Here is a 57,671-nt window from a genome sequence, read left to right as displayed (position 1 = left end):
CCGCTATGTCGGCCTGACACTGCCGCATGTGCTCGGACGCCTGCCCTACGGCGAGGACACCGCGCCAGTGGAGGAATTCAACTTCACCGAGAACGTCGACGGCCGGGACCACAACAAATACCTGTGGATGAATGCCGCCTATGCCATGGGCACACGGATCACCGATGCCTTCGCCAAATATGGCTGGTGTGTGGCGATTCGTGGCGTCGAAGGGGGTGGTCTGGTGGAAGGCCTGCCGACCCACACCTTCCAGACCGACGATGGCGAAGTGGCCCTGAAATGCCCGACCGAAATCTCCATCACCGACCGTCGTGAAAAAGAACTGTCCGACCTCGGCTTTATCCCTCTGGTGCACTGCAAGGGCACGGACTACGCCGCTTTCTTCGGTACCCAGTCCGCCCAGTTGCCCAAGCAGTACAACACCGATGTGGCCAACGCCAACGCCCGGCTGTCATCGCAACTGCAGTACATCTTCGCCACGTCCCGCATCGCCCACTTCATGAAGGCGATCATGCGTGACAAGGTGGGCAGCTTCGCGTCCCGCCAGAACGTTGAGGACTTCCTGAACGAGTGGCTGTCCCAGTATGTGCTGCTGGATGACAACGCCGGACAGGAAGCCAAGGCTCAGTACCCGCTGCGTGAAGCCCGGGTGGAAGTGGCCGAGGTCCCGGGCAAGCCCGGTTCCTACAAGGCGGTGACCTTCCTGCGTCCGCACTATCAGTTGGACGAGCTGACCGCCTCCCTGCGTCTGGTGTCCGAACTGCCGCAATCGGCCCGGGGTTCCTGAGGAGCCTGACCGGTTCCTGATGCCACCGGGACATGGGATGTCGTGGTGGCGGAATCCCCCGGAATAGCAAGGAGTGCGACGCGATGAGCGATTCCATGCAGATGGTCCCGACCCTGCTTGACCGACTGCTCGACAACAGCCCCAATCAGGTGACCGAGGCTTCGCCCGGTCACCGGTGCTCGGTGTCCCATTACAAGGCATCGGTGGTCAGGGATCTGGAGCTGCTGGTTAACACCCGGCGTGAACTTATCGGTGGCGAGCTGGATGCCTGGCCGTCGCTGCAGGGCACCTTGCTGGACTTCGGGCTGCCTGACTTCCTCAGTCGTGGCGTGCGCAGCACCGAAGACCGCCAACTGATCCAGCGCCAGCTCGAACGCACCATCGAGCATGGTGACCGCCGTTTCAGCAGCGTTCGGGTTCATCTGCTCAACCCCGACACCCACGACCGCATCCTCCAGTTCCGGATCGAAGCCATGCTGTCGCTCAGTGAGGCCAGGCAACACGTGGCGTTCGATGCCGTTCTGCAGGTCAACACCCGACAATACAAGGTACAGAATCTAGCCTGATGCTTGACGACTTGCTGCCCTACTACGAGAAGGAACTCTCACACCTGCGCTACCTGGGTCAGGAGTTCGCCAATCGTTATCCGAAAATCGCCTCCCGGCTGCTGCTGGAGGGGGATTATTGCGAGGATCCGCATGCGGAGCGAATGATCGAATCCTTCGCCTTCCTGAGCGCGCGGGTTCACAAAAAGCTGAATGATGGCTTTCCGGAAATCGTCGAAGCGTTTCTGGATGTCCTCTACCCCCACTACCTGAGGCCAACACCGGCGCTTTCCATCGTCGAGTTTGATCCGGGCCCCAAGACCTCCCTGACCGGCCGCTATCACCTGCCCCGCCATACCGCGCTGCATTCACGGCCAGTGGGTGAGACTTTCTGCCGATTCAGGACCTGTTACCCGGTGGATGTCTGGCCGGTCACCCTGACCGGTGCCGAGCTCAAAAAACTGGAACGGTCGTCCTTCAACCGTCACGGCAACGAGCACGAAGCCAAGCTCAGCCTGACGCTGCAGAGCATCGGCAACACCGACTTTGGAAAAATGGGGCTGGACAGCCTGCGCTTCTTCCTGGACGGCGAGGGCAGCCTGATGCATCCGCTCTACGAGATGCTGCTGAACAACGTGGCAAGAGTTTCCGTCAGCTTTGTTGAAAACGGCCAGCCCCGTGAGATCGGGCTGGGTCCGGATGCCATATCCCCGGTCGGTTTTGGCCCGGATGAGGGGCTGATTGATTACTCGGAACGTTCCTTCCTGGGCTACCGGCTGCTCCATGAATACTTCACCTTCCCGGAAAAGTTCCTGTTCTTCGACCTGGGCGGGCTGGAGCGCCCCCTGGCCAACCAGGCGGTCACCCAGATCCAGTTGCATTTCCTGTTCCGGGACTACGACCAGCAGGAGACGCTTTCCCGGCTGTCCCAGACGCTGGACCTGCACAACTTCCGCCTGGGCTGTACCCCGGTGGTCAACCTGTTCCCGCAACAGGCCGAACCCATCAAGCTCAGCCATACCCGTGACGAATACCCGGTGATACCGGATGTGCGGCATGCAGGCTCCACCGAAGTCGTGTCCATTGATGACGTGACGCGGGTTGTACGCACCGCCACCCGCGACAAGGTCTCCCCCTGCCTGCCCTTTTTTGAGCCCAGGGACAGCGAGAGGCAGTCCCAGCAGAGTTATTGGCTGGCCCGCCGGGTCAGCTCCGGCAACGCCCGTGACCCGGGCACGGAAATGAAACTGAGGGTGGTCGATCGGGAGCTGGAACTGCTGGACGGCAGTAGCGATACCCTGAGCCTGCGCCTGACCTGCAGCAACCGGGATCTGCCCAAACTGATGACCATCGGTCATCCCCAGGGCGACTTCACGCTTGAGCAGGAGCAGGTTGTCGAGCAGATACGCTGCCTGCGCAAACCCTCCGAGTCTGTCCGGCCACCGATGGGCAAAGGCCTGATCTGGCGACTGGTCTCGCACCTGTCACTGAATCATATGTCGCTGGCCGCCAACGGCCGGGATGCGCTCATGGAACTGCTGTCGCTCTACAACTACCGGCAGGCTTCGGCCATCCGCAAGCAGATCAATGGCATCGCCAGCATCCACAGTGCACCGGTGATGACCCGCATAGGGCACCCGCGCCCGGCGTTCGTGCGCGGAACCGGGATCACCCTGGAACTGGACGAAAACCAGTTTATCGGCAGTGGCATCTATCTGTTTGGCATGGTGCTGGACCATTTCTTCGGCCAGTACTGCAGCCTCAACAGCTTCACTCAACTTACCCTGCGCTCGAGTCAGCGCGAGCAGAGAGTCGCCCAATGGCAGCCGAGAACCGGTACTCAGCCCCTGGTCTGATTGATCAGGCCCGTGCAGAGCCCTGGCGTTTCGGGTTCTTCCAGATGGTGCGGCTGCTTCGGCTGCACTACAGCCGTAATGGCCGGATTGATCCCGAAAACCGCCCCCATCAGGACCCGCTACGCTTCCGGTCCCTGTTATCGCTCAGCTTTCCGCCGAGCGAAATCAGTGGTCTGTCGTTTGAGAACGACAAGGCCCTGTCAGCCAGCAACGAGCCGCTCAGTGAAATCCAGACCACCTTCATGGGGCTGGTCGGGCCATCAGGCGTTCTGCCCCGGCCCTATACGGAACTGCTGATCATCCGTCACATCGAGAAACGCGACGACGGTGCCCATGCCTTCATGGACCTGTTCTCGCACCGGATGACGGCGCTATTCTACGAAGCCTGGCAGAAGTACCGGTTCCACATCGAGTATGAGCGCAAGGGTACGGCGGATTTCGAAGAGTGGCTGCTGCACCTGGCCGGTTTTACTCCGAATACCCTCGACCACACACTGGACCGGGAAGACGATACCGGCGCCCTGGGCCGCAATCTGTTCACCTGGTTCTCGGGGCTGTGGACCCAGAAACCGCGCAATGCCGGCAATCTGGAATCCATTCTGACTTACACCTTCGGCCAGCCCTGCCGGGTAGTCCCTTTTTCCGGCCGCTGGATTCAACTGGCTCCGGATCAGTGTACCCGGCTGGGGCAGACCAACGCCCGGCTGGGCTCAGGCGCGGTGGCTGGTACCCGGGTCCGGGACTACCAGTCCACCTTCCGAGTCCGGTTCGGGCCACTGAGCCTGAAGGCCTATCAGGAACTTCTACCGAAAACCGACACGCACAAAAAGCTGCTCAAGCTTTTGCGCTTCTACGCCGGTATCGAACTCGACTTCGAGATTGAACTGGTTCTCGACAAACGTGAAATCCCGGTCCCGCGCCTTGGCGGGAATGACAGTCCCCGCCTTGGCCACCTGGGGTGGCTCAGGCCCAACGACCGGTCAGCCGACGCAAACGGACACGCAGTCTTTGAAATCACCTATGATGGAGCAATGGTGTGAATCTCAAATCCCTTTTCAACAAACTGAACGATCCCTGCCGCGAAGCCACTGAAGGCGCCGCGGCCCTCTGTCTGGCCGAACGCCAGTACGATGTCGACATCGAGCACCTGCTGCTGAAACTGCTGGACAGTGACGACAACGACATTCTCCGCATCGCCCGGCACTATGACGTGTCACTGGACCGGCTCGCCGGCCAGTTGGAAGACACCATTGCCACCTTCAAAACCGGCAACACCCGGACACCGGCACTGTCGCCGAGGCTGACTCGCCTGATTGAGCGGGCCTGGGTGGTCACCTCCGTGGACCATGATGAAGCCCAGGTTCGCAGCGGCCACCTGCTGCTGGCGCTGCTCCGGGAGGACGAATTACGGCGGGTGGTCCTGGAGGGCGCCCCGGAGCTTGAGCGCATCCATGTCGATGACCTTCAGGCACACCTGAACGATCTGACCCGGGGCAGCAGCGAAGACAGCCATGTCCGGCCATTGGGTGAAACCGAATCCGGGCCGGCAACCACTCAGTCAACCAGCAGCGCCAAGGGTGCGGAAACTCGGAAAGCCAAGTCCAAAACCCCGGCGCTGGATCAGTACACCATTGATCTCACCGGCAATGCCCGGGCGGGCCGCATCGATCCGGTACTGGGCCGTGAAGAGGAAGTGCGCCAGATGGTCGACATCCTGACCCGCCGGCGCCAGAACAACCCGATCCTGACCGGCGAGGCAGGGGTTGGTAAAACCGCCGTGGTCGAAGGGCTGGCACTTCGGATCGTTAACGGTGACGTGCCACCGCCGCTACAGAACGTGGAACTGCGCACACTCGACCTCGGGCTGCTGCAGGCGGGGGCCGGGGTCAAAGGCGAATTCGAGAACCGCCTGAAGAGCGTGATCGAGGAGACCAAACGCAGCCTGCACCCGATCATCCTGTTCATTGACGAAGCCCACACCCTGATTGGCACTGGCGGACAGGCCGGCCAGGGCGATGCCGCCAACCTGCTGAAACCGGCACTGGCCCGCGGTGAGCTGCGTACCATCGCGGCCACCACCTGGGCCGAATACAAGAAATACTTTGAAAAAGATGCCGCCCTCGCCCGCCGCTTCCAGGTGGTCAAAGTGGAAGAACCCACGGAAGATGTCGCCATCCATATGCTGCGCGGGCTCAGCGAGCGCATGCAGGATCACCACAGGATCAGCATCCTCGATGACGGCATTATCCAGGCGGTGCGGCTGTCACACCGCTACGTGACCGGCCGCCAGTTGCCGGACAAGGCCATCAGCGTACTGGACACCGCCTGCGCCCGGGTTGCCCTGGCCCAGTCATCCCAGCCGGCGGCTCTGGAAGATGCTTACCGCCGCCGGGATAACCTGCAGACCGAGATCGCTGTTCTTAAGCGGGAACAGCGCGAAGGCGCCGACCATGCCGACGCTCTCAACGAACTCGACCAGCAGCTCACCCGTACCCAGGCGGAAATTGACGATCTCAGCGAGCGCTGGGAACGGGAGCAGGCCATTGTCACCCGGTTGAAGGAACTGGAAGCCCGGCGCGAAACCGCCGAGTCTGAAGGCCAGGAAGCCGAAGCCAACGATCTGAGCGCGCAGATTGGCGACGTGCGCCGGGAGCTGTCGGCCATCCAGGATGAGCATTCCCTGGTACACGGACACGTGGACGGCAACGTCATTGCCGAAGTGATTTCCAACTGGACCGGCATCCCCCTGGGCAAGATGCTGCGGGATGAAATCACCACCGTTCAGCAGTTGCCTGAGCTTCTGGCCGAGCGGGTACTGGGCCAGGACCACGCCCTGGCCGAGATTGGCAAGCGCATCGCCATCTCCCGCGCCCGCATGGAAGATCCCAACAAGCCGATTGGTGTCTTCCTGCTGCTTGGCCCCAGTGGCGTCGGCAAAACCGAAACGGCGCTGTCCCTGGCCGATGTTCTCTACGGCGGTGAGCGCAATGTCATCACTATCAACATGTCGGAATACCAGGAGGCCCATACCGTCTCCAGCCTCAAGGGATCGCCTCCCGGCTATGTCGGCTACGGCGAAGGCGGCGTACTGACCGAGGCCGTCCGCCGCAAGCCCTACAGCGTGGTGCTGCTGGACGAAGTGGAAAAAGCCCACCCGGATGTGCTGGAGCTGTTTTTCCAGGTCTTCGACAAGGGTGTGCTGGATGACGGCGAAGGCCGTGAGATCAACTTCCGCAACACGGTCATTCTGCTGACCTCCAACGTCGGCACCGACGACATCATGCGCCAGTGCCTGGGCGCCGAGACGCTGCCGGAACCAGACACCATCACTGAAAGCCTGCGGGACCAGCTCAATAACGTTTTCAAACCCGCGTTCCTGGGACGCCTGAACATTGTTCCCTACTACCCGGTACAGAATGAGATTCTCGACCGCATCGTTGAACTCAAGCTGGATCGGATCAAACGCCGTTTCGAAAGCAATCATAAAGCGAGCTTTGAATACGACCCGGCCATCGTGGAGGCCATCGCAGCACGCTGCACCGACAGTGACAGCGGGGCCCGGAACGTCGACAACATACTGTCCGGAAGCCTGATGCCGACCATTGCCGAGCAGACCCTGAATCGTATGGCCGTGGGTGAACCGATTGAAAGGCTGGTCATCAATCTGGATGGGCAGGGGGAATTCGCCTACGACCTGACCTGAGGCCATGAAGCCGCCAACCATTTGACCAGTATGGCTCATGGTTCACCAAAGAAATGAACTGATGTTCACCCGAATGCGGACACGGCGTAGGAGAAAGCTTACAAAGCCTCTATCCGATGTCCGATAGTCAGCTTTGCTGAAATCGGTACACTGAATCATGTCAGGGATGACAAGCTGGCAAGGATGTTGGCTCAAGGATGAAGACTCCAGGGATCGGGAGTTGCCCAAAGGAATCGGGTTACAGGGATGAAAAGGACACAGCGCCACGGATGCGGCGCAGCCTGAAGGATCTAGGCAGGGGTCAGCCACGGAATCCGGGAACCACAGGGATGTGGTTCCTTCCGTGCACCGGCCCGACTTTTCAGATGTTCCCAGCCTCTCCTCTGCACCTACCTGAACATCGGACGCCAAGGCTTGTCACGCCTGCCACCCCAACAATGACCGATGTCTTCAGGAGAATATCCATGAAACCAACGTCTCTTTTCGCCACACTGATCCTGCTGTTCACCCTTGCCACCGGCACCGCCTACGCCGCCGACCCGACCCCCGTCAACATCAATACCGCCGATATCGCCACCCTGGCCCAGCTTGACGGCATTGGCGAAAGCAAGGCCCAGGCAATCATCGAATACCGTGAGAACAACGGCCCCTTCAAGTCCGCGGACCAGTTGTCGGATGTCAAAGGCATCGGCGCTCGTACACTGGAAAAGAACGCCGAACGGATCACCGTTAAATAAAAAACCGGGCGGCCAAGCCGCCCGGTTTTATCCATCTTTCGTTGCCTGATCAAAACTGCCTCAGGTCTTGAACCGCGACACCAACTGCGTCAGTCGCAGGTTCAGGTCCGCCTGTTTCGAGCACAGTTCGTCGACGTTTCTGGAGGTATCGGTCACCTCGTTGGCCGAGTCGTTGATGGAAACGATGTTGCGGTTGATATCCTCGGTGACCGAATGCTGCTCTTCGGCGGCACTGGCGGACTGGGTGGAGACGTCACGAATCCGCTCGACAGCCTGTTCGATGTCATTGAAAGCCTCCAGAGCCTCTCTGGACAGCGCGACAGCGGAGGAGGACTCCTCAACACTCAGGCTCATCGCCGAAGCCACATCCTTGGTGCGCCCAATAAGGTTACCGAGAATCTGGTTAACCTCTTCGGTCGAGGTCTGTGTGCGCCAGGCCAGGTTTCTGACTTCATCGGCAACCACCGCAAAGCCCCTCCCCTGCTCACCAGCACGAGCGGCTTCGATGGCCGCGTTCAGCGCCAGCAGATTGGTCTGTTCCGCAATATCCTGAATCGTGGACAGGATGCCGTTGATATTGCCAGTCTCCTTCTCCAGTTCGGTAATCACATCGCTGGATTCGCTGATGCGCTGGCCCAGGGTTTTGACGCTTTCGGCGTTGCGGTTGATCACTTCCCGGCCGGAAAGGGTCGCTTTCAGTCCGTCCTCAGCGTGTGACGCGGTATCCACACAGTTGGTGGCCACTTCATTGGCGGCGGCCATTTCCGTCACGGCCGTGACTATCTGCTCAATGGCAGACAGTTGGCGCGAGGCACTTTCAGAGAGCTCCATAGACTCCGAGTTGGTCTTGGTGGACACGCTCTCCATGTTCTCGGCAGTGGTCTTGATGTCCTGAATCATGGTGCGCGTGGATTCGATAAAGCGGTTGAACCACTCGGCCAGCTCGCCCACCTCGTCTTTCGAGTCCACCTTGATGCGGGTGGTCAGGTCGCCCTCGCCCTCCGCAATAGTTTTGAGGTTGTCTTTCACCAGGTTGATGGGGGTGACGATGCGGTTAACGATGTACAGGCCAATCAGCCCGAAAACGATCACCAGAACCACGCTGACGATGGCGGTATTTCTGGCCACCTGAACCGCGTGGGCCAGGATTTCGGTGCGCTGCTTGAAGCTGACGAACTTCCATCCCAGGTCGCTGGATTGGTGCACGTTGGCCATGTAATCGACGCCGTCGATAGTGACATCCAGCACGCCGTCACTGGTCTCGGCGATCCGGGAGAAGTAACCGGCGTCCATTTCGTCCAGGGCCTTGAAGTTGTTATCCGGGTTGCCACCGTCAACCAGGATCTTGCCATTGCCCTGAACAATCATGAGGTGGCCCGTTTCGCCAAGTTTTACCTCTTTGACCATGTCGGTGAGCGACTTCAGCGATACGTCCAGGGCGACCACCCCTTCAAATTCGCCACGGCTGTTCTTAAAGGCCTTGATGACTGAGACATACACCGCATCGCCCGGCTCCCAGTAGTAACCATCACGGCGAACCAGTTCGTAATTGTTATCTTTGGCCATATCAAACCAGGGACGGGTGCGCGGATCCCAGTCGCCATACTCGGCAGTGCCCGGCCATTCCAGGTAGCCGCCGTCCTTATCGCCCATGTACACGTATCCCAGCATGGGGTTGTTGTCACCGATGGCGCTGAACAGCTTGAACATGGCCTCTTCCCGCCCGCCATTCTCCCGGGCGACCTCACTGGGTTTTCGGCCAGGACCGAAGTAGGTGGAGATGTCCCCTTTTTGCGCGTTGGTAATGATCGGATCGTCTGCGAGGAACGACACCTGGTAGCCCATCACATTGAAGAAGTTCCGGAAGGAATCATCCACGATATTGATGTTGGTGGTACTGGTGCTGACGAAGTCTTTCTCCGCCTGTTTAATGGCATCCCGCACGGTGAGGGAGGCAATGATCAGAACGGGAATAAGCGTGGTTGCAAGAAGGACGGAGAGCAGTTTTGCCTTTAACTTCGTGGTCTACCTACTGGATGTGTCGACTGTCTGACCGAACCTTTCCCTGCCGGTTTCCAGTCAAGCCCTGGACCGATATGCCTTCCCGTGCGTTCAGTCTGACCGAATATTAATCAGTTTCTGTACGGGAGTCGTTAGTATTTCTAACTATCGGCCTGCTTTTTACATTCTTTAGCGAAAGGTTCGTTAAGCCTCATGCCTTACTTATCCCAACAAGATTGCACGAGGGTGACGCCCGGGCCCGCCGCTGTTAATCTTCACGGTCCACTCAAAAACCGGGACGTTTCATGCTCCGAGGCGCACTCCTCATAGCCCTGGCGGCACTGCTATGGGCCACAACCGGCATTGTTGCCAAGTTCCTGTTTACCGGCACGGACCTGCAGGCCATAGCGCTGGCCTTTCTCCGGTTGCTGGTGGCCCTGCCGTTTTTCTGGGTGCTGATGATGCGCGAACGCCGGGCCCTCAGCGCTGAGGCCAGAGGGCGTGGCACAAGGGCCACGTCGCTGTTTTCCCTGTTGAGCAGCCGGTCACTGCTGCCCCTGGCGGCGCTGGGCTTTTTCCAGGCCGGCTACCAGGGCAGCTATCTGCTTGCGGTGGATATGACCGGTGCCGGCATCGCCACACTGATTTCCCTGTGCCTGCCGCCGGTGCTGGTGGCCATCCTGGCCGCCCCCTTACTGGGCGAAAAACCCGGTGTGCTGACGATTCTGTCGGCCCTGGCGGCGATACTGGGCACCGGCATGCTGGTGGCCAGTGATATGGATACGGCAGGCACCCTGCGCCTGGGCGGCATACTGATGGCACTGCTGGCCGCCGCCGTCTACACCGGGTTCACGCTGACCAGCCGGTACAACTCTGCTGGCACACCCGTGTTCACCACCGCGTTCATCTGTTTTTTCACAGCGGCACTGATCCTGCTGCCGGTGGTCTATCTGACCGGCGGATTTGAAGGGCTGGGCAGCCTTGGTTTCGGGCACTGGCTGATGATCATCTACATCGGGGTGGTGCCCACGTGCATCGGCTACCTGATGTTCTTTACCGGCATGAAAACCACACCCGCCACACTGTCGAGCATCATCGTGACGCTCGAGCCGCTGTTTGTGGCCATTCTGGCGTGGATCATTCTGGGCGAGGTTCTTGGCGTGGTGGGAATCAGCGGGGCACTGATTCTGACGGTCGCGGTGATCGTGGCTTCCCTTTACGGCCAGCCCCGGAACGCCAGCGCGAAAGGCTGACGCCGGGGCGCCTGGCGGGGGTGGCCTGTGCCCCCCGTCAGTCTTCCTTGCGCTGTTTCTCCAGCATGTCCGGCTGCAGGATTTCAATCCAGTAGCCGTCCGGGTCCTTGATAAAGGCCAGGCCTTTCATCTTGCCGTCGTCCGGCTTCTTGACGAATTCCACATCCAGTTTCTCAAAACGCTCGCAGGCGGCATACACATCAGGTACAGCAATGCCGATGTGGCCAAATCCCTGGGGCTCGTCGTTACCATTGTGGTAACTGAAGTCCTCCTGGTCTTCGGTGCCCCAGTTGTGGGTCAGCTCCAGCACGGCTTCGCGGCCAAAGGTGTAGGTGGTGCGGTGAGCGTCGTCGCCCGGTACGGACTGCAACTGCCGGTCGTCCAGGTAGCCCAGGAAATACAGGGTGAACTTCATCTCCGGGAAGTCCAGCTTGCGCAGCAGGTGCATTCCCATCACCCGGGTGTAGAAATCCATGGAGCGCTCGGGCTCTTTGATGCGCATCATGGTCTGGTTGAACACGTATCCTTCGGTCTCGGTAACCGGACCGTCGTAAAGACCCGGTGCCTGTTCAAAGTGCTTGGGCATGTCGGTTTACCTTGTCTTTTCGGGGATTCAACCTCTAGTCTTGCGGGCCCTTTGCCCATATTTCAAGGTCGGCATCGTCTGGCACCGCGTTAACTGGACAAGCACCACACCACAAAGGGTAAACTGCCTGCCTTCAATCAACGGACAGACAATGACTGACAGCACCGATCGCGATTACCAGAAACGGACGTCCGGGAAACGACTGGCCCTGTTCAGTCTTGTCTTTCTGGCCATGACCGGGGCCGGTCTCTACGCCGTCTACGACCGCTTCGCCGACCGCAGTTTCCGGTTCGATGACCGCCTGCTGGATCCCGGCTTCCTGTTGTTGGCCGGACTGTTACTCTGCGTCTATTTCATCGCCGACGGATTGCGTCTGTATTACACCCTGCGGGCACTGGGCCACCGGATGTCACTTCGAAAAGTGTTCCGGCTGGTGTTCATCAACCTGTTCTTTTCCAACATCACCCCCATGGCCACCGGCGGTGGTTTTGCCCAGATCTGGTATCTGACCCGGGAAGGTGTGCCCATTGCCCGGGCCACGGCGGCCACCACCATTCGTACGGTGCTGGCGGTCATTTTTATCTTTTCCCTGACCCCGGTTTTCCTGTTTACCCTGCCGGCTCTGGACGGACAGGCCTGGTCATCCGGGGTGGCCACGGCACTGTCGGTGTTTGTCACGCTGTATCTGGGGTTCTTTGGCGTACTGCTGTTCCGGACCCGCTGGATGATCGTGCCGCTGAGCGCTCTGGTGGCCGGCATCAGGAAGTTCCACCTTATCGGCCACCGTCGCCATGATCGCTGGCAGTTCAAACTCCGGCGGGAAATGCTGAGGTTCGCCCAGAGTTTTGGCGACTACCTGCGGGGCGAGCGACGGTTCGTGGTGCTGTCCGTGCTGTTCACCATGGTGTTCCTGCTCAGTCTGTTCAGTTTTCCGGCGCTGCTGATCCACGCGCTGGGGTATGACGTGAACTACCTGGTCGCCCTGGGCCTGCTGGTCGTGACCACTTTCATCATGTATTTCTCGCCCACCCCCGGTGCCTCGGGCATTTCCGAGGGTGTGTTTGGCAGTTTCTTCCGCGACATCCTGTCCGGCAATCACCTGGTGCTGGTGACCGTCGCCTGGCGCTTCCTGACCATCTATATCGGCATGATCATCGGGCTTGTCGTCATGCAGAGGGAACTGATCAAAACGCACCGGAGGCCTGAATGACACACCGCAATCCCCTGAAAATCCTGTTCTACCTGTGCCTGGCTATCACCGTGTCACTAGTGGCCTACAAGTTCTATCTGAACTTTTTCAAACAGGATTTCGAAGCGGTCCACAGTGAGCAGGTTGAACGGATCTATCAACGTACACCGCCGGGCAGCGGCGTCCGGTTTGCGGTCGTGGGCAACATCAACAACTCGGTCGGTGTTTTTGAAAAGCGCATCATTCCGGAACTGAACAACGCCGGGCTGGATTTTCTGGTGTCGGCCGGCAATGCGGTCAGTGGCGGGGGCGAAGACAAATACCGGGCGCTTTACGGCACCCTGGGCCGCCTGGATATCCCCTACCTGCTCACCTTCGGCCAGCACGAGTATGAGGAATTTGGCAGCTTCCGGTTCTATGAGCACATGGGGCCCCATTATTTCTCGGTCCGCACCGGTAATACCCGCCTGATTTTCCTCGACAGCACGGGCAAGACGCCCTGGCGCTGGCAGATACGCTGGCTGCGAGACCTGCTCAACCAGGACACCAGCAATGCCCGCATCCTGTTCGTTGGCCATCCGGTGATGCAGCCAGACAACCCTACCCTGTTTGCCAGCGAGGACGATTACCTCCAGCCCGAGGCCTTCCGTACCGCGCTGATGAATGTGGCCCGCAGCTACGATATCGACATGGTGTTTTCCGCCAACCTGGCCACCTACGACGAGCAGGCGGTGGACGGCACTCAATACATCACCACCGGTGGCGCCGGTGGTCTGGTCCTCAACACCGAGAACAGCTTCTACCATTACGTTGAAGTGAGCGTGTCACCGGATGGCGAGGTACAGCACCAGTTGCATCGAATGGACATTGGCCAGCATCCGGTCTGGAAACGCCTTGAGGGGCTCTGGTTCTTCGTCTATTCGCTGTTCTACACCGGCTTTCTCAATTTCATCCTGCTGGTGGCGGTGTTCGTTGCCATCACCATCAAGCTTTACCAGATCATTTTCATCGGTCGGAACTACTACCCCGACTACGACCTGGACCCGACCCCGTGGCTCGAGAAGCCACTGCGGGTCGCCATGTTCACCAACAATTATCTGCCCTTCATTGGCGGCGTGCCCATTTCCATCGAGCGCCTGCGCCGGGGACTACGCAGCCTGGGCGACCGGATTCTGGTGGTGGCACCGCGCTACAAGGATCAGCCCGAACAGGAGGACAACGTCCTTCGGGTGCCCTCGCTGCTGGCGATGGGCGAGAAACGCGAGTTCCGTCTGGCCAATATTTTCCTGGGCCGCATCCGCAAACGGGTCCGTGCCTTTGTTCCCGACATCATCCATCTGCACCACCCGTTCTGGCTGGGCAGCCTGGGGCTGTTCATGGCACGGCGGCTGAAAGTGCCGGCGGTATACACCTATCACACGCGCCTGGAGCACTACGCACACTTTGTCCCGCTGCCGGGCATGCTGTTCCGTAACCTGATCTCCCATGCGCTGATCAAGCGCTTTGCCAACCGTTGTGACAGCGTGATCGTGCCGACCTACTCCACCGAGGAATATCTGCGCATGATCGGAGTCACCACACCGACGTTCGTCCAGCCGACCGGCATTGAGTTCGAGCGTTTCCAGAGTGTGGCGACAGACCAGGTGGAGGCCCTGCGCACAGAACTGGGCCTGACGGACGAGAAGGTCTTTGTCAGCGTCTCGCGGCTGTCCAACGAGAAGAACATCGATTTCATGATTGAGGCCATTGACCGGTTGCGCCGGGAGACTGATGTTCCCTTCCGCTTCCTGATGATTGGTGAAGGCCACCAGCATGAGCGTCTGCAGAAAAAAATCGAGGACCTCAATCTGACCGGGCATTTCCAGCTTGTCGGCGCCATCAAACCGGACGAGATGGCCCTCTGGTACAGCCTGGGCGATGCCTTCCTGTTCGCCTCCAAGTCGGAAACCCAGGGCATGGTGATTCTCGAAGCCATGTCTGCCGGTCTGCCGGTGGTGGCCGTGCGTTCCAGCGGCATTGAAGATGTCGTCCGCGACGGTCACAACGGCTACAAGACCCCGGAAAACCAGACCCAGTGGCAGGCCCGGGCCCAGCAGCTTCTGGAGGACGACGAACTCCGCAAGACCCTGTCCGACAAGGCCAGAGCCTTCGCGGCTGACTATTCCGTGGCCCAGTTCGCCCGGGATGTCCGGACCATTTATGCCACCACCCTGGCGGCTTACCAGAAGCGCTCGCAGACCAGGCATACGCGAGATTTGGGGCGTTCGGATTGATCGGTTTACACTGAAACTGCGTAATCAGTAAAGACGGGAAGGGGCGGGTATACTTTCCAAAAACCGCTACAAGCACATCCCTGTGCGCTTATTTCAGGCCATCCATGGCCTTCAAAATTTTTGGAAAGTATACCCGCCCCTTCCCTGATCACGAGACCGTTTCGTTAGGCTGGAGAACGCTGTGACCGGTATCCCTGTTGGCATCAGCACCTGTTTGCTGGGCAAGGAAGTACGCCACGACGGTGGCCATAAACATTCACGCTACTGCACGCAAGTGCTGGCCAAACACTTCGATTTCCGTCCGATCTGCCCGGAACTGGAAGCAGGACTGGGGGTACCCCGCCCCACCATCCATCTGCGCAAGTTCCCCGACGGCGTGCGTCTGATCGAAACCTCCGGCGATGCCGATCACACCGACGAGATGCGTGGATTCATCGACGAAGTGCTGCCAACCCTGGGCGACCTTCGCGGCTACATCCTGATGAAAAAGTCCCCGACCTGTGGCATGGAGCGGGTCAAGCTGTACACGGAAAAGGGCAACCACATCGACAGCTCAGGCGTGGGCCTGTTTGCCGAAGCGCTGATGGAAGCCTATCCGTTAATGCCGGTGGAAGAAGAAGGCCGGCTGAACGACGATATGCTCCGGGAGAACTTCATTGAACGGGTGTTCGCCTACGACGACTGGCTGCAGAATGTCGCGGGCGAGAACCTGAGCAAGCAGGCACTGATCGAATTCCATACCCGCCACAAGTTCACTCTGATGGCACACGGCGAGAAGATCTACCGCCAGCTCGGGCCGCTTCTGGCTGACCTGAAGTCCGAACCTCTGGAACAGATCGCGGACCGGTACATTCACCTGTTCATGGAAGCCATGAGCCAGCGGGTAAGCCGGGGTTCCCACGTTAATGCCATGCAACACCTGCTGGGCTATCTGAAAGACAGTATGTCCACAGAGGAAAAGTCGGTGTTGCTGGAGCAGATAGAGGCCTACCGCCGGGGAGAGGTCCCGCTGGTGGTGCCGATGACGCTACTGCGCCTGGCCCAGCGCAAGGAACCGGCAGACTATCTGACCAGCCAGAAATACCTGACCCCCTACCCGGACGAACTGGGGCTCAGAAACTCGGTCTAGAAACCGTAGAGCAGTGACAGGGACGTTTCGGTGTCGGTGTTTTCAGCCCCTTCCGGAGGGCGGGACTGGTGCTCGACCCGGAACGCCACTTTCATGGACAGGTCGCCCGCCACGGTGGCCTGAAGCGAGGTTTCCGATTCGGTAATCGTGTTGTTGTCGTCCAGCCCGATCTCGGTACTCAGCTTCTGACGGAACAACGCGGTATCGGAAACCTCGTAATCCAGATGACCGGCAAAACGGGCAATGGCTTCCTTTTCCGTGTCCTCGTCCTGCCCGGTAGCCTCTTCCAGCTTGTTGTAGCGATAACCGGCACCCGCTGACAGGTCCAGGAAGGACTGCTCACCGGCCGTCCAGACCCGCTGGCCATAACCGGTGGTCAGTGACGACTCGAAATCGTAGCCGGAGAAGCGGTCATCCTGGTACGCCCCGCGAAGAAACCAGTAATGTTTCTTCGCAAACTTGTAGTTGGTCTCCAGGGACCCCTGATACTTTTCCGCCGTGGTTTCGTCATCGGTTTCGGAGTAATTGGCTCGCAACTCGCCGTTGTTGCGCCAGGTTTCCACCTCATGAAGTACAGCCACACGCCCCTTGGCATTGGTTTCCTTGGTGTTGCCGGAGGTGACCAGCACACCCAGTTCCGTCTCGCCCTCCCAGTTGTCCGCCTCCTGCCCGTAGGCAAGAGGCGCCATCAGGATAGCGGCGGTGGCGACAGCGTGACTCAACTTCATGCAGTTTCTCCGTTGGATTGACGGTTCAGGATTCGGCCATTTCTCCCGCCTGGCTATTCAGCGCCTGACGCTTTCGTTCCTCTTTTTTCAGCGCCTTGCGCTCGGCTATCACCCGGGCAACCTCACCACCCACGTGGGCTTCCCCACGGGCCCGGGCCAGCCGCATCTGATGCTCACGCTCGCGGAACCGCGCCTTCTGCTCCTCGGTCAGTGAGTCAATGCACTGGTGGCAACTGACACCCTGCTCGTACTCGGGGCGCTGCTTGTCCGCTTCCGTGATCGGCCGGCGGCAGGCGTGGCACTGGTCATAGTCGCCCCGCTCCAGGCCATGGTTAACTGTCACCCGGTCATCAAAGACAAAGCATTCGCCCTGCCACAGACTCTGTTCCTCAGGCACTTCCTCCAGATACTTCAGAATGCCACCCTTGAGGTGATAGACCTCATCAAAGCCCTGCTCCTTCAGGTAGGCCGTGGACTTCTCGCAGCGAATGCCGCCGGTACAGAACATGGCAACTTTCTTGTGCTTCTGAGGGTCCAGGTTTTCCTTCACGTACTCGGGGAACTCCCGGAAAGTGTCGGTGGACGGATTAACGGCATTGCGAAAGGTGCCGATTTCCACCTCATACTGGTTGCGCGTATCGACCAGCAGGACCTCGGGGTCTGAAATCAGGTCGTTCCACTCTTTCGGGTCCACATAGGTGCCGACCACACGCTTGGGATCGATGCCCTCCACGCCCATGGTGACAATCTCTTTTTTCAACTTCACCTTCGTGCGTTTGAACGGCTGAATATCGACGAAGGACTCCTTGTAGTCGATGCCATCAAAGCGCTCATCGCTGGCAATCCATGCCTTGACGGCATCAATACCGTCGCGGCTGCCGGCGATAGTGCCGTTGATGCCTTCGCGCGCCAGCAACAGGGTGCCGTGTACGTCGTTTTCCAGCATCAGGTTCAGCAGAGGCTGGCGAAGCTGTTTGTAGTCGTTCAGGACCGCGAACTTGTACAGTGCGCAGACCACCACGTTATTGCTCATCGTCTTTTCTCCTGCGGGCCGGACCGTAAATCCGGAGCATGGTCTTGAGATTTCCAAAGGAGGGGGAGTCTAACCAAGCGTAGCGATTATTGAAATGCGGGAAGGGCGCAGAAGCTTACGGGAAGATTAAAGTTGGCGGAGGGCCGGCGCCCTCCGCCAATTACTCTCTAGGCACTCGGCTGCCAGGAGCTAGCAATAGAGGCCCGTACCTGGTCCTCTTCTTGTGGAGTCAACGTCATTTCTCCTCCAGAAGGCTCACCAAATGCCGCCATAGCAGTCACCAGTTGCTCCAACTGATTCGCGGTGATCATGGCATCATCAGTATGGACGCTGTCCAGTTTCTGGGTGTCAGCGCTGTACCAGTCCTGAACTCGCACCTGGTCATCACTTCCGAGAACGCTGGTGACCAAGTCATCACCCTCGCGCATGAACCACAACTGTGACTCATCGATCCCTGACCCGAAGTGCAGTTGATCGTCTCCAGCGCCATTGGAGAGGTTATTGATCGTGTCCTGACCATCACCACTCGCAAACTGATAGGTATCATTGCCCTCGCCGCCCAGGAGATAGTCATCGCCCAAGCCGCCCATGAGGATGTCATCACCAGCACCGCCATCAATCAAGTCAGCATCGGAAGATGCCAGGATGTTATCTGCCGAGCCAGTACCATTCACGATGTTGCCAAAGGCCCTTTCGTCAGGCAGCCCCTGGTAGGCTGGGGATCCTTGTGGATCCGGATTGGTCATCCCAAACGCACCAAAGATCTGGTTTGAGGTAAGCTGCCCTCCTGACTCAAAGGCAATCTGGTCAATAGACTGATCACCACCTGAGAAAAAGTCTCGGATGGTGACGGAGTCCGATCCTCCCCCGACCTGAAGCACGAGGTTATTGCCTGACTTCATCAGACCACTAGCGACCTGATTGAAGCTGACATCCTGAAAATAAAGCGTGTCTGAACCACCACCCGAATTATTGATGACATCCTGACCATCACCTGCGCGGAACAAATAGGTGTCGTCGCCACGCCCACCTATCAGCGTATCTGCACCCAGTCCCCCTTTCAGGCTGTCGTTACCATTGCCACCGCTCAGTAGGTCATCCCCTGCGGCGCCTTCCAAGACATCGTTGCCATTAAAGCCCTGAATCTCATCAGCATCCGCACCGCCAATCAATCCACTATCATCCCCGGCTGTACCGGTTACGGTTTGAGTGAACCCGGAAGAAGGTGCCGGCTCAGATAGCCCAAAAGCGCCATAAATCTGACCAGATGTAATTTGGCCACCGCTCTCGAACTCAATGGTTTCGACCACCGCGGCACCACCCAGAAAGAAGTCTTTCAAGGTAACCTGATCCGGGCCTCCATTTACCTTAAGCACCAGATCATCACCAGATTTCATCAACCCGGACGCCACCTGGTTAAAGGTAATTCCCGCACCGAATCTGAGAACGTCGGCACCGCCGCCTTCCCTGAGAACATCCTGCCCACCGGTAAACAGGTAGGTGTCGTCTCCGATGCCCCCTTCAAGGTGATCATTGCCGAGACCACCTGAGAGTGTATCGTTACCAACCCCTCCGACAAGGATATCGTTGGATGAGGTGCCTGTGAGGGTATCGTCACCGCCAAGCTCAGGTGTTGGCGTGTTACCGGGATCCGGATCTGTTCCGGAATTTCCACCATCATCACCGGAGCCTGTACCACCGCCCGTTTCATCCCCTGAGCCATCGCCGGGATCTGCTTCATCTCTGGGCATTGCAGTCAGCATGCTGGCTATCTGGCTGGCCATGATCGAGTTGCCACCATCCGTGGGCTGAACAAACGTGATTGAGTGCTCCCCGTCCAGGAAGTGGTCGGTAACACGGACCTGCTGTTCCAGATCACTATCAACCAAAATCACCAAATCGTTACCATCCTGATGGTAACTCAGCCGGTTACGATCAAGCCCGTCCAGGAAAAAGATGCCATCGGAACCGCCACCACGGTTATCAATGACGTCAACACCCTGCCCAGCCTTGTAGTAGTAATGATCATTGCCTGCCCCACCAGCAAGTGAATCGTTACCATCTTCACCGACCAGTACGTCATTGCCATCTCCGCCAATCAGCACATCGTCGCCGCTACCGGAGCCAGTGCCGCTACCACCATAGAGTTGGTCATCTCCGGCCCCACCTTCGACCTGATCATCGCCACCCATGCCAAACAGGGCGTCGTTTCCGGCAAGGCCTTCCAGCAGGTCCCGATCATGACTGCCAACCAATTGTTCACCAGAGCTCGTGCCAGTGACGACAGAGTCATAGTCCCCCTCGGTTTCGCCGGCAACCACGCGTTGATTGATCTGCGCAGTCGGAATCATGTAAGCGCCGTCAGGCTGAACCCAATCAATAGCGTGTTCACCACCAAGGAAGTGGTTAACAACACGAACGCTGCCTTCCGCTCCATCATCAATGAGCAGGACAAGATCATCCCCGTCTCGGGTGAAACCGATCCGGTCTTCGGTGGCACCGCCCGTGAACATCACGCCATCGCTGCCACCATCGGCATTGTAGATAGTGTCATGGCCCGACCCGGCTGAGTAGACATACATGTCATTGCCGGTGCCGCCGGTGAGTGTATCGTCCCCGGCGCCACCGCTAATCTGGTCGTCGCCCGAGCCCCCATTAACCACATCATCTCCGGCCCCGGCCTCGAAGAAGTCGTCGTCAGCACCGCCGTCAAGCTGATCGTTACCGTCACCGCCAAACAGGCTGTCTTCGCCTTCTCGGCCGAGCAGCACATCCTGCCCGGCGCCGCCCTGCAGCGAATCGTTACCGATGCCGCCATCGAGGGTATCTGCGCCAGCACGACCGACCAGGTTATCAGCCCCTGCACCGCCAATCAGGTGATCATCACCCTCTTCGCCGTCCAGGTAGTCATCACCGGCTTCACCGTGGAGTACATCGTCCCCGGTGCGGCCCCAGACCTGGTCATCACCGTTGCCAGCATAAATTTCTTCATTCAGCTCGCGATAGCCCAGCAGTGTATCGGCGCCTTCTGTGCCGACAGTTACAGATGCCTCTTCGATATCAAGGTCTGACCACTCCGTGCCGTCAGCAAACACAAACCGATTAACCTTGAAATGGTTATTCGGCTCCTGGAACCAGTTTTTGATGAGAATACCATCTGTGCCATTGGCATGGACGATCTGAAGGTCTTTGCCGGATCGGACATAAGACAGATCACCCGCCGTGATCCCAGGACCAAATTCCAGTGTATCTTCTGAGGGCGAGATATTGCTGAATGCACCGTCTTGAGGTGTTTCGGTGATCACATCCTGACCATCGCCCAGGTTGAAGCGGTACACATCGTTGCCGTAGGAGCCGAAAAGCTGGTCGGCACCTGCGCCCCCCTCCAGGATATTGCTGGTTTCCTGCCAGGGGTCGGTATTGGCGATCAGGATATCGTCGCCCGATCCACCCAGCAGCGTATCGGAACCCTGGCCGTGAAGCTCGTCATTACCAGAGCCGCCATCAAGGAAGCCCTGACCTTCCAGGTAGTCGTCACCTTCACCACCGGAAAGCTCGCCGGTGCCGTAAAGCTCATCGTTGCCGACGCCACCATTCAGAGTGTCAGAGCCACCATCGCCGAACAGGACATCATTTCCTGCGTCACCGTTCAGTGTGTCGTCACCGCTGCCGCCGTGGAGGACATCATCACCATCACCACCGGACAACCGATCAGCACCGAAACCACCAAAGAGTTCATCGTCATCCTGACCACCATAGAGTTCATCGGAGCCGTCGCCACCGTAAAGCACATCGTGACCGGCGTCACCATAGAGAACATCGTTATGCTGTTGGCCCCGCAATGTGTCTGAGCCGTCGCCACCGTGCAACGAATCTTCCTCTGAGCCACCTTCAAGCTCGTCATCGCCAGTGCCACCATAAAGTTCATCCTGGCCTTGGGCACCGTCAAGCATATCGTTGCCGGCACCACCCTGAATGACATCTGCACCTTTATGGCCGTAGATCTCGTCAGCGCCTTCACCGCCATTGATCGACTCGTCGAGGTCAAAACCAAGAATCAGGTCGTCAGAGTCGCTGCCTTCAATGGCTTTCGCCATCAACTGGTCAAAATTCCAGGTGACACCGTCGGAGAACTGAATCGTTTCGATACTTGTCGATTGAGCATCCACGCCCGCACCGTCAAACTGTTTTTCGATTAGCACGGAATCGCCAGTGGATGGTACTGTCAGGCGCAGATTGTCACCTTCCCGGCGAAGGATGACCTCTGAGGAAGTCACATCAACGAGCTCAATTCGATCCTCGCCCTCTGCATCGTAGGCTCGGTCCACGCCATCGCCCCTGCTGAACCGGTAAACATCATCCCCTTGCCCTCCTTCAAGGTAATCATCTCCCGAACCTCCGGACAAAACATCGGAGCCATCGCCACCATCCAAATCATCTGAGCCGTCCCCGCCATTCAATATATCGGCGGCGCCCCCTCCTCGGAGTTCATCATTCCCGGTGCCACCGTAGAGTTCATCCTGCCCTTCACCGCCCCAAAGTAGATCATTGCCGGCGCCGCCATAAACCGTATCAGCACCGTCATACCCATAAATCTCATCGGCACCCTCACCACCATTGATGGACTCATCCAAACGAAAACCGTGAATCAAATCGTCAGCGCCGGTGCCCTGAATAGCCTCATCCATCAACTGGTCAAAATTCCAGGTGACGCCATCGGCAAATAGGACGGCGTTAATACTGGACGACTGGACATCCACATTTGAGTCATCGAACTGTCCTTGGATCAGTACAGAATCCCCGGTGGATGGATTTGTCAAAAAAAGATTGTCGCCCTCCCGGCGAACTACAACCTCTGACGAGTTAACGTCGACAAACTCAATTCGATCCTGGCCTTCTGAATCGTATATAAGATCCTCACCATCGCCTCTGCTAAAGCGATAAACATCATCGCCCTGCTCACCCTGGAGGCGATCATCGCCTTTACCTCCAGACAGCAGGTCCGCGCCAGCACCGCTAAATAGATCGTCAGCACCGTCACCACCATCGATGGAATCATCAAGATCAAAGCCATAAATTAAGTCATCAGCGTCCGTGCCCTCTACGGCCTGAGCTATCAACTGCCCGAAATCCCAAGTAGTACCATCGGAGAACCCCACAGTTTCAATACTGGTAGATTGGGCTGCGGCATCCGCGCCGTCGAATTGACGCTCAATCAATACCGAATCGCCAGTCTCAGGAAGAGTGATGCGGAGATGATCACCTTCCCGGCGAACTACCACCTCGGAAGACGCAACATCGATGAATTCAATCCGGTCCACACCCCCTGAATCATAGATGCGGTCCACACCATCGCCCTTACTAAAGCGATAAACATCATCGCCTTGCTCTCCCTGGAGACGATCATCGCCTTCACCTCCGGACAGTAGGTCCGCGCCATCACCGCCATATAGGCGGTCGGCACCCTTGCCACCGCGAAGGGTGTCCACGCCGTTACCCCCGTATAGATAGTCACGGCCCTCGTCCCCTTCCAGAAGGTCACTGCCCTCCTGGCCATAAACTCGGTCGTCACCATCACCACCGCTCAGGACATCATCACCCGCCGCTCCATAGAGTTTGTCGTTACCGCCAGCACCGTTTAAAGCATCTTCGCCAGCATAGCCATACAGTTGATCGGCACCCTCCGTACTTTGCTGAACCAGCTCTTTCACCGTACCAATATCCCACACGGTACCGTCGGCGTGCTCTATAGCATCGAGCGCGTACGGCCCGACGCCATCGTCATCAAAGTAATTCTGGACAGTGATCACCTCACCGGTGCTCACAACCGTCAACAGCAGATTGCGGCTGGAGCGTGTGGCTTTGATACCGCTTGATTCAATGCCATCCAGAAAGCGCAACACATCGTTGCGCCCAGTGCCGAGATCATAGTTGTTGATGGTGGTATCGCCATCCCCAGCATAAAAAAGATAGGAGTCGTTACCCGATCCCCCCGACAGATAGTCGTTGTCACCTGTGCCGCCATACAAAGTATCATTGCCATCCCCTCCATAGAGGTGATCACTGCCGTCTCCGCCATTGAGGACGTCGTCGCCAGCATAACCTCGCAGATAGTCGTCACCGCCAGCACCATCCAGAGTGTCTACGCCAGCGTATCCGTAGAGTTTGTCTTCACCCTCAGTACTTTGCTGCACCAGACCTTTCACCGTCTCGACATCCCATACAGTGCCGTCATCAAACTCTATGGCGTCAAGCGCATAGCCGCCGGCACCATCTTCGATAAAGTAGTCCCGAACAGTGATCACCTCACCCGTGCTATTCAAAGTCAGAATCAGGCTACTATTGGAACGGGTTGCCCGGATATCGCTTGAATCGACACCGTCCAGAAAACGCAATACGTCATTGCGATCTGCCCCTGTGTCATAGTTATTGATAGTGGTATGGCCATCACCTACGTCAAAAATATAGGTATCGTCGCCGGCATCCCCGGAAAGATAATCATTGGCTCCTACTCCACCACGCAAAAGGTCATTCCCCCCGCCTCCATAGAGGTGGTCACGACCCTCACCACCATCAAGCATGTCGTCACCAGCCCCACCGTTCAGACGATCATGCCCTGCACCACCACTAAGCGAGTCGTTGCCACCAGCCCCATACAGGGTATCGTTACCGCCAGCGCCATCCACCGAATCCGAACCAGCATAACCGTAGATTGTTTCTGCGGTATCGGAGCCAACCCAATCAGCCGCTTCGGCAAGAGCGGCCTCTATTCCAACAACTGTACCGTCGGAAAACTCCATCTGATCAATGAGATTCCGGCTATCGGCAAAAGCATTATCAATGGTTACGGTCGTCGTTACTCCATCTATATCGATCTTTATAACCAGATCTCTGGTTGTTCTGGTATAGCTTACATCTGAGGGAAGAATACCCTCGTCAAAAACGATGCGATCAAGATTCGAGTTACTGGAGTCATAGTCCTGAATGACATCATGACTCCCGTCCGCCGCAATCAGATATGTATCACTACCCTTAGCGCCACTAAGCACATCGTCGCCGAGACCGCCATCAAGAGTGTCATTACCACGCCCCCCTGAGAGAACATCGTTACCCTCACCACCTAAAAGCGCATCGTTACCGGAGCCGCCCTCCAACGTATCGTCGCCCTGTGAACCAGACAAAACATCATCACCACCGTCTCCTATCAACAAGTCGTTGCCGGCCAATCCGTCAATATCATCAGCACCAGCCCCCCCATGGATCTCATCGTCATTGTCAGTCGCTTTACTGGCCAACTGCTCAAGCGTGTCGGCATCCCATAAAGGTACCGAGCTGGAGGGGTCACCAAATACCACATTGTCGATGCGGCTGGCTTCATTGCGATAATAATTCAAGACACGAACTTCATCTTCTCCAGCGCTGACAATGATCATCAGATCATCACCGGCCCGCCGGACAATCACCTCCTCGGGCAAAATACCGTCTCCCAGCAGGATAGTATCCGTATCTCCACTGCCACCTTGGTTGTCGATAGCATCCAGGCCATCTCCAAGGTTAAACACATACTGGTCATCTCCATGACCACCAGAAAGGGCATCGTCGCCCTGCCCTCCTGTTAGCGTGTCGTTCCCAGCGCCGCCCTGAATGCCATCATGCCCAGTACCACCAATGAGGGTGTCGTTTCCTTCATCGCCGTGGAGCTGATCATTTCCTTCCCCGCCGTCGAGAGAATCGTCGCCTCCATCGCCGTGCAATTCATCGTTCCCTGCACTACCTAAAAGGTTGTCGTTACCTTCCTTCCCGAAGAGACGATCATCGCCTTCCAGGCCATCAAGCAAATCATCAGAAGATGTGCCATGAAGCTCATCATCACCCTCGGTGATCGATTGAGAACTCACGTTGATGTTATCGAACTCACTCGGCCCAACATTCAGGGCACTTCCATCTTCAAAAATAAGGGCATCGACATACCGCTTCGAAGCACCCTCCTGGTCAAAATGAGATTCGACGCGCAACACATCATCGGTATCATTAAACTCAATGACCAGATCATCACCCTGGCGGGTCACGGTAATATCTTCTGAAGTAATACCACCAATCAACCGTACAACGTCAAAACGGCCACTATCCGCATCTCTATTACGGATTCGGTCATGGCCATACCCGATGCCAAAGCGATACTCATCATTGCCCTTCCCACCAATGAGCACATCATCGCCTCGACCACCGTCCAGCACGTCATCGCCGGCAGCGCCGTCTATGCGATCATTGCCATCAAGCCCAAACAACACATTATTATTTGAATCACCACTTATGGTATCGGCAAGCTCTGACGCATTCATCGCGGCAGCGACAACGATACCAACAGACTCTTCTGAGTATCCTGATAAATCTGAGGTCTGCGTATAGGCCAGAACAGCGGTTCTCAGTCGATCAACGTTAACGGGCTCATACACGTTAACTCCCCGTATACCTTGCACGAAATCAGTAAGTATATCCTGGGCGCTATCCGGGTTAGCTTCCGCATACTCAAGCAGCACAGGCACCACATCATTGAAATCGCCCAGCCAGAGCTCGCTCTCCGGATCCTGCGTCCATTCGATGTGATTGAAGAAAGCCTCAAGGTGAGAACCAGCACTTAGCTGGTAATAAATGGAGTCTGATAACCCCTGGAAAATATCATTGTATATCACAGCATATTGCTGTCCCGAGCCACGGGGTTTATCGAGTTCGAAGCCATAAAAGGCCTCCAGCGCACCGATTCTCCGAGTATCTATCGGGGACTGGTAGTGCTGACGCTTTTCACCCTCCTGACCAGTCCAGGCAAATATAATGTCCTCCGTCAACGACAGCCTTTCCTGCCGGGATTCCGCATTCACAAACTGGGTTACCAACCCCCGCAGCTCATCAGTTTCATCACGCACTATTGCCTGATGCAGTGAACGAGAGCGACCGTACCCTATAGCATCCGGAAGGTCGGCTATATCGGCCGGGACATCGATGATTTCTTCCTGAGTTTCCGTAAGATTGCGCGCGAACCAGACATCGGTCATATTCCTGACCTCACCGGATGTCGTGACGTATGACCCAACCTGACGATGCTCGTTTCCAAATTCATCGGTGTAGTGTTGATTGTGGTAGGAGACTGACAGCGACTCTACGCCAACCTCATCCAACGTAAACAGCTCACCTTCATCAGATTTCCCGTCCTGATCCAGGTCTCGCCATACACGCAAATCCGCGTAGCGCTCGTCATTGGCATCAATGACGTTATCCGCATTGGTATCCAGTTCCCTCAGCGCCAGAAATCCATTGGCTGCCGATGTCCCATCAGTTAGTCGAGTATGATTCCCAAACAGTTCGGCACCGGAATTTATTTCACCATCGCCATTTATATCCAGAGCAAGAAGACCGTCATCTGGTGCCACAAATCCCGAGCGCTCGCGGAAGGAGTCACCATCGTGATCAAAATATACATTCGATGCCAAGCCCGTAGTTTCAATGCCATCGCCATCTAGGTCCAATGCTAAAGGCGAGCCGGGCGTAGGTGGAGGCTCCGGGAGCGGGGGAGGTGGCGGGAAATAGCATTCACCATCCTCACCTCCTTCTTCTTCTCCTTCTTCTCCTTCTTCTCCTTCTTCTCCTTCTTCTCCTTCTTCTCCTTCTTCTCCTTCTTCTCCTTCTTCTCCTTCTTCTGTTGATTCTGGAGGCTCCGGAATTATAATTTCGTCTCCAACATCAATTTCATTTGGGTCTGTAATACTAGGATTCACATTCAAGATATCTTGTACGGAAATACCAAAATGCTCAGCGATTTCAGATAAAGTATCACCTGGCTCTACAATATAGCTATCCTCTGGTTCCTCTGGTTCCTCTGGTTCCTCTGGTTCCTCTGGATTTTCATCGCTATCATCCGGGTCAAGCTGTCCCAGTTCATGCTTACCGAATAACGCCATATATTCTGTAGGCTTAGTTCCCAATGCATCTTCCGGAGTCCCATTGCTCGGGTCGTTCAGCCAACTGTTCACCTTACCAGCACCAACCAAGTGAGCCGCAGCTAACAATCCAGCTTCAGTAATAACAATACCGTCAACATTTTCACCTATAAAGTCTGTAGCCCCTAAACTTTCAAGATAACCTAGCACCCGATCATGGTATGAGCTTACTGCATTAGTTTGAGCATTCGCATTATCCAGAAAATCCGAATATGAGCTAACACCATCCTCGCCAGTCCAACTATACTCTTCATAATTGTTATTCATTACCCCGTCATTTTCAATATATCCAGCATCTACAAGCGCAGCTTCCCCCATCTGGTACAACCCCAAATAACCCAAGCTATTTATCGCATACTGGTCACCTGATGATTCCCGGTTAGCCAAACCCTCCAAAAACCTTCCATAATCGCTCATCACTCACTCCCTAAGCATCTATTCAACAAGAGTTCATTCCCAAAAACCAATGAATACGAACACCCAAGTGACCCGCAAGACCACTCATAAAGGACCAAAGCAGTACGATCTACTATAATCTCACCGCCAAGCTTTGAGATACTCCAACCAGACGAGGCTCCGCCACCTTTGCATTGCAATTTACCAATAAAATTGCTTCCGTAATGGTTACCAGAAAAATCCATATAGTACTGTCCCTGTGGAATATCTATATGTAATCGCCTACCCCCCAGCACCTTATAACTAAACACTTGCGGCTCAACCAATGTATTATTTTGATAACTCTTCAGCAGAAATTTCGTACGCACTTTACCTGAGGCTCCCTCCATCATACTATGGTCGCCCGAATAAAATTGAGACAAAGCATTCTCAAGACTCAATGGACGACTAGCGCAAGCAGCACAGGAAATCAGACCAAAAAAAACAAGGACTCTAAAAAAAAATCCAATCATTATATGACCACCCTTAAAAATCTGACTAAAAATACAACTAAAAACCATGCTTCTTATTCAAAACAAAACCCATTTATGTACTTCAGCTCAACACCGCCTACAACAGCTGGCCTCCAGACAGTTTTTATCCGCAGAAACACAAAACCATCTTTTTATTTAATAATTCTTATATAATCCTACCTCAATAAAACTCCGACAATTTCAAGCCACATACTTGCACACAAAAAACCAAAAAACTCACCAAACCCCATAAAACAGCCAAACTCACAAATAAAAGCAAATGTGATCCACTTAAAGAGCTTCATCCCAACAACCATTGAATGCCAGATTGCCATCATCTTTCTCTTAAACTGTCTTCCTGGTACCTTAATAGGGGCGATAAAAAGAACTCAATAACCCGCCGCTGCCCAGTTTTTACTTCTGCCGTCACTGTCATCCCAGGCGCGAGACTCACCAGCCTTTCACCAACCTGCAGTGCGGAGTCCGAGGGGACCAGACGCGCTTTATAAACTAAGCCCAGTTGTTCATCTTGTATCGCATCACCGGAAATGTCGGAAAGCTCCGCATCCACCACTCCATATTTTGTGAAGTTAAAAGTATCAACCTTGATTTCCGCAGGCTGACCAGGGTGGATAAAACCGATATCTTTATTCAGAAAGCGGGCTTCCACTTCCACAGTACTTTCCTCCGGCACAATTTTCATGATTTCCTGCGCAGGCGTAACCACCCCGCCAATGGTGGTTACTGCGAGTTCCTGCACTTTCCCATTGAGAGGCGCCTTAAGTAGATAATTGCGACTGCGTTGTTCCGCTTTTAATAGCTCTTCTCGCAATGCCACTTCCTGAACGGTAAGCTCTTGCAGCTCCTGTAAAGTAAGCTTGTAGCGCTCAGATATTGTCATTTCACGCTTGGAAGCATTCGCTTGAATACTGGCTTTGAGCTGATCAATGCGGGCAAGCTGGACCGATACGTTCTGCTCAACCTCAATCTGCTCCTGCTTGACCTCAAGATAATCCATGCGAGAACCGGTACCGTTCTGCTGCAACTCGTTGTAGGCGGCTACTCGCTCATTAAGCACTTCCAATAATCGGCGGTTCTTCATTGCTTCTGCCTGTACCATCTTTTTCTCTGCCGCTAGCCGGTCAGACTCCTGCTGGATATTCCGCAAGTTAGCCTGAAGTTCAGCAACTTCCTGGCTCAGCAGTTCTCGATGTTCTTCCAGGAACGGAGCCAAACTCGGGTCATCCGATTCCAGAGTGAGGGCGCGATCGCTGGAGCTGGCAAACCAGTTGGCCAACGCAGTTAACCTTATGCGTTTCAGGGCAGCTCCTTGCCACTCACGCCGAAACCGACGGACATCCGCCTCCGTCACACTTGTATTCAGGGTAATCAAAGGGTCACCCGCCTTTACCGTCTGCCCTTCCTCGACATGAATGCGTTCGATGACCGCTGTCTCCAGAGGCTGTATGACCTTTACTCGCTCACCCGGAACAACCTTCCCCTGTGCGACTGCAACAATGTCAATTTTCCCGAAGATGGCCCACAATATGGCTAATGCGAACAGCAGCATGATGGCGTAGAGAACAGTTCGCCCGATTGGGGATGCTGGCGTTTTCTCGATCTCGATTGCCGCCGGCATAAACTCGTAGATATCGCTCTCCGACAGAACACTCGTCTTTTTTCGCTTCGCACGTTCCTGACCGTTCATGTCAGCCTCACTGACTGGACTTTCTGTGGCCCATAGGCAAAGCCCACCCGGTTTCCACCATTGGCGGACGACGCAGCCCCTACCCCAACGCCCTCATCGTCTTTCGATCGAGCCTTTATAGGTATGGACGTATTCTGGTACTCATGGAGCTTTGAGTAGTAGCCCTTCCGTCCGAGCAGCTCCTCATGGCTGCCGTGTTCCACGATATTCCCAGCTTCAACAACAACAATCCGGTCTGCGTGTCGCACAGTGGTCAGGCGGTGTGCAATGATGAAGACGGTGCGCCCTTCGCACATGGCCCGCATATTCTCCTGAATCACCCGCTCTGATTCGTAATCAAGGGCGCTGGTGGCTTCGTCGAATATCAGAATCCGGGGATTCGTGATCAGGGCGCGGGCTATGGCGATACGCTGGCGTTGTCCGCCAGACAGGCTGGCGCCCTGCTCCCCAACCGGAGTGTCATAGCCTTCGGGCAGCTCGACAATAAAGTCATGAGCCCCCGAGAGCTTGGCGGCATTCACAACCGCCTCTATTGGTAGACTGGGGTCAACAAATGCAATGTTGTCCTTCACGGACCCGTTAAACAGGCGATTCTCCTGAAGCACCACTCCCACCTGCCTCCGCAGCCAGGCTGGCTCCATGTGGGCCAGGTCGATTCCATCAATCAGAACCCTTCCCGACTCCGGCAGATACAACCTCTGGATGAGTTTTGTTAGCGTACTTTTGCCAGATCCTGACCGTCCTACGACCCCGACAATTTCGCCAGCATGGACATCTAACGAGAGCTGCTTCAGAACGAAGGGCGCACTTGGGTTGTAACGAAAGTTGATATTGTCAAACTGGACGTTGCCCTCTATACGCGGCAGGGTCGTCCTATTGGGGTTATGCCCGGGTTCGGCAGGGGTATTGAGGATGTCGCCCAGTCGTTTAATGGATATGCCCGCCTGCTGGAAGTCCTGCCAAAGCTGGACCAGCTTGAGGATAGGGCCACTGACCCGGCCCGCAATCATGTTGAACGCTATCAGTTGGCCAATGCTCATTTCATTCGCCATGACCAGAGAGGCACCGATCCAGAGGATCAGCACGGTCACGATCTTGTTAATGAACTGGGCAGATTGGTTTGCAATGTTCCCAAGGTTGGTCGCCTTGAATGACGCTGCCACATAGGCAGCAAGGTTTTCTTCCCAACGGCGCTGCATCTGGGGTTCTACGGCCATCGCCTTCACCGTTTCTATGCCGTACATGGATTCCGTCAGGAAGGCCTGATTCTCCGCGCCCCGTTTGAACTGTTCATCGAGCCGTCGTCGCAGGATTGGGGTAATGATGATAGAGAGAACAACGTAGAAAGGTATTGAACCGAGCACCACCCAGGTCAGAGTCGGACTGTAAAAATACAGAACCACAAAGAAGACGATCGTGAAGAATAGGTCGATAATCAAGGTCAATGCGGAACTGGTGATGAAGTTCCGGATAGTATCGAGCTCACGGACACGGGCCACGGTATTGCCAACCTGGCGGCTCATGAAATAGGAAATGGGAAGATGCGTCAGATGGTGAAACAGCTTGGAGCCGAGTGTCACGTCCACCCGGTTGGTGGTGTGAGTGAAGACATAGTTTCTTAACCCGTTAAGGAAGACGTCAAACACCGAAACAACAATCAGCCCAAAGGCAAGGACATCCAGTGTTGTCAGCCCCTTGTGAACCAAAACCTTGTCGATCATCACCTGAAAGAACAATGGCGTAATCAGGGCAAAAAGCTGGATAAAGAAGGAAGCGATGACGACGTCGCGCAGGAGGTGCTTGTACTTGAGGATAGCCGGGATAAACCAGCTGATATCAAACTTTTCATCGACTCCCGGTAGCAGACTTCTTTTTGAGACGAGAATGACTTCGCCGTTCCATCGCTCAAGGAAGTGTTCTTTAGTGAGCGTTTCTGGCGCCTTGGCCGACGGGTCCTGAATCAGGACCTCCTCATCCATCACTTTGGCAAGGACAATAAACTGTCCATCCTTGGTTCCTGCAATAGCGGGAAGGCTTATAGCCGAAAGCTTATCCCAGCGTGTCGTGAGCGATTTGGCTTTAAGCTTTAGATGACGGGCGGCGCGGAGAATTTCCGGCCTATCGAAAGGTCGTTCGTGTGTTCCGAAATGATGTTGAAGCTGACTGGCATCAGCCGCGACCTGATGGTAACGCGCCAACATGATGAGCGCGGCTACGCCGGTGTCCACCTTCCCTGATGGCTGAGCTGAGTGCATCCTTGCCCCTCATTATTTTGGCTCCACTAATACCAACATAGCACCGAAAAACAAAAAGGGGGCGATCCAGTTAACAAATATTTATTTTATTTTCATAGTAAGTGCAAAATCGTTAAAGGGGCCATGGTGCTTAGGGAGTGCCACTTCACTTACTTATCAACAAGTTCCCGCTCTACAACGGCGGAAAGCTGCCCCCAACCCGGGCGGGTGAGCATGATGTTGTCGACAATGACCGTCGGAGTGCGTGCCACCTGTAGCTGTCGGGCCACCTGGAGACTCTGCTCGATATCCTCACGGTGCAGGTCCGTGGTCATGCAGCGGCGGAAACGACGCTCATCCAGCCCCATATCAGAGGCATAGCGACTGAAGGTGGCGACAGGATCACTGGAGCTGTTCCAGTCTGACTGGTTATCGAACAACCGGTCATGCATGGCCCAATAGCTGTCCTGGTCTCCGGCGCAACGGGCAGCCATGGCAGCCGGCATGGCGTTCTGGTGCTGCCGTAAAGGCAGGTCGAAAAACACAAACCGGACCTGGCCGGTGTCGACGTATTCCTCTTTCAGCCGGCGGCTGGCCTCCGAGAACGCAGCACAGCCCGGGCACTGGTAATCGGCAAATTCCCGGACAACAACCGGCGCGTCCTCGGGCCCCACAGAGACTCCGAACCGGTCCACTTCGGCCGGGAAGGGCGGAGCTTCCGGATCGGCCACCGGCAGGGCTCCGGAATCCGGCTCAGGCGGCTTGGTCACCAGATAGATACCTGCAATCAGAGCCAGGGCAATGGCGGCACCACCCACCAGCCAGGTTTTACGCCGTTTGTTTGAGGACGAGGGTACACCCGTCTGCTTTCGTCGTTTTGCTTCACCCATGGGGCGCTTCTCCTGCAAAGGCTTTAAGTTCCGGGAAGAAGATCAGGAAATTGGCCTCAAGTTCCTCATCGTGTTCACGAATTTCTTCAATGATGCCGTCAAAACGATGAGCAAACCTCAGGCGGCCTGCCACCCGGTCCAGCGCATAGCCGATGTTGTCGAGATTTTCATAGGCGCCAAACCAGTCATGGGCGACCATCCGGCGGGTCACGATTGCCATCGTTTCGGGCATCAGGTGTTCGTGAGACTGGAACTCACCGTACACACGCCGGATAAAGCTGTCACGGTCAATACCGCTGAACGCGGACCAGTGCCTGAGCAGGTAATGGTCGTAAAGAATGTCCAGTGCGACGCCGGCAAACCGGCGCCTGCGCGCTGAAAACAGTCGTTTGCTGGCCAGTACAGCCGGGTGTCCATCGGTAAAGCTGTCCACGGCCCGGTGATGGCGCACGCCATAAACCACCGTCTCCGGATAGCGGCCCAGGTCCACGCCACGGGTAAAATCACCCAGTACGCTGCCGATACGTGCCTCTGGCGAATCCGGTGCCAGAAAGAGGTGGGCCAGGTGGTTCATATCATGCTTCCAGACATCGGGTACCTTACTCTCCAGTCAACTGGCGCAGGCGCTGGTTCAGTCGAGCCACCTCCCGGCGCATGTCTTGAACCTCATCGAGCAGGTCCAGAGCCACCGCCAGTCCCGGCAGGTTCATCTTGAGGTCCCGTTGCAGACGCATGGCCTTCTGCAATCGCCGGAGTGCCTGCACGTCGAACTGCCACCCCATGGGCTCAGGCTGCTCCCGGGCCGGACTGATGACCCCGTAATCCACCAGTTCAATAATGAACTCGGCGTGGCAGTCGCCCCGTTCACAGATCTCCCGAAGCGTGAACAGGGTGCCGTCCGCCTCCATCAGTTCTACCGTCAGGGTATGGTCACTGTTGCTCATGGCTCCCCCCGCTCACACATGCAGTTTACTGCGTGGATTGAAGTTCTTTTCCGCTTCCGCCAGTTGCTCGTAGAGTTTCTCGGCTTCGTCGGAATGCTGTTCAGGCATGGCAACCTGCAGGGTGACGATCTGGTCTCCCGGATGCTTGCCCGGTAAGCCCTTGCCCTTGAGGCGGAGTTTCCGGCCGCTGGAGGATCCTTTGGGCACCTTGAGATTCACCTTGCCACTGACGGTAGGCACGGTAATTGTCGCGCCCAGGGCGGCCTCCCAGGGGGCAACCGGCACATTGACCAGGATGTCCCGGCCCTCAATGCTGAAGTGTGGGTGCGGTGCCAGTTCCACCTCGATGAACAGGTCTCCCGGCTCACCACCACCGATACCCGGGGCACCCTGCCCTTTCAGGCGGATGTTCTGACCTTCACGCACACCGGCCGGAATCTTGACTTTCAGCGTTTTCTGACGCGGCACCATGCGGCCATGATCGTCGGTATCGTGCACCGTGAACGACACCTGTTTCTCGCAGCCATTGAAGGCTTCTTCCAGGAATAGGGATAGCCGGGCGTGAACATCCTCACCCCGCATGCGCATGCTCTGACGGAAACCATCACCACCGAAACCGGTGCCGGAGAAGCCGCCGGCACGGCGGCCACCGCCGAAGATTTCCTCGAAAAATTCACTGAAGTGCCGGGCGTCGGCATCGGTATAACCACCGCCACCAAAGCCGGATGCGCTTTCCCAGCCAGGTGGTGGCTGGAAGGAGCCATCGCCACTGGCGCCATACTTGCGCAGTTGGTCATACTCGGCCCGCTTTTCTGGGTCTTTCAGAACCTCGTAGGCTTCGCCCACTTCCTTGAAGCGATCGCTGGCGTTTTCTTCCTTGCTGACATCCGGGTGGTACTTCCGGGCCAGCTTGCGGTAGGCCTTTTTAATGTCCTCGGGGCTGGCTGACTCACTCACCCCGAGAACGGCGTAATAGTCCTTGAATTCCATCGCTCCCCTCGCGTCTGATCAAAGAATGCTCTCTGATACTTTATATTTGACGCAAAGAGGGAAATTACAAGGCCTGGCGCATTAACCAGACGGGACACTAGACCTTGAACTGTGCCGCCTTGCTCTGCAGGGCGGTCAGCAACTGGCTGATCTCCTGGCTGGCCCGGTCGGACCGTTCGATGGAGGCCACCGTCTCGCGCGAGGACGCCGCGATGTCTTCCACACTCCGGCTGACTTCGTCGGCGTTTCCACCTTCGGTTTCTGCCGTCTGTGCGATGACCAGAGCCCGCTCCTTGAGGGAGCCGAGCAGGGTATTGATCTGTTCGAAATGTTCGTCGGCATTGCGGAACGCCTGCGAGGACTCCTGAACCTGGCCAGAGACCGTATCGATCACACTCACGGCCTTGTTGCTGCCCGTCTGCAGACGCTCGATAATGGTACGGATTTCGGTGGTGGACTCCTGGGTACGGCTGGCCAGGGTGCGGACTTCGTCGGCAACCACCGCGAAGCCACGGCCGGACTCCCCGGCACGGGCCGCCTCAATGGCGGCGTTCAGGGCCAGCAGGTTGGTCTGCTCGGCAATTTCACCAATCACCGACAGCACGGATTCGATCTGGTTGCTCTGGGCGTCCAGGTCCTTGACCGACAACACCGCCTGCTCCACTTCGCGTACCACTTCATCGAGCTGATCACGCACTTTTCTGGAAATGCCGGCGGTCGCCTCACTTTCCGCATTGACCGTCTGCACCGAGCTGGCCACTTCCTGAATACTCAGGGCCACTTCCCCAATGCTCTGGGACATCCCCTGCATGGTACCCGAGACCTCGCCCACGGCCTGCTCCTGACGGTTCACCGCAGACACCGCCGCATGGCTCATTTCACCCTGTTTACGGGCTTCTTCCACTGCCCGTTCGGCAGACTGGCGAACCTCAGACACCAGTTCCTGGATACGGGCAATAAACTGGTTAACCCCCCGGGCCATTTCCGTCAGTTCGTCTTTGCCTTTGAGCGTCACACGGCGGGTGAGATCGGCTTCACCATCGGCAATGCCCCAGATAGCCCGACTTAGCCGGAGTACACGCGGCAACAGGCTGCCGCCAAGAACGCCAGCAATGGCAATGATCAGAATCAGGGAAGCGCCCAACAGGAGCCAGCTCAGGCTATTGGCCATACCTCCCGCCTCATCATCCAGCGATTCCAGCGTCTCGGTGATGCCTTCCCGCGTGGTACGGTCCACTTCGGCCAGTTGCTGCTGAAGCCGCTGATTGACCTGAGTCGTCTCAGCATCCAGGGTCTGCTCCAGGGCCGAAACACTGTTGTCGATGGTGCTGTTGAACTCCTGCTGCAGGTCCGCCAGATCGGCATTGATACCTTCCAGGGACAGGCCCATTTTCAGTTCCCCGATCTTGGAGCCCTGGGGTTTGATATCGGCTGATATAATCACCACGTTCGGATCCCGACCGGCAGCATCAAGCACCTTGTTGGCAGCCCCACGCCCTTCCCCGGCATCCATCAGAGCCCTAACCCGGTCGTCCCGCCGGTCCACGTAACGGGTCATCCGCTCACCGTACTGGTCATAGTAAATGGCAAAAAGCACTGATTCCCGCGCGTCAGCCAGTTCCACAAGATCGGTCAGGCGGGGAACATCCCGGTCCCAGATCAACGGACCGGCGACAGCAGCCAGTACGTTAGCCAGCCCCTGGGCTTCCGCCATGACGGCATCCCGCACATTTTCAGCCATGCGTTCCTGCTGGGCCGTCTGCTGACGGGTCAGCTCCGCGGCCAGTTCTTCGGTGGTCTGTTCTCGCATGGTCTGCAGCCGGGTGGCAACATCCTGCCGGCTCTGTTCGAAAGATTCACTGACATGCTGGGCACTCGACTCCAGGGCATTGCCGGCGGTATCCACCAGTCCCTGCACCTGATGGGAGATCAGCCACTGGCTGACCAGCAGCTGAATCAGACCAACCACCACCAGTACGATGAAGACCGGCCGCAGCAGGCGGCTGGTCACCAGCTGTTTGAGCAACTGTGGGAACATAGGGGCTCCATGTACGTCCTGAATCTGGCGCCTTGCGTGGCGTTTACGGCGTCCTTTGCGACACATCTGATAGGTATCTTAGGCAAAAAGCGAGCCACCTTCGATGTGCTATGGCAGTGCAATCACCGTGAGCATCGGGGCAGTCGACAGGGCATGGCGATCAGAAAGCGAACAGGAGCGCCCCAAAACAGGGCATTCGACCTTTCAAAAGGAAGATAATGAATGAAGGAAGGGTAGCCCCCCCGGAAGGCGTCCGGGGGGCGGGGGCGCTTTACTTGACTTTCGGGTCGAGTTCGCCGGCTTCGTAACGCTGGAACATTTTTTCCAGGTTGATCGGATCGATCTTGCTGGCGTTACCGGCCGTTCCGAAGGCTTCATAACGGGCGACACACAGGTCAGTCATGGCCTTCATGGTTTCCTTGAGGAATTTGCGCGGGTCAAATTCCGCCGGATTCTCACTCAGGAAACGGCGGACGGCACCGGTGCTGGCCAGGCGCAGGTCGGTGTCGATGTTCACCTTGCGCACGCCGTGCTTGATGCCCTCAACGATTTCTTCAACCGGGACACCGTAGGTTTCCGGAATCTCGCCACCATACTGGTTGATGATGTCGAGCCAGTCCTGCGGGACAGAGCTGGAGCCGTGCATGACCAGGTGGGTATCCGGGATGCGGGCGTGGATCTTCTTGATCTGCTCAATCGCCAGGATGTCACCGGTCGGCGGACGGGTGAACTTGTAGGCACCGTGGCTGGTGCCGATGGCGATGGCCAGGGCGTCCACCTGGGTTTTCTGGACAAAGTCAGCGGCTTCTTCCGGGTCGGTCAGCATCTGGCTGTGGTCCAGGGTGCCTTCAGCGCCGACGCCGTCTTCTTCACCGGCCTGGCCGGTTTCCAGGGAGCCCAGGCAGCCCAGCTCACCTTCGACGGAAACACCACAGGCATGGGCCATTTCCACGGTGCGACGGGTCACGTCGACGTTGTAGTCGTAGCTGGTCGGGGTTTTGCCATCTTCACCCAGGGAGCCGTCCATCATGACGGAGCTGAAGCCCAGTTGGATGGAGCGCTGGCACACGGCCGGGCTGGTACCGTGATCCTGGTGCATGACCACCGGGATGTGAGGAAATTCTTCAACGGCAGCCAGGATAAGGTGGCGCAGGAAGGGCGCACCAGCGTATTTACGGGCGCCGGCAGAGGCCTGGACAATCACCGGGGAGTCGGTCTTGTCAGCCGCTTCCATGATGGCGCGCATCTGTTCGAGGTTGTTGACGTTAAAGGCGGGTACACCGTAACCATGCTCGGCGGCGTGGTCCAGAAGTTGCCGCATCGAAATCAGGGCCATGGGTTGTCTCCTTTATTAAACTGCGTGATGTTTGGATTCTGTTTCTTGCAGACTCTGCATACAATTCATTAATTCTGGAGTCTGCTGCGGAAGGCAGGTGAGTCTTTCGCGGAACCGCTACGAGCACATCCCTGTGCGCTTCTCTCAGGCCTTCCATGGCCTTCGAAATTCCGCGAAAGACTCACCTGCCTTCCTTGCGATTCTGACTGCTCGGCTTTGTCGCATAGCGCCGCCTGTTACATGACGCCAAACGGCTTATTCACCGCGCTCTTCCAGTACAGCTACCGCTGGCAGGGTTTTGCCTTCCACGAACTCCAGGAAAGCACCACCACCGGTGGATATATAGGAAATCTTGTCAGCTACGCCGTATTTGTCAACGGCAGCCACGGTATCACCCCCGCCAGCCAGGGAGAATGCGTCACTTTCGGCAATGGCATCCGCCAGGGCCTTGGTGCCGTTACCGAACTGATCGAACTCGAAGACACCCACTGGACCATTCCAGAGGATGGTTTTGGCATTTTTCAGAAGCTCGGCAAACTGGCCGGCGGTTTCCGGGCCCACATCCAGGATCATGTCGTCATCGCTCACGTCCGAGATGTTTTTGGTGGTGGCGGTGGCGTTTTCGTCAAACTCCGGAGCTACCACAACATCCACCGGCAGAGGAATCTGGACGCGGGAGGCGATGTCCTTGGCGGTATCGATCAGGTCATGCTCGCACAGGGATTTGCCCACGGGATGGCCAGCAGCCGCCAGGAAGGTGTTGGCGATACCGCCACCAACGATGATCTGGTCACAGACTTTTTCCAGCGCGTTGAGTACGTCGAGCTTGGTGGACACCTTGGAGCCCCCGACAATGGCCACAACCGGTTTCGCGGGGTTATCCAGGGCTTTGCTCAGGGCTTCCAGTTCTGCAGCCAGCAGAGGGCCGGCGCAGGCTTCCGGGGCGAAGCGAGCAACACCGTGAGTGGAGGCCTGGGCCCGGTGCGCGGTGCCGAAGGCGTCCATAACATACACATCACACAAAGCAGCGTACTGTTTCGCCAGATCTTCGTTGTCTTTCTTTTCGCCTTTGTTGAAGCGAACGTTTTCGAACAGCACCACTTCGCCGTCCTGAACCTCAACGCCGTCCAGGTAGTCCTTGATCAGACGGACATCCTGGCCCAGCAGGCCGGACAGGTGATCGGCCACAGGTTTCATGGAGGACGCCTCATCGTAGACACCCTCTTCCGGACGGCCACGGTGGGACATCAGCATGACCCGGGCGCCAGCATCACGGGCAGCCTTGATGGTCGGCAGCGAGGCGCGGATGCGGGCATCGCTGGTCACTTTGCCGTCTTTTACCGGTACGTTCAGGTCTTCACGAATCAGGACCCGCTTGCCGGCGAGGTCCAGGTCAGTCATTTTCTTGATGGCCATAGTCGTGTTCCGTTCTTTCAGGTTGTTGGCAGAATGATCCGTTGGCAAAGGGGGTTATAAGTGAGCTATCCGGTGGTGACTTCACCCAGCCAGCACCGGCTGACATCCAGCATCCGGTTGGCAAAGCCCCACTCATTATCGAACCAGCACAGCACCTTGACCATGGTGCCGCCGGTCACCCGTGTCTGGCCGCCATCCACCACCCCGGAGTGGGAGTCGTGGTTGAAATCGGAGCTGGCGAGCAGTTCATCTGTATAGCCAAGGATACCATTCAAAGGTCCGTCGGCTGCCTGTTTCAGCACCCGGTTCACCGCGCCCACATCAGTGCCCTCCCGGACGTTCACCACCATGTCGATGGCCGAGACGTTCAGGGTCGGCACCCGCATGGCAACGGAGCTGAACCGGCCCTGCATATCAGGCAGCAGGCGTTCGATACCGCGGGCCAGCCCGGTTTCCACCGGTACGATGTTGTGCAGGGCACTGCGGGTGCGTCGCAGGTCCTGATGATGATAGGCATCAATCACCGGCTGGTCATTCATCGCCGCATGGATGGTGGTGGTACTGCCCTGCTCCACGCCAAAGGCTTCATCAAGCACTTTGATCACCGGCACCAGGCAGTTGGTGGTGCAGGAGCCGGCGGCGACGATGCGGTCGCTGTCCACCAGTTCAGATTCGTTGATGCCGAACACCACGGTGCGATCCACATCCGGGTCGCCCGGCTGGGAGAACAGCAGCCGCCGGGCACCGGCGTCGATGTGTTTCTGCGCGGTCTGTCGGTCGGAATAGGCGCCGGAGCATTCCAGCACCAGGTCCACATCCAGCAGGCGCCACGGCAGCTCCGCCGGATCGGGATGCTGCAGAATCCGGATGCGATCACCATTGACCATCAGGTCGTCACCCGAGGCTTCGACCTCACCCCGGAAGCGTCCGTGGGTGGAGTCGTAGCGCGTCAGGTGAGCGATGGTGTCGATGTCCGAGAGTTCGTTGATCGCGACCACCTGCAGGTGGTCGCGATAGCCGTTTTCATAGAGCGCCCGCAACACGCACTGGCCAATGCGGCCATAACCGTTGATGGCGACTCGAAAAGGCTTGTCGTTGCTCATCAGGCGCTCAGCAGTTCGTCAGCCACTTCCAGGATGTTGTCGACGGTGAAGCCGAATTCCTTGAACAGGTCACCCGCCGGCGCAGACTCACCAAAGGTGGTCATGCCTACTACGCGGCCATCGAGGCCAACGTACTTGTACCAGTAATCGGCGATGCTGGCTTCCACGGCAATGCGATTGGTGACTTCCAGCGGCAGCACCTGCTGCTTGTACTCGGCGCTCTGGGCATCGAATACGTCGGTGGATGGCATGGACACCACGCGCACCGCCTTGCCCTGTTCGCGCAGCTTGGCTGCGGCGTCCTGGGCCAGGCCGATTTCGCCACCGGTGGCGATCAGGATCAGCTCGGGCGTGCCCTCGCTGTCTGACAGGATGTAGCCGCCTTTGGCGACGTCTGCCAGTTGCTGGGCATCACGCTCCTGGTGGGGCAGGCCCTGACGCGAGAAGACCATGGCGGTCGGGCCGTCCTGGCGCTCCAGGGCGGCTTTCCAGGCGACGGCGGTTTCCACGGTATCGGCCGGGCGCCAGGTGCTCATGTTCGGAGTCGTGCGCAGGCTGGCCAGTTGCTCGACCGGCTGGTGCGTCGGGCCGTCTTCGCCCAGACCAATGGAGTCGTGGGTGAAGACAAAAATGGAGCGCTGCTTCATCAGAGCGGCCATGCGCACGGCGTTACGGCAGTACTCCATGAAGATCAGGAAGGTGGCGCCGTACGGGGCGAAGCCGCCGTGCAGGGCGATACCGTTCATGATCGCGGCCATGCCGAATTCACGAACGCCGTAGAAGATGTAGTTGCCGGAGGCGTCATCCTTGCTCAGCCCCTTGGCGCCGGTCCAGAGTGTCAGGTTGGAGCCCGCCAGGTCGGCAGAGCCGCCCATCAGTTCCGGCAGCATCGGGCCGTAGGCATTCAGGGTCTGCAGGGAGGCCTTGCGGGAAGCAATGGATTCGCCTTTGTCCTGGCATTCCTGAATGTAGGCCTGGGCCTTGTCGGCAAAGTCGGCAGGCAGCTCACCCGCCATCCGGCGCTTGAGCTCAGCGGCCAGTTCCGGTTCGGCTTTCTCGTAGGCGGCAAATTTCTCGTCCCAGGCTTTCTGGGCGGCTGCCCCTTTCTCACGGGCATCCCAACCGGCGTAGATATCGTCCGGCACCTCGAACGGGCCATGGTTCCAGCCCAGTTGCTCGCGGGTCAGTTGGACTTCGTCCTCACCCAGGGCGGCGCCGTGACAGGATTCGGTGCCCTGCTTGTTGGGTGAACCAAAACCGATGATGGTCTTGCAGCAGATCAGGGTCGGCTGCTCGGTGTTGGCCCGGCCCGCTTCAATGGCAGCACGGACCGCATCGGCGTCGTGGCCATCAACGGCCGGGATCACCTGCCAGCCATAGGACTCAAAACGCTTGGGCGTGTCATCGGTGAACCAGCCGTCCACTTCGCCATCGATGGAAATGCCGTTGTCGTCGTAGAAGAAAATCAGTTTGCCCAGCCCCAGAGTCCCGGCCAGAGACGCCACTTCGTGGGAGATACCTTCCATCAGGCAGCCGTCACCCAGAAACGCATAGGTGTAGTGGTCGACAATGTCGTGGCCCGGACGGTTGAACTGGGCGGCCAGCGCCTTCTCGGCAACCGCAAAACCAACGGCATTGGCGATACCCTGCCCCAGCGGGCCAGTGGTGGTCTCCACACCCGGGGTGTAGCCGTATTCCGGATGGCCCGGGGTTTTGGAGTGCAACTGACGGAAGTTCTTGATGTCGTCAATGCTTACGTCATACCCGCTCAGGTGCAGCAGGGAATACTGCAACATGGAGCCATGACCATTGGACAGCACAAAGCGGTCGCGGTTGGCCCACTGCGGGTTGGCCGGGTTGTGGCCCAGGTAATCGTTCCACAGTACCTCGGCGATATCCGCCATACCCATGGGCGCACCCGGGTGGCCGGATTTGGCTTTCTGAACCGCATCCATGCTCAGTGCGCGAATGGCATTGGCAAGATCTTTACGGGACGGCATTGACTATTCTCCAGTGTTTTATGGGGAAGGATTGGGACAGCTCAAAAATAAGGCGCGTATTTTCACCGATTAGGGTGCACCGGGGCAAATTCTGCGCTACGCCAAAGGCCGCCAGACTGCAAAAAACGCGCAAAGCCACTGATTTCAAAGCCCCATAAATCTATATCAAAAAATTTTGATATGGATGTTGAATAACCAGCGAAAGCCTCCTAAACTTGCCTCCCATGACAACACTGCGCTCACAGACCCCGGAACCGTCCTCCGTCGACACCCTGGCACCGGTTTTCAAGGCCAGCGGCGACCCCCTGCGCCTGGAGATTCTCCGGGTGCTCCGGCGTGACACCTTCGGGGTTCTGGAGCTCAGCCAGATGTTCGATATGCGTCAGTCCGGCATGAGCCACCACCTGAAAGTCATGCACAAGGCCGGGTTGGTGGAATCGCAACGTGAGGGCAACGCCATTTTCTACCGCCGCCCGTTGAACCTGGACAGCGAGAAACTGACCGACCAGGCCATCCGGCAGATTTTCGAGGCGGTGGACCGGGTCGCACTGCCCGATGAACTGCAGACCCGAATTGATGCCATCCGCGACCAGCGGGCGGAGCAATCACGGGCCTTTTTTTCCCGGCATGCCGGGCAGTTCCGGGAGCAGCAGGAACTGATCGCCGCGTTTGACCTGTACGCGGAACCGACTGCAGAGGTTATCCGCCAGCGCCAGGCCCGCCAGCACTGGCACAAAGCCCTGGAAATCGGCCCCGGCGAGGGCGGCTTCCTGCCCGTACTGTCCGGCCTGTTTGACCAGGTGATGGCCTTGGACAACAGCCAGGACATGCTGGCCAAGGCGGAACAGGCCTGCAGCGAGGGCCAACTGACTAACGTTGAACTGGTACACGGCGTGACCGATGACCTGCTCGCCACCGGCAACCGGTTCGACCTGATTGTGGCGAACATGGTGCTGCACCACGTTCCCAGCCCGGCGGATATGTTCCTGGACGCCGCCGGTCTGATGGCTGATGGCGGTTGCTTCATCGTCAGCGAACTGTGCAGCCATGACCAGAACTGGGCCAAAGACGCCTGTGGCGACCTCTGGCTGGGTTTTGAACCAGAAGAACTGACAGCCTGGGCGGCAGACGCCGGGCTGACCGCCGGAGAACAACTGTTCATTGGCCTGCGCAACGGCTTTCAGGTGCAGGTCCGTGAATTCTGGAAAACAACCCGCCCTCCCCGGAACCGGGCGGGCGAATGAACGCGCTCTATCCGAAGACGCTCAAAAAGGAGCAAGCCTATGGCTGACTACAACCTCTTCACGTCCGAATCGGTCTCAGAAGGGCACCCGGACAAACTGGCAGACCAGATTTCCGACGCGGTCCTGGATGCCATCCTGACCGAGGACAAGCATGCCCGTGTTGCCTGCGAAACCATGGTCAAAACCGGCGTCGCCATTGTTGGCGGTGAAATCACCACCAATGCCTGGGTCGATCTGGAAGACCTGGTTCGTGGCGTCATCAAGGATATTGGCTACACCTCCTCGGACGTGGGCTACGACGGTGACACCTGTGGTGTGATCAACATCATCGGCAAACAGTCCGTGGATATTGCCCAGGGCGTTGACCGCCAGAAGCCGGAAGACCAGGGCGCCGGTGACCAGGGCCTGATGTTCGGCTACGCCAGCAACGAAACCGACGTACTCATGCCGGCGCCGATCACCTTCTCTCACCGTCTGGTCCAGCGCCAGGCCGAGGCCCGCAAAAACGGCCTGCTGCCTTGGCTGCGCCCGGACGCCAAGAGTCAGGTGTCCTGCCGCTATGAAAACGGCAAGGTAGTGGGGATAGACGCCGTGGTGCTGTCCACCCAGCACGACCCGGACGTCAGCCAGGCCGACCTGCGCGAAGCGGTGATGGAGCTGATCATCAAGAACACCCTGCCGCCGGAACTGCTGCACAAGGATACCCAGTTCCACATCAACCCGACCGGCAAGTTTGTCATCGGTGGCCCGGTAGGCGACTGTGGCCTGACCGGCCGCAAGATCATCGTCGACACCTACGGCGGCATGGCCCGTCACGGCGGCGGCGCCTTCTCCGGCAAGGACCCGTCCAAGGTGGACCGTTCTGCAGCCTATGCCGGCCGTTACGTGGCCAAGAACATCGTCGCTGCCGGCCTGGCCGACAAGTGCGAAATCCAGGTGTCCTACGCCATCGGCGTGGCCCAGCCGACGTCCATCTCGCTGAACACCTTCGGCACCGGCAGGATCAGCGATGACCGGATCATCGAACTGGTCCGTGACACCTTCGACCTGCGCCCGTATGCCATTACACGGATGCTGGACCTGCTGCACCCGATGTACCAGCAGACAGCCGCCTACGGACACTTTGGCCGCGAGCCGTTCGAGATGACCGTTGGTGGCGAGACGTTCACCGCCTTCCCCTGGGAGAAAACCGACCGTGCCGAGGCACTTCGGGATGCATCCGGGATTGAGCGGTCCGGGTCTGGCCTCTGAGTTTTGGTTTGAGGAGCCCGCGACTTTAGCGGTGACGGCGCTGAGCGATGGCCTCCGGGGACACGCTACGAGCACATCCATGTGCGCTTGTTTCGGGCCGTCCATGGCCCTCAACAGTCCCCGAAGGCCATCCCTCATCACCGCTCCGCTGCTTTCGGTGAGGGCTTACCAGAGAGAAAGCCTTTCCAAATTGAAAATGGAGAGGCCTGAATGGAATTTAACGGCGTAAACAAGAGCGCCTACGCCAAGAATTTAACGAGGGAGTCGGGCTTTGCTTTTGCGGAATGTCGAAGGCCAGGGATGGCCTGAAACAAGCGCACAGGGGTGAGGCAAGCGTTTATGAAGCAGAGCTTCATGCGCAGCCGAACGACAGCAATCTATGATTGCTGGCCGGACCCCGAAGGGGTGCTTGTAGCGGTTCCGCGAAAGCAAAGCCCGACTCCCGCGGCACCCAAATCAACAGCCGGAGGATCAAAACTCCGAAGGCTGAAAAGAACTGACAGGAGAACCCAATGAGCACTCCGAACAACTTCGACGACTACAAAGTCCGCGACATTGAACTCGCCGACTGGGGCCGCAAGGAAATCAAGATTGCCGAAGGTGAAATGCCGGCACTGATGACCCTGCGCGACAAGTACAAGGGTGAGCAGCCGCTGAAAGGCGCCAACATCATGGGCTGCATCCACATGACCATCCAGACCGCCGTCCTCATTGAGACGCTGGTGGAACTGGGTGCCAACGTGCGCTGGTCCTCCTGCAACATCTTCTCCACCCAGGACCAGGCCGCCGCTGCCATCGCCGCCCAGAGCATTCCCGTGTTCGCCTGGAAAGGCGAAACCGACGAAGAATACGAGTGGTGCCTGCGCAAAACCATCGGCGCCGATGTCGATGGCTGGGAACCGAACATGATCCTGGACGATGGCGGCGACCTGACCGCCATGCTACACGACGAATACCCCGAAGTGCTGGCCAACTGCCACGGCGTCACCGAGGAAACCACCACCGGTGTTCACCGCCTGCAGGAAATGCTGCGCGAGGGCACCCTGAAAGTGCCGGCAATCAACGTCAACGACTCGGTAACCAAGTCCAAGAATGACAACAAGTACGGCTGCCGCCACAGCCTGAACGACGCCATCAAGCGCGCCACCGACCACCTGCTGTCGGGCAAGAAAGCGCTGGTTATTGGCTATGGCGACGTCGGCAAAGGCTCCGCCGCCTCCCTGCGTCAGGAAGGCATGATCGTGAAAGTGACCGAAGCCGACCCGATCTGCGCCATGCAGGCGTGCATGGACGGCTACGAAGTGGTCTCCCCCTACCTGGACGGCGTCAACACCGGCACCGAACAGGGCATCAACGCCGACCTGCTGGGCGCTACCGACCTGCTGGTCACCACCACCGGTAACGTCAACGTGTGCGATGCCAACATGCTCAAGGCCCTCAAGAGCGGCGCAGTGGTGTGCAACATTGGCCACTTCGACAACGAAATCGACACCGCCTACATGCGCAAGAACTGGGAATGGGACGAAGTTAAACCCCAGGTCCACGTGATCTACCGCGACAAGGCCACCAACGATCACCTGATCCTGCTGTCCGAAGGTCGCCTGGTGAACCTGGGCAACGCCACCGGCCACCCATCCCGGATCATGGACGGCTCCTTCGCCAACCAGGTGCTGGCCCAGATGTACCTGTTCGAGCGCAAGTTCGGCGACCTGCCGGAAGAATCCCGCGCCAAGGGCATCTACGTTCAGGTGCTGCCCAAGCAACTGGATGAGGAAGTGGCCCGTGCCATGGTGGAAGGCTTTGGTGGCGTGGTCACCAAAATGACACCGGAGCAGGCGCAATACATCGGTGTACCGGTCGAAGGCCCGTACAAGCCGGAAAGCTACAGGTACTAAGCGGACGACATCATGGAATCCCAGAAGCAATTCAAACGACGCTTCAGCTTTGAGTTTTTCCCACCCAAGACAGACCAGGGCAAGGAAAAACTGCAGGCAACCCGGGATAAGCTGGCCGAAGTGGGGCCGGACTTTTTCTCGGTCACCTTCGGTGCCGGTGGCTCGACCCGGGATCGCACCATCGAGACCGTGGTCAATCTGCACAAGCAGGGCATTTCCACGGCCCCTCACCTGTCCTGCGTGGGTGGCACCCGCCAGGAAATCGGTGAGCTGCTCGATCTCTACAAGGAAAACGGCATCAACCGGATCGTCGCCCTTCGGGGCGACATGCCCTCAGGCATGGGGGCTTCCGGTGAGTTGCGTTACGCCAACGAGCTGGTGGCATTCATCCGCGAACACAGCGGCGATCACTTCAACCTGGAAGTGGCTGCCTACCCGGAGTTCCATCCCCAGGCCCGCAGCGCGGAAGATGATCTGAACAACTTTGCCCGCAAGGTACAGGCCGGCGCCAACAGCGCCATCACCCAGTACTTCTTCAATGCGGACAGCTATTTCTATTTCATCGACCGCCTGGAGAAGATGGGCGTCACCATTCCTGTGGTGCCGGGCATCATGCCCATCGTCAACTTCTCCAACCTGGTGCGGTTCTCCGACATGTGTGGTGCCGAGATCCCCCGCTGGATCCGCAAGCAGCTGGAAGCCTACGGCGACGACAGCGACAGCATCCGCCAGTTCGGCGAGGAAGTGGTCACCCGCATGTGTGAACGTCTGCTCAAGGCCGGCGCACCCGGACTCCACTTCTACACGCTCAACCAGGCCCAGCCCAGCCTTAACATCTGGAAAAACCTCGGTATTGGTGATCGCCAGAAGATCGCATTCTGAGTTGTTTAGCTCCCGAATTCCCCACCCACGGGTTCGGGGGCTAACCGCCTGATTTCCTGCACATCATCCTTTTCTGTTCTACACTACCCCCGTTACACCCCAAGAAACGCTCCCCGCGGAGCACGGGTACCCCCTGGTGTTTTCGCGGTCCGCCTTATCGGGTGGAGGGAGCACTATAACGCATGAAAAGGAGACACCATGAGCACCAACTGGTTGAAAACACTGGGCGCAGGCCTGGCTCTTACCGTTGCCACCACCGCTGTCAACGCGGAAACCCTCCGGGTGGTAACCGACCCCAGCTTTGTTCCCTTTGAGATGATGGACCAGGAAACCGGCAAGATGATCGGTTTCGACATGGAGATCATCCGTGAAGTGGCCGACCGCGCGGGCTTCGAGATCGACCTGAACACCATGGACTTCAATGGCATTATCCCGGCGCTCCAGACCGGTAATGTGGATATTGCCATCGCCGGCATCACCATCACTGATGAGCGTGAAGAGATCGTCGACTTCTCCGATCCCTACTACGATTCCGGTCTGCGGATTCTGGTACGTCAGGGCAGCGACGTTGATGAACTCAGCGACCTGGAAGGCATGAAGGTCGGCACCAAGATCGGTAGTACCTCCTATGACTACCTGATGGCCAACCTGGACGAAGACGATGGTGTCACCCCGTACCCGGGCAGCTCCGACATGTACATGGCCCTGATGTCCCAGGCCATTGACGCCGTTTTCTATGACGCCCCCAACGTTGGCTACTTCGCCCGCACCAAGGGTGACGGTAAAGTGACCACGGTCGGCCCGCTGTACGAAGGCCAGCAGTATGGTATTGCCCTGGTTGAAGGCAGTGAGTGGGTAGACGAGGTCAACGAAGCCCTCGCCTCCATCAAAGAAGATGGTACCTACAAAACCATCTACGAGAAGTGGTTCGGCCCCATGCCTGAAGGCATGTAAGCCAGACACTCACAATCCAACCTCTGACGCCGGGGCACCTGGCCCCGGCAGTTCCTGATCCCAACCTCCTGCGGAGACGTTGACCGTGGAATCCACGTTTCAGTTCGACTGGCAAGCTGCCATCGACGCGATCCCCTACCTCCTCAAGGGGATTCCCTACACACTGTTGATTTCCTTCGGTGGTCTGCTCATCGGCTTTGTCCTGGGCATCATTTTCGGACTGCTGAGCATTAACAGAAAATGGTTCTTGCGCTGGCCGGCAACCGCTTACATCGAAGTATTCCGGGGCACCCCCATCCTGGTGCAGGTGCTGTTCATCTTCTACGGCCTGCCGGACCTGATCGGTGGTCCCATCGACCCCCTGACCGCCGGTATCGCGGCCATCGCCCTGAACTCCGGCGCGTATATCTCTGAAGTCGTCCGGGGCGGCGTCCAGTCCATCGACAAAGGCCAGTCCGAAGCCGGCCTGTCACTGGGCCTTTCCCGTACCCAGACCTTCTGGTCCGTTATCTGGCCCCAGGCTTTCCGACGCATGATCCCGCCTCTGGGCAACCAGGCCATTGTCAGCATCAAGGACACCTCGCTGTTCTCGGTGATTGGCGTGGGCGAACTGGTCCGTCAGGGCCAGGTGTACATCGCCAACACTTTCACCGCTTTCGAGGTGTATTTTGTGGTGGCGCTGCTCTACCTGGCAATCACCCTGTCACTGTCCCTGATACTGCGTCTGCTTGAGCGTCGCGGCGTGGCTTCTGTCTGAAGGAAAGGTACCCATGACTCAGATCGTAGAAATGAAGGGCATGAACAAGTACTTCGGCAAGCTGCATGTCCTGAAAAACATAGACCTGACCGTCGAACAGGGCGAAGTGGTGGTGATTATCGGCGCCAGTGGCTCCGGCAAGTCCACCCTGATCCGCTGCGTCAATGGTCTTGAAGAGTATGAAAACGGCAAACTGGTGGTCGACGGCCACGCCCTGGCCCCTAAAGGCGGCAACCAGAAATCGCTGGCCGAAATCCGCAAGGAAGTGGGCATGGTGTTCCAGCAGTTCAATCTGTTCCCGCACCTGACCGTGCGCAAGAACGTGATGCTGGCACCCATGAAGGTCAAGAGCACCTCCCAGACCGTGGCCAACGCCACCGCCGAGAGGCTGCTGGACCGGGTGGGCATCGGCAACCAGGCCGACAAATACCCGAGCCAGCTGTCCGGTGGCCAGCAGCAGCGTGTCGCCATCGCCCGGGCCCTGGCCATGGAACCGCGGCTGATGCTGTTTGACGAGCCCACCTCCGCGCTGGACCCGGAAATGATCGGCGAAGTGCTCGATGTCATGCGGGAGCTGGCCAGGGAAGGCATGACCATGATGGTGGTTACCCATGAAATGGGGTTCGCACGGGAAGTGGCGGACCGGGTGATCTACATCCATGAAGGTCAGATTGTCGAGCAGGGCAAGCCCGCCGACGTGTTTGACAATCCCCAGAACGAGCGGACCCAGGCGTTCCTTTCCCGGGTGCTGTCGCACTGACAGAGCGGTGGGCGGCTCAGGCTTCCGGGTCGTCCACCAACCTGGCCCGCAACCGGGGTAACTGGGCCGGATAGTTTTCCTGAATGAAGGTCACCAGCCCCTCCCGTACCGCACACCTCAGATCCCAGTTCCGACTGGAATCCGAGGCACTCATCAGAAAACGCACCTGCATGGCCTGATCACTGGTATCGGTGACCTGCACCGTCGCCACCTTGCCATCCCAGAGGTTGGAATGGGCCAGCAGACGGCGGAATTCCTGCCGTAACGCCTCCACCGGCATGGTGTAATCCACCCAGATAAAGACGGTCCCCAGCAGATCGGAGCTGTTGCGTGACCAGTTCTGGAACGGATTCTCGATAAACCACTGCAGGGGAATCACCAGCCGGCGAAGGTCCCAGACCCGCACCACCACATAGGTGGCGGTCACCTCTTCCACCCAGCACCATTCGCCCTGCACATGAATCACGTCATCGATGCGGAAGGGCTGCGTCAACGCGATCTGCATGCCGGCCAGCAGGTTACTGAGCACCGGCCGGGCCGCGAAGCCCAGGATCAGACCACCGACACCGGCCGAGGCCAGCAGACTGGCGCCCATGTGCTGAACCGAATCAAAGGTCATCAGGGCGGCCCCGAAACCGATGATCACGATCAGGATGTTCAGCGCCCGCACCAGAAAGCGGGTCTGGGTTTCCACTTTGCGCGCCCGCTTCCATTGCCCCTCAAGCACCGGGTTGAGGGCCACAATGACCTCACCGATCGCCGACGTCAGTCGCACGGATGCCCAGGTCATCGCCAGCACCAGCAGCAGTGTGGTGATCTGCTGCACGTTTTCAATCAGCGGCAGGTCATCCGGGGCCGCCTTCAGGGCGCCACTGAGCGCCAGCAGACTGACTACCAGCCCCAGGGCCCGGTCGGCCGCATCAAGGAACAGTCTCAGAACGGTCCGGGAGGAGAAGAAGTGGCGCACCAGGGCAAGGGCGAGGCGATACACAACATACGTAGCCACCACCGCAAAGATGGCAGACAGGCCCGGCCAGAGCCAGGGTTTCAGACCGGTTTCCAGTGTTTCCAGCATGCTTCCTCCGCCCCCCGGGCTTAACAGGCCGACTGACGACCTCTGCACGAAGATTCTATCGTTTCCGGGAAAGTGCGCACCAGCCCCCGAAAGGTCTGCAACCGCTTATCAGGCACATCAGAAGGTCTTTTCCGGGCTCGCTGTTAACTGTAGTATTCGCCAAGGTTAACAGCGACCCCGAACAAAAACCGGAGACTCCCATGCGAAACGCCGACCTCGTAGCCCGCGACCTCAAGTCTGTATGGCACCCCTGCACCCAGATGAAAGACCACGAAAGCCTGCCGCTGATTCCCGTCAAAAAGGGCGAAGGCGTCTGGCTGGAGGACTTTGAGGGCAACCGCTATATCGATGCGGTCAGTTCCTGGTGGGTTAACCTGTTCGGCCATGCCAACCCCCGGATCAACGCGGCCATACAGGACCAGATTGGCAAACTGGAGCACGTCATTCTGGCCGGGTTCAGCCATGAGCCGGTGGTGGAGCTCTCCGAGCGGCTGATTGAGGTGACCCCGGAAGGCCTGGACAAGTGCTTCTACGCTGACAACGGCTCCTCGGCCATCGAAGCGGCTCTGAAGATGAGCTACCACTACTGGAAAAACCACGGCAAGCCAGGCAAGAAAAACTTCGTGAACCTGTCCAACAGCTACCACGGCGAAACCCTGGGCGCCCTCGCCCTGGGCGATGTCGCCCTGTACAAGGACACCTACCAGCCGCTGCTGATGGAAGTGCTTACCGCCCCCTCTCCCGATGCCTTTAACAAGGAAGCGGGCGAAACCGATGAAGAGTACGCCCTGCGTCAGTTCGAAGCCATGGAACAGCTGCTGGCCGAGAAGCACGAAGAAATCTGCGCCGTGGTGGTGGAACCATTAATTCAGTGCGCCGGCGGTATGCGCATGCACCACCCGATCTACCACACCAAACTGCGCGAAGCCTGTGACCGCTATGGCGTGCACCTGATCGCCGATGAGATTGCCGTCGGCTTTGGCCGCACCGGCACCCTGTTCGCCTGCGAGCAATCCGGCATCACACCGGATTTCATGTGCCTGTCCAAGGGCCTGACCGCCGGCTACCTGCCCCTGTCCGTGGTGCTGACCACCAATGACGTCTATAACGCTTTCTACGACGACTATGAGACGCTCCGGGCCTTCCTGCACAGCCACAGCTACACCGGCAACCCCATCGGTTGTGCTGTGGCACTGGCAACGCTGGACATCTTCCGGGATGATAATGTCATTGAAAACAACCGCTACCTGGCAAACACCATGGCAGAGTCTGTGGCCCACCTGGCGGATCACCCCCATGTGGGCGACATCCGCCAGCATGGCATGACACTGGCTGTGGAAATGGTCAAAGACCAGGCCAGTAAAACGCCCTTCCCCTGGCAGGAACGGCGCGGCATCCGGGTGTATCAGCACTCGCTGACGCGACAGTCACTGCTGCGCCCGCTGGGGAATGTCGTCTACTTCATGCCACCCTATGTGATCACGGAGGAGCAGATCCGTCATCTGGGCCAGGTAGCGGGCGAAGGCATTGATATCGCAACCCGAGACTGAAAACCGATGCGCATACCCAGAATCTACACGGACACACCTCTGAGCAGCGGCCACTGCGAACTGGACGAATCCGCTGCCCATCACGTGGGACGGGTGCTGCGCATGCAGCCCGGTCAGGAGTTGCTGCTGTTTAACGGTGACGGCAATGACTATCGGGCGGTGATCACCGACGCCGGCAAGAAGCAGGTCTGTGTGGATGTCTCCGAGGTCGTGCCCAATCGTACCGAATCACCTTTACGCATCGTGCTGGGCCAGACCCTGTCCAAAGGCGACCGGATGGATTATGCCGTGCAGAAGGCCGTCGAAATGGGGGTCAGCGACATTGTCCCCCTGAGCACCGAACACTGCGACGTAAAACTCCGGGGCGACCGTGAGGAAAAACGCCTGCGGCACTGGCGCCAGGTGGCGATCAGCGCGGCGGAACAATGCGGCCGCGCGAGGGTCCCGCAGATCCATCCGGTCATGGATATCAACGGCTGGCTGGCACATAGCCAGGACTGCGATGTCCGGCTGGTACTGCATCACCGCACGGAGCAATCGCTGGGACAACTGGACCAGCCGGCCAGCGTCGCGCTGATGATTGGCCCCGAAGGTGGGCTCAGCGCCGGCGAGATCGAACAGGCCCAGCAACAGGGCTTCCTGCCGGTCGCACTCGGGCCCAGGGTACTGCGTACGGAAACCGCGCCCGTGGCCGCGCTGGCACTCTGCCAGTGGCTTTGGGGGGATATCTGAAGCCAGATCGGGCACTGTGCAATGCACGATTCCGTCTCTATACTGTCTGCCGGATTCTTCAATTGTAATTGTGTACGCGTTCGTCCGGAGGCAATGGATGCCTGGCTTTTTATCGTGGATAACCGATGCGCTGGCAAAGCGACACCCGCCCGCCGCAGACTGGCAACCCCGCCTGTTTAACCCGGACTCCCCCCCGACACCAGTCGGGGATAGCGCCCGCCGAAAAGCCATCGTCGAACATCTGGAGAGCAACCTGTTCTGCTGGTTGCTCGATGCCGAACCTCACCAGCTCAGGGCCGCTGATCCCATTCAGGAAAGTCTGCTGGCTGAGCTGGAACAGCGGCTCGACAACCGCCAGCTCGAAGAGCTGCCCCGTAAACCCTGGAGCCTGCCCGGCGTCATGCGCGCCCTGGCCAGCGACCATGCCGACCGTCGGGCCGTAACCCGAACCATCCAGAGCGACCCGTCGCTAACCGAGCAGTTGCTGTTGATGGCCAACAGCCCCTATTTTCGCCCGGGCGATCAGCCCATTGAATCCGTGGACCACGCCGTCTTTGTTCTGGGCGTGGATGGCATTCGAAATGTCATAACCGCCGCGGTCATGCGGCCCATGATGGCCGCCCGCAACAGCCGGGAAGCGCTGTTTGCCCAGCGGACCTGGCGCTGGGGGCTGGCCTGTGGCTGCGCCTGTGAAATGATTGCCGGCTACCGCCGGGAGGATTCCAGTGCCCATTTCATGGTGGCGCTCCTGCCGGCGCTGGCTTATCTGACCATACGCCGTGAGCTGTGCAGAATCAGCAGAGGCCAGAGACGCGGCAGTGAGCCCTCTCCGGCGGCCTTGCAGACTGCACTGTCCCGTTATCAGTGGCGGGTCTGTCAGTTGCTGGCCAACGCCTGGGCCCTGCCCCCGAAATACCATGCCTGGCTGATGGCGGCAGAGCGACCAGCCCCCAGGCAGCCCCACTCGATGCTGACTCAGGCGTTACTTCTGGGCTCCCGGGAAGTGCTGCGTCATGCCCGGCAACGTAATCTGCCCGAAGAGGAATTGCGCAGCAGCATACGTCTGCCGGAGCAGCAGGTGGTCTCCATACAGGCAGCCGTTCAGACCATGTTGGAAGAGAGCAAATCACCGCCCTCCCGGGGCTGATGTCTCCTGTTCCAGCAGGCTGGCAAAACTGATGTCTTCCCGGCCGGGGCCGACATCCTTGAGCACCCCCGGCACCTGGGCTCCCGGCAGCCGGTCAACCACCCGATCCTCATCGTGACGCACGGCCTGCAGCACATCACCAATACTCACCAGCTGTAAAGAGCGCCCGGGCACCAGCCGGTCACCATCCCGACCGGCCAGGTTGAGCAGGCCCGACCGGATCAACTTGTCGCTGATCCTGCGGGTGACCTCACCGGGTATCCGCAGTTCCTGCTCCAGTGCTTCCTGCTGGGGCGGTGGCTCCCCCCGGCTGAACGGGCGGGCCACCAGCCACATCATTGTCAGCCCCACCCGCTCCTGCAGTTCCGGTGACATCTGGATATCCCGGTAGCGCGCCACCGACCCCGGGTTCTGCAGGTAAAAAGCCAGGCTGGCTCCCAGCAGCAGGATCATCCAGTTCAGGTAGGTCCAGATCAGCAGAATAATACCGACGGCAAACCCCGAATAAATGGCGGCATAACGGGCCGATCCGGCAACGAACGAGGCAAACACCATCCCCGCTGCCTGCCAGGAAACACCCGCCACCAGGCCGGCGGTAAAGGCGTAGCGCAGCTTCACCCGGGTATTCGGGATGAAGATGTAGACAAAGGTGAAAGCCCCCACCACCAGGAAGAAGGGGGTGAACCGGCTGGCAAACACGATCAGCGAACCGAAGGGTTCGATCTCCATCACCTGCTGAACCAGGCTGGATGAGAAAATGGTGGCGGTCACGCCAATCGCCGACACCATTAGCAACGGCCCCACCATGATCACGCTCAGGTAGTTACTGAAGCGCTGCGACAGCGAGCGCATCTGCGGCACCCGCCAGATCATGTTGAACGAGCGCTCGATCTTCTGGACCAGGGAGATAACCGTATATACCAGCAGTGCCAGGCCCACCGAGCCCAGCACCCCAACCTTCATGTTATCCACGAACCCAAGGATGCGCTCGGCCAGCTCCAGGCCCTGGCTGCCCATGGGCTCAAAGAACTGATAGAGAAACGGCTCCATGCGCTGGTGCACGCCCAACGCCTTGAGCACCGAAAAGCTCAGGGCCAACAGAGGCACAATGCTCAGCAGGGTGGTGTACACCAGGCTCATGGCGTGCAGGGTCAACTGACCGCTGATGACGTCCCGAACCAGGGCATACAGTGACCGACCCACTTTGTAGAGCCAGGTCCAGGGCCAGCGCTCCGGCGGGTTGGGATTGGCCAGTATCCAGTTTTCAGCGGCCTGAAGCCGTTCTTTTACCTGAATGGAAGTCACACGACGCCCTGTTTTGTCAGTCCTTTGGGCCGAGTATCCACCAGATACCCGCCGCTGGCCAGCCCCGCCATTAACCGGCAGTGCTGGCGACGGATTCGAGATTGGATGCGGTGATGTCCACAATCCGCTGGCGAGCCTCCCGACTGGCCCAGGCCGAGTGCGGCGTGATGATCAGGTTGGGAATGTCATCCGCCAGCAGCGGGTTACCATGACGCGGCGGCTCCTCGGTCAGCACATCGAAACCGGCGCCACCAATGCGCCCGGCCCGCAGGGCCTGTGCCAGCGCCGCTTCATCCACCAGCCCCCCGCGACTGGTATTGATTAGCAGGGACTGGGGTTTCATCATCGCCAGCTCCCGTTCGCCGATCATGTTCCGGGTCTCGTCGGTCAGAAGGCAGTGCAGGGACAGCACATCGGCCTCGGCCAGCAGTTCATCCAGTGGTACCCGCCGATAGCCGTCCACTTCCCCGGGCGACTGTCCCGGACGGCAGCCCAGTACTACGTTCATCCCAAAGGCTTCTGCCCGTTCGGCCACGCCCTGCCCCAGATCACCGTAGCCGACGATGCCGATGGTCTTGCCTTCCAGTTCCATGATGGGATGCCCCATCAGGCAGAACATGTCACTTTTCTCCCAGAGACCGTTCCGGACATCCCGGTTGTAATCGAGCAGACGGGTGGCCAGCGCCAGAATCAGCGCCAGCGTATGCTGGGCCACGGTGGAACGGCCATACCGGTTG

Annotated in this window: 40 protein-coding genes (2 of these 40 cut by a window edge); 20 read left to right on the top strand and 20 right to left on the bottom strand. The window is 58.0% G+C overall.

Annotated elements, in window-relative coordinates; genetic code table 11:
• From tssC to HNR38_RS03060, 6 genes are all read left to right on the top strand, one after another.
• On the top strand, nucleotides 1-787 hold the 3' portion of the coding sequence (tssC, locus tag HNR38_RS03085; RefSeq protein ID WP_183699639.1) for a type VI secretion system contractile sheath large subunit. Its footprint begins 713 nt before the window's first position; 787 of the gene's 1,500 nt are visible here — the last part of the coding sequence; its start codon lies off the left edge, out of view; the stop codon is at nucleotides 785-787.
• 83 nt (nucleotides 788-870) lie between these two features.
• Nucleotides 871-1,353: a type VI secretion system baseplate subunit TssE gene (tssE, locus tag HNR38_RS03080; protein WP_183699637.1), complete on the top strand. Its 483-nt coding sequence runs from the start codon at nucleotides 871-873 to the stop codon at nucleotides 1,351-1,353.
• Nucleotides 1,353-3,188, top strand: coding sequence for a type VI secretion system baseplate subunit TssF (gene tssF, locus HNR38_RS03075; protein ID WP_183699635.1), 1,836 nt, complete (start codon nucleotides 1,353-1,355; stop codon nucleotides 3,186-3,188). Before tssE ends, tssF begins: the two co-directional genes overlap by 1 nt.
• On the top strand, nucleotides 3,152-4,228 hold the full coding sequence (tssG, locus tag HNR38_RS03070) for a type VI secretion system baseplate subunit TssG (RefSeq protein ID WP_183699633.1): 1,077 nt from the start codon (nucleotides 3,152-3,154) through the stop codon (nucleotides 4,226-4,228). The genes tssF and tssG overlap by 37 nt, the downstream gene beginning before the upstream one ends.
• Nucleotides 4,225-6,891, top strand: a complete 2,667-nt coding sequence (gene tssH, locus HNR38_RS03065; protein WP_183699631.1) for a type VI secretion system ATPase TssH — start codon at nucleotides 4,225-4,227, stop codon at nucleotides 6,889-6,891. The genes tssG and tssH overlap by 4 nt, the downstream gene beginning before the upstream one ends.
• Before the next feature lie 464 nt (nucleotides 6,892-7,355).
• On the top strand, nucleotides 7,356-7,628 hold the full coding sequence (locus HNR38_RS03060) for a ComEA family DNA-binding protein (protein ID WP_183699629.1): 273 nt from the start codon (nucleotides 7,356-7,358) through the stop codon (nucleotides 7,626-7,628).
• 60 nt (nucleotides 7,629-7,688) lie between these two features.
• Here HNR38_RS03060 and HNR38_RS03055 read toward each other — a convergent pair whose 3' ends face one another.
• Nucleotides 7,689-9,572 (bottom strand): methyl-accepting chemotaxis protein, encoded by a 1,884-nt coding sequence (locus HNR38_RS03055; protein WP_221275629.1) that lies wholly within the window; start codon nucleotides 9,570-9,572, stop codon nucleotides 7,689-7,691.
• A gap of 362 nt (nucleotides 9,573-9,934) precedes the next feature.
• Here HNR38_RS03055 and HNR38_RS03050 point away from each other — a divergent pair, with 362 nt between their 5' ends.
• On the top strand, nucleotides 9,935-10,882 hold the full coding sequence (locus tag HNR38_RS03050; RefSeq protein ID WP_183699627.1) for a DMT family transporter: 948 nt from the start codon (nucleotides 9,935-9,937) through the stop codon (nucleotides 10,880-10,882).
• A 37-nt stretch (nucleotides 10,883-10,919) separates the two neighbouring features.
• Here the strand turns inward: HNR38_RS03050 and gloA are convergent, their stop codons facing one another.
• On the bottom strand, nucleotides 10,920-11,468 hold the full coding sequence (gene gloA, locus HNR38_RS03045) for a lactoylglutathione lyase (protein WP_183699625.1): 549 nt from the start codon (nucleotides 11,466-11,468) through the stop codon (nucleotides 10,920-10,922).
• A gap of 151 nt (nucleotides 11,469-11,619) precedes the next feature.
• On the opposite strand from gloA, the gene HNR38_RS03040 reads away from it, so the two are divergent.
• The 3 genes from HNR38_RS03040 (at nucleotide 11,620) to HNR38_RS03030 (ending at nucleotide 16,059) form a co-directional block, all read left to right on the top strand.
• Entirely contained in the window at nucleotides 11,620-12,678 is a 1,059-nt protein-coding gene (locus HNR38_RS03040; protein WP_183699623.1) for a lysylphosphatidylglycerol synthase transmembrane domain-containing protein, read from the top strand.
• Nucleotides 12,675-14,930: a glycosyltransferase gene (locus HNR38_RS03035; protein WP_183699621.1), complete on the top strand. Its 2,256-nt coding sequence runs from the start codon at nucleotides 12,675-12,677 to the stop codon at nucleotides 14,928-14,930. Before HNR38_RS03040 ends, HNR38_RS03035 begins: the two co-directional genes overlap by 4 nt.
• A 181-nt stretch (nucleotides 14,931-15,111) precedes the next feature.
• Nucleotides 15,112-16,059: a DUF1722 domain-containing protein gene (locus HNR38_RS03030; RefSeq protein WP_183699619.1), complete on the top strand. Its 948-nt coding sequence runs from the start codon at nucleotides 15,112-15,114 to the stop codon at nucleotides 16,057-16,059.
• Here the strand turns inward: HNR38_RS03030 and HNR38_RS03025 are convergent.
• From HNR38_RS03025 to tkt, 15 genes are all read right to left on the bottom strand, one after another.
• The gene (locus HNR38_RS03025; protein ID WP_183699617.1) at nucleotides 16,056-16,787 is read right to left on the bottom strand and encodes a DUF481 domain-containing protein; all 732 of its coding nucleotides are present in this window, start codon (nucleotides 16,785-16,787) and stop codon (nucleotides 16,056-16,058) included. The genes HNR38_RS03030 and HNR38_RS03025 overlap by 4 nt on opposite strands.
• A 25-nt stretch (nucleotides 16,788-16,812) precedes the next feature.
• Entirely contained in the window at nucleotides 16,813-17,820 is a 1,008-nt protein-coding gene (gene trhO / locus HNR38_RS03020; protein WP_183699615.1) for an oxygen-dependent tRNA uridine(34) hydroxylase TrhO, read from the bottom strand.
• Nucleotides 17,821-17,987: 167 nt separating this feature from the next.
• Entirely contained in the window at nucleotides 17,988-28,232 is a 10,245-nt protein-coding gene (locus HNR38_RS17330) for a calcium-binding protein (RefSeq protein WP_183699612.1), read from the bottom strand.
• Nucleotides 28,232-28,723 (bottom strand): hypothetical protein, encoded by a 492-nt coding sequence (locus HNR38_RS17145; protein WP_221275628.1) that lies wholly within the window; start codon nucleotides 28,721-28,723, stop codon nucleotides 28,232-28,234. Before HNR38_RS17145 ends, HNR38_RS17330 begins: the two co-directional genes overlap by 1 nt.
• Nucleotides 28,724-29,057: 334 nt before the next feature.
• The gene (locus HNR38_RS03010; protein WP_183699610.1) at nucleotides 29,058-30,431 is read right to left on the bottom strand and encodes an HlyD family type I secretion periplasmic adaptor subunit; all 1,374 of its coding nucleotides are present in this window, start codon (nucleotides 30,429-30,431) and stop codon (nucleotides 29,058-29,060) included.
• Nucleotides 30,428-32,686 (bottom strand): type I secretion system permease/ATPase, encoded by a 2,259-nt coding sequence (locus tag HNR38_RS03005; protein ID WP_183699608.1) that lies wholly within the window; start codon nucleotides 32,684-32,686, stop codon nucleotides 30,428-30,430. Before HNR38_RS03005 ends, HNR38_RS03010 begins: the two co-directional genes overlap by 4 nt.
• A 149-nt stretch (nucleotides 32,687-32,835) precedes the next feature.
• Complete coding sequence (locus HNR38_RS03000; protein ID WP_183699606.1) at nucleotides 32,836-33,555, bottom strand: DsbA family protein; 720 nt, start codon at nucleotides 33,553-33,555, stop codon at nucleotides 32,836-32,838.
• Nucleotides 33,548-34,129 (bottom strand): acyl carrier protein phosphodiesterase, encoded by a 582-nt coding sequence (locus HNR38_RS02995; RefSeq protein WP_183699604.1) that lies wholly within the window; start codon nucleotides 34,127-34,129, stop codon nucleotides 33,548-33,550. The genes HNR38_RS03000 and HNR38_RS02995 overlap by 8 nt, the downstream gene beginning before the upstream one ends.
• A gap of 25 nt (nucleotides 34,130-34,154) precedes the next feature.
• Entirely contained in the window at nucleotides 34,155-34,499 is a 345-nt protein-coding gene (locus HNR38_RS02990; protein ID WP_183699602.1) for a chaperone modulator CbpM, read from the bottom strand.
• Between the two features lie 12 nt (nucleotides 34,500-34,511).
• On the bottom strand, nucleotides 34,512-35,489 hold the full coding sequence (locus HNR38_RS02985) for a DnaJ C-terminal domain-containing protein (protein ID WP_183699600.1): 978 nt from the start codon (nucleotides 35,487-35,489) through the stop codon (nucleotides 34,512-34,514).
• A gap of 97 nt (nucleotides 35,490-35,586) precedes the next feature.
• Nucleotides 35,587-37,527, bottom strand: coding sequence for a methyl-accepting chemotaxis protein (locus HNR38_RS02980; RefSeq protein ID WP_183699598.1), 1,941 nt, complete (start codon nucleotides 37,525-37,527; stop codon nucleotides 35,587-35,589).
• A 271-nt stretch (nucleotides 37,528-37,798) separates the two neighbouring features.
• Nucleotides 37,799-38,863 carry a class II fructose-bisphosphate aldolase gene (gene fba / locus HNR38_RS02975; RefSeq protein ID WP_183699596.1) on the bottom strand — a complete coding sequence of 355 codons (1,065 nt, stop codon included), beginning with the start codon at nucleotides 38,861-38,863 and terminating at the stop codon, nucleotides 37,799-37,801.
• A 255-nt stretch (nucleotides 38,864-39,118) separates the two neighbouring features.
• Nucleotides 39,119-40,279, bottom strand: a complete 1,161-nt coding sequence (locus tag HNR38_RS02970; protein WP_183699594.1) for a phosphoglycerate kinase — start codon at nucleotides 40,277-40,279, stop codon at nucleotides 39,119-39,121.
• A 65-nt stretch (nucleotides 40,280-40,344) separates the two neighbouring features.
• The gene (locus HNR38_RS02965) at nucleotides 40,345-41,382 is read right to left on the bottom strand and encodes a type I glyceraldehyde-3-phosphate dehydrogenase (protein ID WP_183699592.1); all 1,038 of its coding nucleotides are present in this window, start codon (nucleotides 41,380-41,382) and stop codon (nucleotides 40,345-40,347) included.
• On the bottom strand, nucleotides 41,382-43,382 hold the full coding sequence (gene tkt / locus HNR38_RS02960; protein WP_183699590.1) for a transketolase: 2,001 nt from the start codon (nucleotides 43,380-43,382) through the stop codon (nucleotides 41,382-41,384). Before tkt ends, HNR38_RS02965 begins: the two co-directional genes overlap by 1 nt.
• A gap of 224 nt (nucleotides 43,383-43,606) precedes the next feature.
• Between tkt and HNR38_RS02955 the strand changes: the two genes are divergently transcribed.
• From HNR38_RS02955 to HNR38_RS02925, 7 genes are all read left to right on the top strand, one after another.
• Nucleotides 43,607-44,626: a metalloregulator ArsR/SmtB family transcription factor gene (locus HNR38_RS02955; RefSeq protein ID WP_183699588.1), complete on the top strand. Its 1,020-nt coding sequence runs from the start codon at nucleotides 43,607-43,609 to the stop codon at nucleotides 44,624-44,626.
• Between the two features lie 39 nt (nucleotides 44,627-44,665).
• Nucleotides 44,666-45,877, top strand: coding sequence for a methionine adenosyltransferase (gene metK / locus HNR38_RS02950; RefSeq protein ID WP_183699586.1), 1,212 nt, complete (start codon nucleotides 44,666-44,668; stop codon nucleotides 45,875-45,877).
• Nucleotides 45,878-46,389: 512 nt separating this feature from the next.
• Nucleotides 46,390-47,772 (top strand): adenosylhomocysteinase, encoded by a 1,383-nt coding sequence (gene ahcY, locus HNR38_RS02945; protein WP_183699584.1) that lies wholly within the window; start codon nucleotides 46,390-46,392, stop codon nucleotides 47,770-47,772.
• A 12-nt stretch (nucleotides 47,773-47,784) separates the two neighbouring features.
• Entirely contained in the window at nucleotides 47,785-48,654 is an 870-nt protein-coding gene (metF, locus tag HNR38_RS02940) for a methylenetetrahydrofolate reductase [NAD(P)H] (protein ID WP_183699582.1), read from the top strand.
• A gap of 198 nt (nucleotides 48,655-48,852) precedes the next feature.
• Nucleotides 48,853-49,608, top strand: coding sequence for a transporter substrate-binding domain-containing protein (locus HNR38_RS02935; RefSeq protein WP_183699580.1), 756 nt, complete (start codon nucleotides 48,853-48,855; stop codon nucleotides 49,606-49,608).
• Between the two features lie 85 nt (nucleotides 49,609-49,693).
• A complete protein-coding gene (locus HNR38_RS02930) occupies nucleotides 49,694-50,365 on the top strand; it encodes an ABC transporter permease subunit (protein WP_183699578.1) in 672 nt (223 codons plus the stop codon).
• Nucleotides 50,366-50,378: 13 nt separating this feature from the next.
• On the top strand, nucleotides 50,379-51,125 hold the full coding sequence (locus tag HNR38_RS02925; protein WP_183699576.1) for an amino acid ABC transporter ATP-binding protein: 747 nt from the start codon (nucleotides 50,379-50,381) through the stop codon (nucleotides 51,123-51,125).
• 16 nt (nucleotides 51,126-51,141) lie between these two features.
• Here the strand turns inward: HNR38_RS02925 and HNR38_RS02920 are convergent, their stop codons facing one another.
• A complete protein-coding gene (locus tag HNR38_RS02920; protein ID WP_183699574.1) occupies nucleotides 51,142-52,200 on the bottom strand; it encodes a mechanosensitive ion channel family protein in 1,059 nt (352 codons plus the stop codon).
• A gap of 200 nt (nucleotides 52,201-52,400) precedes the next feature.
• Between HNR38_RS02920 and HNR38_RS02915 the strand changes: the two genes are divergently transcribed.
• The 3 genes from HNR38_RS02915 to HNR38_RS02905 all read left to right on the top strand — a co-directional run bounded on the left by HNR38_RS02915 (nucleotide 52,401) and on the right by HNR38_RS02905 (nucleotide 55,629).
• Nucleotides 52,401-53,750: an adenosylmethionine--8-amino-7-oxononanoate transaminase gene (locus tag HNR38_RS02915; RefSeq protein WP_183699572.1), complete on the top strand. Its 1,350-nt coding sequence runs from the start codon at nucleotides 52,401-52,403 to the stop codon at nucleotides 53,748-53,750.
• Nucleotides 53,751-53,756: 6 nt separating this feature from the next.
• Entirely contained in the window at nucleotides 53,757-54,482 is a 726-nt protein-coding gene (locus HNR38_RS02910; protein ID WP_183699570.1) for a 16S rRNA (uracil(1498)-N(3))-methyltransferase, read from the top strand.
• 97 nt (nucleotides 54,483-54,579) lie between these two features.
• Nucleotides 54,580-55,629: an HDOD domain-containing protein gene (locus HNR38_RS02905; protein ID WP_183699568.1), complete on the top strand. Its 1,050-nt coding sequence runs from the start codon at nucleotides 54,580-54,582 to the stop codon at nucleotides 55,627-55,629.
• Here the strand turns inward: HNR38_RS02905 and HNR38_RS02900 are convergent.
• Nucleotides 55,609-56,934, bottom strand: coding sequence for a YhjD/YihY/BrkB family envelope integrity protein (locus tag HNR38_RS02900; protein WP_183699566.1), 1,326 nt, complete (start codon nucleotides 56,932-56,934; stop codon nucleotides 55,609-55,611). The genes HNR38_RS02905 and HNR38_RS02900 overlap by 21 nt on opposite strands.
• A gap of 70 nt (nucleotides 56,935-57,004) precedes the next feature.
• On the bottom strand, nucleotides 57,005-57,671 hold the 3' portion of the coding sequence (locus tag HNR38_RS02895; protein WP_183699564.1) for a D-2-hydroxyacid dehydrogenase. 281 nt of this gene lie beyond the right edge of the window; only the last 667 of its 948 coding nucleotides appear in the window; its start codon lies beyond the right edge, outside the window; it ends in the stop codon at nucleotides 57,005-57,007.

It is taken from the genome of Marinobacter oulmenensis (assembly GCF_014201735.1).
Classification (GTDB): Bacteria; Pseudomonadota; Gammaproteobacteria; order Pseudomonadales; family Oleiphilaceae; genus Marinobacter; species Marinobacter oulmenensis.
The sequence above is the reverse complement of the archived record's forward strand: the minus strand, read 5'-3'. Positions and strand labels throughout refer to the sequence as shown.

Excerpts from the sequence above, each read along its gene's own strand:
- fba (WP_183699596.1), bottom strand. The coding sequence starts at position 38,863 with ATGGCCCTGATTTCGATGCGGCAACTTCTGGACCACGCCGCCGAGCAT.
- HNR38_RS02965 (WP_183699592.1), bottom strand. The coding sequence starts at position 41,382 with ATGAGCAACGACAAGCCTTTTCGAGTCGCCATCAACGGTTATGGCCGC.
- HNR38_RS02915 (WP_183699572.1), top strand. The coding sequence starts at position 52,401 with ATGCGAAACGCCGACCTCGTAGCCCGCGACCTCAAGTCTGTATGGCAC.
- HNR38_RS02920 (WP_183699574.1), bottom strand. The coding sequence starts at position 52,200 with ATGCTGGAAACACTGGAAACCGGTCTGAAACCCTGGCTCTGGCCGGGC.
- tssF (WP_183699635.1), top strand. The coding sequence starts at position 1,353 with ATGCTTGACGACTTGCTGCCCTACTACGAGAAGGAACTCTCACACCTG.
- HNR38_RS03040 (WP_183699623.1), top strand. The coding sequence starts at position 11,620 with ATGACTGACAGCACCGATCGCGATTACCAGAAACGGACGTCCGGGAAA.
- HNR38_RS02970 (WP_183699594.1), bottom strand. The coding sequence starts at position 40,279 with ATGGCCATCAAGAAAATGACTGACCTGGACCTCGCCGGCAAGCGGGTC.
- HNR38_RS03050 (WP_183699627.1), top strand. The coding sequence starts at position 9,935 with ATGCTCCGAGGCGCACTCCTCATAGCCCTGGCGGCACTGCTATGGGCC.
- tssG (WP_183699633.1), top strand. The coding sequence starts at position 3,152 with ATGGCAGCCGAGAACCGGTACTCAGCCCCTGGTCTGATTGATCAGGCC.
- HNR38_RS02925 (WP_183699576.1), top strand. The coding sequence starts at position 50,379 with ATGACTCAGATCGTAGAAATGAAGGGCATGAACAAGTACTTCGGCAAG.
- HNR38_RS02955 (WP_183699588.1), top strand. The coding sequence starts at position 43,607 with ATGACAACACTGCGCTCACAGACCCCGGAACCGTCCTCCGTCGACACC.
- HNR38_RS03035 (WP_183699621.1), top strand. The coding sequence starts at position 12,675 with ATGACACACCGCAATCCCCTGAAAATCCTGTTCTACCTGTGCCTGGCT.
- ahcY (WP_183699584.1), top strand. The coding sequence starts at position 46,390 with ATGAGCACTCCGAACAACTTCGACGACTACAAAGTCCGCGACATTGAA.
- tssE (WP_183699637.1), top strand. The coding sequence starts at position 871 with ATGAGCGATTCCATGCAGATGGTCCCGACCCTGCTTGACCGACTGCTC.
- metK (WP_183699586.1), top strand. The coding sequence starts at position 44,666 with ATGGCTGACTACAACCTCTTCACGTCCGAATCGGTCTCAGAAGGGCAC.
- HNR38_RS02910 (WP_183699570.1), top strand. The coding sequence starts at position 53,757 with ATGCGCATACCCAGAATCTACACGGACACACCTCTGAGCAGCGGCCAC.
- HNR38_RS02990 (WP_183699602.1), bottom strand. The coding sequence starts at position 34,499 with ATGAGCAACAGTGACCATACCCTGACGGTAGAACTGATGGAGGCGGAC.
- HNR38_RS03060 (WP_183699629.1), top strand. The coding sequence starts at position 7,356 with ATGAAACCAACGTCTCTTTTCGCCACACTGATCCTGCTGTTCACCCTT.
- HNR38_RS02985 (WP_183699600.1), bottom strand. The coding sequence starts at position 35,489 with ATGGAATTCAAGGACTATTACGCCGTTCTCGGGGTGAGTGAGTCAGCC.
- HNR38_RS03000 (WP_183699606.1), bottom strand. The coding sequence starts at position 33,555 with ATGGGTGAAGCAAAACGACGAAAGCAGACGGGTGTACCCTCGTCCTCA.
- HNR38_RS02935 (WP_183699580.1), top strand. The coding sequence starts at position 48,853 with ATGAGCACCAACTGGTTGAAAACACTGGGCGCAGGCCTGGCTCTTACC.
- HNR38_RS02980 (WP_183699598.1), bottom strand. The coding sequence starts at position 37,527 with ATGTTCCCACAGTTGCTCAAACAGCTGGTGACCAGCCGCCTGCTGCGG.
- trhO (WP_183699615.1), bottom strand. The coding sequence starts at position 17,820 with ATGAGCAATAACGTGGTGGTCTGCGCACTGTACAAGTTCGCGGTCCTG.
- HNR38_RS03005 (WP_183699608.1), bottom strand. The coding sequence starts at position 32,686 with ATGCACTCAGCTCAGCCATCAGGGAAGGTGGACACCGGCGTAGCCGCG.
- HNR38_RS17330 (WP_183699612.1), bottom strand. The coding sequence starts at position 28,232 with ATGAGCGATTATGGAAGGTTTTTGGAGGGTTTGGCTAACCGGGAATCA.
- HNR38_RS02995 (WP_183699604.1), bottom strand. The coding sequence starts at position 34,129 with ATGAACCACCTGGCCCACCTCTTTCTGGCACCGGATTCGCCAGAGGCA.
- HNR38_RS03010 (WP_183699610.1), bottom strand. The coding sequence starts at position 30,431 with ATGAACGGTCAGGAACGTGCGAAGCGAAAAAAGACGAGTGTTCTGTCG.
- HNR38_RS02905 (WP_183699568.1), top strand. The coding sequence starts at position 54,580 with ATGCCTGGCTTTTTATCGTGGATAACCGATGCGCTGGCAAAGCGACAC.
- HNR38_RS03025 (WP_183699617.1), bottom strand. The coding sequence starts at position 16,787 with ATGAAGTTGAGTCACGCTGTCGCCACCGCCGCTATCCTGATGGCGCCT.
- HNR38_RS17145 (WP_221275628.1), bottom strand. The coding sequence starts at position 28,723 with ATGATTGGATTTTTTTTTAGAGTCCTTGTTTTTTTTGGTCTGATTTCC.
- metF (WP_183699582.1), top strand. The coding sequence starts at position 47,785 with ATGGAATCCCAGAAGCAATTCAAACGACGCTTCAGCTTTGAGTTTTTC.
- gloA (WP_183699625.1), bottom strand. The coding sequence starts at position 11,468 with ATGCCCAAGCACTTTGAACAGGCACCGGGTCTTTACGACGGTCCGGTT.
- tkt (WP_183699590.1), bottom strand. The coding sequence starts at position 43,382 with ATGCCGTCCCGTAAAGATCTTGCCAATGCCATTCGCGCACTGAGCATG.